Source organism: Streptomyces sp. cf386 (genome assembly GCF_900103585.1).
In the GTDB taxonomy this organism is placed as follows: domain Bacteria; phylum Actinomycetota; class Actinomycetes; order Streptomycetales; family Streptomycetaceae; genus Streptomyces.
Window position 1 is genome coordinate 43,375 of the sequence record NZ_FNHV01000027.1, and the last position, 57,671, is coordinate 101,045.

A 57,671-nucleotide genomic window follows, 5' to 3' on the forward strand; every position below is an offset into this window, starting at 1 on the left:
TCGAGCACTGAGGGACTGGGCCGGGTCTCCTTGCCGCGTTCCAGACGGACGTAGTAGTCGATGCTGATACCCGCCAGCGTGGCCAGCTCCTCGCGACGCAGTCCGGGGGTCCGGCGCAGACCGGGGCCCACGGTGAGGCCTACCAGGTCGGGGCTCGTCTGGGTGCGACGCGCTCGCAGGAACCGGCCCAGTTCCATGTCGGCGCTGCTCTGCTCGGTTGCCATAGCGCCAGTGTCACACCGCGCTGACCTGCGTGGCAGGTGCGTGGGGGGCCCTGTGACACCCCTGAACGTCAGTGCCTGGCAGATCCCGGCCTGCCACCGGGGCCGGAAAAGCGCGAGGCTCGATTTCCGACAGCGCACCCGGCCTTCCCAGTGCAGGAGATCATCCCTTGTCCACGTCCGCCTCGTCCGCATCGCTCCAAGTCGGCGCGGCCGGTCCGCCACCGCAGAGCACCTCCGGCGCGCGCCCGGCGCTGGCCGCCGTACTGCTCGGCTTCTTCACGATCATGGTCGACGCGATGATCGTGAACGTGGCCCTGCCCTCGATCGGACGCGGTTTCGGCAGCGGGATGACCGGGCTGCAGTGGGTGGTCGACGGCTACACCCTCGCCTTCGCCGCGTTCCTGCTGTCCGCCGGCGCGGTCAGTGACCGTATCGGGGCCCGTCAGGCGTTCGCCTGCGGCCTCGGCCTGTTCGTGGCGGCGTCCGCGGTCTGCGCGATGGCGCCGAACCTGGGCGTTCTGGTGGCGGCGCGGCTGGTGCAGGGAGCCGGGGCCGCGCTCGTCGTTCCGTCCTCCCTGGCCCTCCTGCGCGAGACCTTCCCCGACCCGGCGGCCCGGGCGAAGGCGATCGCCCTGTGGGGCGTGGGCGGCTCCGTCGGCGCCGCGGCCGGGCCCGTGGCCGGCGGACTGCTCACCCTCGTCGACTGGCGGATGATCTTCTTCGTCAACCTGCCGGTCGGTGCATTGGCCCTGGCGCTGCTCAAGCGCGCCCCTCGCTCCCCGCGTCAGGAGGTGCCCTTCGACTGGACCGGCCAGGTGGCCGCCGTCGCCGCCATGGGCGCGCTGACCTACGCGGTCATCGAAGCCGGCGCCGACGGGTTCGGCACCGCACGGGTTCTCGTCGCGTTCGCCGTGGCGGTCGTGGCAGCCGTCGTCTACCTGATCGCCCAGGCCCGTGGGACGCACCCGATGACACCGCTGCCGCTGCTGCGTTCCCGCACGATGTCGCTCTCGGTCGCCATCGGGTTCGCCCTGAACGTCGCCTTCTACGGGATGATCTTCCTACTGGGGCTGTACCTCCAGCAGGTGCACGGGCTGAGCGCGCTCGCCACCGGCGTGGCCTTCCTGCCGATGGCCGTGCTCACCTCCTTCATGGGACCCGTCGCCGCGCGCCTGGCCCTCCGGTTCGGTGCGCGGATGCCGGTGATCACCGGCCAGTGCCTGATCGCCGCGGGCCTGCTGGCGATGGTGGCCTTGCCCGCCGGCGCGCCGGTATGGCTGACGGTGGTGCTGATGGTGCCCGTCGGCGCCGGGGGCGCTATGGCCGTGACGGCGCTGGTGTCGCTGCTGCTGGAGAAGGTGCCCGCCGAGCGCGCCGGTGTCGCCAGTGGTGTGCTGAACGCGTCCCGCCAGCTCGGCGGCGCACTGGCGGTCGCGGTCTTCGGCGCGCTGGTCGCCGACCGGAGCGGGTTCGTGTCCGGTCTGCACACCAGTCTCCTGATCGCCGCGGCGACCGTGGCGGCGAGCGTCGTGGCCACCGTCCTGCTGCGTACCCAAGTCCCTCATCAGATTCCGGCCCCTGCTGCCGATACGGACCCGCGTCCGCTCGAACGCTGACCGGTCACCTGCCCACCGCGTCCCGCACAGAAAGAACATCCCCATGCAGAACGTCACCCTCAACAACGGCGTCGAGATGCCGATCCTCGGCTTCGGCGTATTCCAGATCCCGGCGGAGGAGACCGAGCAGGCCGTCACCGACGCCCTGACCGCCGGCTACCGGCTGCTCGACACCGCCGCCGCGTACGGCAACGAGGAAGCCGTCGGCCGCGCGATCAAGAACAGCGGCATCCCGCGCGAAGACCTGTTCGTCACCACCAAGCTGTACGTCCAGGACGCGCCCGCCGAGGAGAACACCAAGCGCGCCTTCGAGACCTCGCTGAACAAGCTCGGCCTGGACTACCTCGACCTATACCTGATGCACCAGCCCTACGGCGACGTGTACGGCCAGTGGCGGGCCATGGAGGCCCTCCACCGCGAGGGCCGCGCCAAGGCGATCGGCGTCGCCAACTTCTACCCCGACCGTCTCCTCGACCTCATCATCAACAACGAGGTCACGCCCGCGGTCAACCAGATCGAGACCCACCCGTTCTTCCAGCGCACCGACTACCAGGAGCTGATGCGCGAGCACGGGGTCCAGATCCAGTCCTGGGGCGGGTTCGCCGAGGGCAAGAACGGCCTCTTCACCAATCCGGTCCTGAGCGAGATCGGTGCGAAGCACGGCAAGTCGGTGGCGCAGGTGGTGCTCCGCTGGCTGACCCAGCGCGGCGTCGTCGCGATCCCCAAGTCGGTGCGCCCCGAGCGCATGGCGGAGAACCTGGACGTCTTCGACTTCGACCTCACCGACGACCAGATGGCGGCCATCGCCACCCTGGAGACCGGCGGCACGCTGTTCTTCGACCACCACGACCCGGCCATGGTCACCTGGCTCAGCGCACGGCGCCTGGAGGCCTGAGCCCCGGAACACGTCCGCACGTCACGAGGAGAAGAACCTTGATCACCCGCACTCTCGGCAACGACGGCCCGAAGGTCTCCGCGATCGGACTGGGCTGCATGGGGCTCAGCCACGGCTACGGCCCGGCGGTCGACGACAAGAACGGCATCGCCCTCATCCGCGCCGCCGTCGACCAGGGCGTCACCTTCTTCGACACCGCCCAGGTCTACGGCCCGTTCACCAACGAGGAACTCGTCGGGCAGGCCCTGGCACCCGTACGCGACGACGTCGTCATCGCCACCAAGTTCGGCTTCTCCTACGACGGCTCCCGGTCCACCGGCCTGGACAGCCGCCCCGAGCACATCCGGGGGACGGTGGAGGACTCCCTGCGCCGGCTGGGCGTGGACAGCGTCGACCTGCTCTACCAGCACCGTGTCGACCCCGACGTGCCGATCGAGGAGGTCGCCGGCGCGGTGAAGGGACTCATCGAGGCGGGCAAGGTCAAGCACTTCGGCCTGTCCGAGGCCGGGGTGGACGTCATCCGCCGCGCCCACGCCGTGCAGCCGGTCACGGCCCTGCAGAGCGAGTACTCCCTGTGGTGGCGCGAGCCCGAGGAGCGGATCCTGCCCACGCTGCTCGAACTCGGCATCGGCTTCGTCCCCTTCAGCCCGCTGGGCAAGGGTTTCCTGACCGGCGCGATCTCCAGCACCACGTCCTTCGGCGACTCCGACCTGCGAGGCAGCCTTCCGCGGTTCACCGAGGAGGCCCGCGCGGCCAACCAGGCCCTCGTCAACCTGTTGTCGGCCGTCGCCGCCCGCAACGGCACCACCAACGCCCAGATCGCGCTGGCCTGGCTGCTGGCCCAGCACCCCTGGATCGTGCCGATCCCCGGCACCACGAAGATCCACCGCCTGCGGGAGAACACAGGCGCGGTGGACATCGAGCTCGCTCCGGAGGACCTGGCGGAGATCACCGAGGCGGCCGCACGGATCGACGTCAGTGGCGACCGCTACCCGGAGCACATGCAGCGATGGATCAACCGCTGAACCCGCCCGCGGGGCAACGCTGTGCCAGGCAAGGCAAACCTGCCACGCCGGGGCGCCGCGCGCTCCTTCGTGGCGTACTTCTGGGAGGAGCGACCGTCATGACCGGTGTCCAGATCACCGGTTGTTCCCCCTCGCGGTCGAGCGACGCTGCGCCTGGGGCCGACGAGCGCCCCGCCGCCACGGCCTCGCCCGGGAGCCGGGTCCTGCTGGCCTACTTCTCCCGGCCGGGCGAGAACTACTCCTACGGCGGGCGTACGAACCTCAAGACCGGGAACACCGAAGTCCTCGCCCGGATGATCGGCGGGCACATCGAGTGCGACGTGCACCGCATCGAAGCCGTCGACCCGTACTCCGACGACTACGACGCGACAGTCACCCGCAACGTCCGCGAACAGGACGCTGATGCCCGGCCTGCCATCGCCAACCCCCTGGCCTCGATCGACGGTTACGACGTGGTGCTGCTGGCCAGCCCCATCTGGAACGTCCGGGCGCCCGTGATCATGTCGACCTTCGCCGACAGGTACGACTTCCGCGGCAAGACGGTCCATCCGGTCACGACGCATGCGATGAGCAGACTGGGCACCACCGAACGTGACTACGCGGCCTCCTGCCCGGGCGCGACCATCGGTGATGGGCTCGCGGTGCGCGGCGAGGAAGTCCGGGATGCCGATGCCGAAGTCCGGTCGTGGCTGCTGCGCATCGGCGTCCTCCAGAACTGACCCGCTTCTCGAACGGGACAGTCTGACGGTCCCGTGCCATGTGCGACAGGTGGGAGAGGGGCCCTGTCACACCCTGGCTGGTCAATACCTGGCAAAACTCGCCCTGCCACACGTCCGGTCGGCCCCACCAGGCTGAGGGCGGAAGCCGAAATGCCGTGCGGGGCAACGGTGAAACTCCGTCGTGGGCTCACGCCGATCAGCAAGTCCCCTACCTTCCCTGAGTCGAGAGAGTGAGCATGTCTACCGAAACCCCCGAGTCAGCCACGTCTCCCCCCACCCGGGCCGCGTCCACACCATCGCGCCGTGCCTTCATCGCAACGACCTCCGCGGCGGGCGGTGTCATAGCGGCGGGCGGTCTGATCGCGGGTCCCTCGCTGATGGGCGCCGAGGAGGCCACCGCCGCCGAGGCGGCACCAGGCAGCCGCGTCTCGTTGACCGTCAACGGCGAGCGGCACACCGTCACGGTCGACAACCGCACCTCGCTGCTGGATCTGCTGCGCGAGCATCTCGGTCTGACCGGTTCCAAGAAGGGCTGCAACGCGGGGGCCTGCGGGGCGTGCACGGTTCTGGTCGATGGTCGGCGGGTCAACTCCTGTCTGACGCTGGCGGTCCGGCTGGAAGGTGCCGAGGTAACCACCATCGAGGGTTTGACCAAGGGTGATCAACTGCATCCCCTGCAACAGGCGTTCATCGACCAGGACGCCTTCCAGTGCGGCTACTGCACCCCCGGCCAGATCGTCTCCGGCGTGGGCTGCATCCAGGAGGGGCACACCGGTTCCCCGGAGGAGATCCGGGAGTGGATGAGCGGCAACATCTGCCGCTGCGGCTGCTACGTCAAGATCGTGCGCGCGGTCGAACAAGCCACGGGCCGGAAGTGAGTGGCCATGCATCCCTTCTCCTTCACCAAGGCACCCAGCACGCGTGCGGCTCTGGAGGCCGGTCGCCGCGGCGGCCGTTACATCGCCGGTGGCACCACCCTGGTCGACCTGATGCGCGAGACCGTCGAACGCCCGGAAACCCTCGTCGACATCAGCGGGCTGCCGTTGGACGAGGTCACCGTCACCGAGCGCGGCGGTCTGCGCATCGGCGCGCTGGTGACCATGAGCGAGGCCGCCGCCCACCGCAAGGTGCGGACCCTGTATCCGGTCGTCTCGCAGGCGCTGGAGCTGAGCGCGTCCGCCCAGCTGCGGAACATGGCCACCATCGGCGGCAACATCATGCAGCGCACCCGGTGCACGTACTTCCGCGATGTGACCGCCGACTGCAACAAGCGCGAGCCCGGCTCAGGTTGCGCCGCGCGGGAGGGCGTCAACCGCAGCCACGCGATCCTGGGCACCTCCGAGGACTGCGTGGCCACCCACCCATCCGACGTGGCCGTCGCCTTTGCGGCACTGGAGGCGCGGGTGCATCTGCTCGGCCCGGGCGGTGAGCGCACCGTCCCCTTCGCCGACTTCCTGCTGCGGCCCGGCGGCACACCTCAGCGCGAACAAGCCCTGACACGAGGCGAGTTGATCACCTCTGTGGAGATCCCCGCGTATCCGCGCCCGCTCAAGTCCGGCTACCTGAAGGTGCGAGACCGGCAGTCCTACGAATTCGCCCTGACCTCGGCGGCCGTCGCCCTGCACATCCGTGGCGGCGTGATCCGTGAGGCCCTGGTGGCGGCCGGCGGCGTGGGCACCGTGCCGTGGAAGCTGCCGGCCGTCGAACGAGCCCTCATCGGTGAGCGCCCTTCGGAACGCCTCTGGGCCCAAGCCGCGTCGCCGGCCGCGGACGGGGCCCAGCCGTTGGAACACAACCGCTTCAAGGTCGAGTTGCTCAAGCGAACCGTCGAACGCCAGCTGCGCATCGTAGGAGACAGCAAATGAGCCCTCAGCCGCAGGCAGCCGTCGGCGCACCGCTCTCCCGGGTGGACGGGCGCCTGAAAGTGACCGGTCAGGCCAAGTACGCCGCCGACCACGAGCCGTCGGGGTCCCAGGGGGTCGTGCACGCGGTCGTGGTCGACAGCAGCATCGGCCGGGGCCGTATCACCGGCATCGACACCCGCGCCGCCGAAGCTCAGCCCGGCGTCCTGAAGGTGATCCACCACTTCAACGCCCCCAAGCTGCCCTACGGGCCCAACCCCGGGTCGCTGAACCTGCCGGGTGAGCGGCTGCGCGTCTTCCAGGACGACCACGTCCGCTTCCACGGCCAGCCGGTCGCCGTCGTCGTGGCCACCACCCTGGAGGCCGCCCAGCACGCGGCGAGCCTGGTGAAGATCGACTACGACGCGGAACAGCCCGCCACCGACCTGGCCGAGGCCCCGGCGGCGGGCGAGCCCCGCACCTACGCGCGCGGCGACGCCGAGGCGGCCCTGCGCGACGCCCCCGTCCGGCTGGAGATGACGTACCACCCCGCCCGAAACCACCACAACGCGATGGAACTCCACGCCACCGTCGCCCAGTGGAACGGCGACAAGCTCACGCTGTGGGACAAGACCCAGTGGGTGCAGAGCCCGCGGGACGAACTCGCCGCCAACTTCGGCATCCCGGCTCAGAACATCCGCGTCATCTCACCCTTCGTCGGCGGCGCGTTCGGCAACGCCGCGCGGGCCTGGCCGCACATCACCATCGCGGCCCTCGTCGCCCGCGAAACGGGCCGCCCGGTCAAGCTCGTCCTGACTCGCAGGCAGCTCTACTTCGGGGTCGGCTACCGGCCGTCGTACGAATACAAGGTGCGCCTGGGCAGCGACCGGCGTGGGCGGCTGACGGCCATGACCCACGACCTGCGCGCGGAGACGTCCAGCTACGAGACGTTCGCCGAGCGCGGCGTCATCGTGCCGGGGCAGATGCTCTACACAACCCCCAACGTCAGCCAGACGCACCGGACGGTGCCCCTGGATGTCAACACCCCGACCCCGATGCGCGGCCCGGGCTACTCCACCGCCGCCTTCCCCATCGAAAGCGCGATGGACGAACTCGCACACGAGCTCGACATCGACCCGATCGAGCTGCGGCTGCGCAACGAACCCGACAACGACCAGTCCAGCGGACGGCCGTTCTCCACCCGGCGACTGCGCGACTGCTACACCGTCGGCGCCCGCGAGTTCGGCTGGAGCCGCCGCAACCCCAAGCCCCGCTCGACCCGGGACGGCGACTGGCTGATCGGTACCGGCATGGCCACCGCCCTCTACGACACCCTGCGCGCCCCGGGCCAGGCCTCGGTGCGGCTGGACGCCGACGGCACCGCCCTGATCGAGTCCTCGACCAGCGACATGGGGCCCGGCACCTACACCTCCATGACCCAGGTCGCCGCCGACGCCCTCGGCCTCGCGGTCCGCAACGTCACCTTCCGACTCGGCGACACGAACATGCCCACCGCCCCGCTCCACGGCGGCTCGCTGACCATGGCCAGCGTCGGCTCCACCGTCCAGGACGGCTGTGACAAGCTGCGCCATCAGGCGATCGAACTCGCCGTCGGGGACTCGCGTTCACCGCTCTACGGCGTCGACGCCGGTGACGTGGTGGTGCGCGGCGGCCGGCTGCACGTGAAGGACAACCCCGCGCGTGGGGAGACGTACCGGCAACTCCTCACCCGCAACAAGCGCGAGTATCTGGAGGCGATGGGCTCCTGGAGCCCAGGCCAGTCACGGTCGTCCATGTACGCCTACGGCGCCGTGTTCGCCGAGGTCGCCGTGGATGCCCGTCTGGGGCTGGTCCGGGTGCGGCGGATGCTCGGTGTCTTCGACGCGGGGCGGATCGTCAGCCCGAAGCTGGCCGACAGTCAGGCCATCGGCGCCATGGTCGGCGGTATCGGCGCGGCCCTGCTGGAACACACGATCACCGACCACCGCGACGGCCGGATCGTCAACGCCAACCTGGCCGACTATCTGGTCCCGGTCAACGCCGACGTACCCGACCTCAAAGCGATCTACGTCGACGGCCGGGACGACGAGGCCGACCCCCTCGGCGTCAAGGGCCTCGGCGAGGTCGTCCTGGTGGGGGTGGCCCCCGCGATCGCCAACGCCGTCTTCCACGCGACGGGCCGACGGGTGCGCGAGCTGCCCATCACCGCCGAGTCCCTGCTCTGAACCGTCCTTGGAGAGCCCGCCCATGCTGAACATCGCGGACACGCTGCACGAGTGGTGCCGCGCGGCCCGTCCCTTCGCCCTCGCCACCGTCGTCCAGGTCAGCGGCAGCGCGCCGCTGCCCGTCGGCACCGCGCTGGCGGTGGACGGCGACGGCAACGTGGTCGGCAGCGTGTCCGGAGGATGTGTGGAGGGGGCTGTCTACGAGCTGTGCCAAGAGGTACTCAAGGGCGACGAGCCCTCGGCCCGGGCCCGGTTCGGCTACTCCGACGACGACGCCTTCGCCGTAGGCCTGACCTGTGGTGGCGAACTGGACGTCCTGGTGCAACGGATCAACCCTGCCGACCAGCCCCACCTCTTCGCGGCCCTCGACGAAGTGACGTCCGGCCAGCCCGTCGCCGTGGCCCAGATCATCGACGGACCCGAAGAACTCCTGGGCCGCACCCTGAGTGTCACCGGCGACGGCAGCACGCAGGACGGAGCAGTGAGTGGAGAGGACTGGGGAGCTGCGGTTGCGGCCCAGGCCGGCGCCCTGTTGCGCGCGGGGCGTACTGGTCTGGTCGAGGTCGGCGGAGACGCGGCCACGTGCCCGGAGAGGCTGTCCGTCCTCGTCCACACCAACGCGTCCCGGCCCCGGATGCTGATCTTCGGCGCCGTCGACTTCGCCGGTGCGCTCAGCAAGATCGGTCGGTTTCTCGGCTATCGGATCACGGTGTGCGACGCCCGCCCGGTCTTCACGACCTCCGCCCGCTTCCCGCACGCCGACGACGTCGTGGCCGACTGGCCGCACCGCTACCTCGCCGCCACCGAAGTGGACTCCCGCACCGCGGTCTGCGTCCTCACCCACGACGCCAAGTTCGACATCCCTCTGTTGCGCCTGGCGCTGAGTCTGCCCGTGGGATACGTGGGCGCGATGGGCTCGCGCCGCACTCACGCTCACCGCCTTGAATTACTGCGCGAGGCCGGCGTACCAGAGGAGCAACTCGCCAGCCTGCATTCCCCGATCGGTCTCGACCTCGGCGCCCATACTCCCGAGGAGACGGCCCTTTCCATCGCGGCGGAGATCATCGCCCATACGCATCACGGCTCGGGTGCGCCCTTGAGCGGGGGCGCAGGCCCGATCCACCGGGCATAGGCAGCAATTCGGCCGCACCGGTAGACCCGTCGAACGTCGCGCGGAGCGGTCAGCGGGGGAATGACAGGGCCCCCTCACGGACACCATTTCCTTCGCGACGAGGCGACGATGAGATGGATTCCTCCCTGATTCCGTGCCCGCAACGTGCCCTTCGATGGCAATGCCGCGCCCGGGAGAACGGTTATCGACCTCGCACGACGACGTGTAACGAGGCAATCCACACAACGCATTCCGAGAAGGGCTTGTGCGTGAGGCCGAAATACAAGGCGTTCCTCTTGATCGCTGCTGCCGTCCTGAGTATGGCGGCACTCGTCTACGTAAATCTGCAGAATGTGCGAGACGCGGGCCGCCCGGTAACCGAGGTGGAGTCCTGGTGATGCTACGCAAGCTGCTGTTCTGGTGCTTCGCGGTCATGTTTCCGCTCCCCTTGATTTCCACCTACAACGTCCAGGGCACCGCGCCCGGACCGCTGAAGTACTACATCTTCCTCGGTCTCGCCGCCTATTCCTGGTGGCTGCTGTCCGTCCTGGTGAGCGTGCGACCGCCCTGGCTGGACCGCCTTGTGGGGCTGCCGGCCGTCTACGGCCTCCATGGGATGCTCGGCATCTTGGCGATCGTCGCGGCATGCATACACCGCGACCTCTCCTACTCGCCCAGCCAACTGGCCGGCGACCTGGGCAATTTCGCCTTCTACGGGGCGCTGTCGATCCTGTGCTACTCCGCGTTCTTCATGAGCGGGTGGCTGGTCGACAGGTCGAAACTGCTGCAGAAGACCAAGCGGCTCCTCGAAATCTTCTTCCGACGTCAGCTCTCCGTATGGATTCACCGGCTCAATCTGGTGATCGTCGCAATGATCTGGCTGCACGCCCATCTGCTCGTGCGGGTGAACCAGTACTTCGCGTTCATGATGCTCTTCGATCTCTACACAGTGGTCACGCTCAGCATCTATGTCTGGAAGAAATGGATCGCTCCCGACACGTATCTGACGGGGACCGTCACCGCCAATGACGCGCGCGGCAGTTCAACCCGCAGGATTTCGATGGACCTTGACCGCAAGGCGACGAGGCTACAGCCGGGCGACTTCTTCTTCCTCAGCTTCCAGGGATTGATGGGTGTGGTTCAGGCGCTCGCTGCCGTGAGAGGCGGACGCGCAGGGCTGGGCCGGGTCGGCGCGCTTGATCTCAGCGTGAGACGGGTGCGCTGGAGCGCACCTTCGTCACCGCTGTCGGCGCGGATCGGAGGGGAACTCCGCCGACGACGTCATGGGTCGTGCTGTGTCAGTTCTCGGGTGATGATGCTGACGCTTCGGAGGGGGTGGAGGCGAGGCTGCCGAGGAGTTTCACTCGTTCCTCGGTCGCGGATCCCGCGGCACTCGGGTAGGCGAAACATCGTCCATCCGGGGTGATCGGGCAGCTCCACACCTCGTAGACGAATTCGAGGTCGCCGACATCGGGATGGTGGATGTGCTTGGTCCCGCTGCGGTGCAGCCGGACGTTGTGGGTCGACCAGCGGCGGTTGAACGCGTCACCGCGGGTCACGAGCTCGCCGATGAGATCGGTCAGGCCCTTGTCACGCGGGTTCCGCCCGGCCGCAATACGCACAGAAGCGGCAGCGGCGTCCGCCACGTGCTCCCAGTCCAGGTAGAAAGTGCGCCGCCGGACTGAGGAAGATGAGCCGGGCGCTGTTCTTCTGGCTGTCCGGGTCGTCGAGCATCGGGGCGAGCAGGGCCCAGCCGAGCTGGTCTCAAGCCCGAGCAGGTCGCTGCCGAAGAGTCGGTAGCGGACCAGGCCAGCGGCAGGTTCCTCGCTCAATGTTCGGTGAGAACGCTCAACCTCCCATGCGAGAGGTCAGCGCACCGATAGTTGGCCGTGCACATCTCCACTTGGCCACTCAATGGCTTTGGATCTTCGCGGCTTCCATGGCCAATCGCCCACGCCGACCGTGATGCCTGGAGGCCGGCCCACCCAGCGGAGCCCGGCAAGTGCAGGGGGTGGTGGTGGACTGCCCAGCCCCGGTACCGCTCAGCCCGCCGTGGGCGACGGCGAGCCGCTGGGTTCTGGCCATGCGGTGCGCGGAGAATGAGCGCATGCCGTCGCAGGTTTCTGCCGCCCAGTTCGCCCGCGCACAGGTGGGCCCGGCGCTCGACTCGCCCAATGCGCGTCGCGAGGTGCTGCGCCGCCTCTACGAAGGACCGCACGGGCGGGAGCGGCTGCGGCTGCCCTACCGTCGCGCGGCCAGCGCCTTCATGGATTGGCAGGTCCATCGCGGACTGCTCAGGCCGCTCGATGCCGCAACACCGGGCAGCGCGTGGTGGCGTGCCGTCAACCAGCGTGCGCTCAGCGACGGCTGGGAGGCGCTGGGGCTTTGCGTCGGCATGCCCGGGGAGCCGACCACGCAGAGCGTCGCCGCCGCGGTCGAATTCATCCGCGCGCCGAGCCCGCGCACGTGGTACCGCGCGCACAACCTCAGCGTGGTCTCCGCCTACCTGGAGCACCGCGAGCTGGCGGAGGCGGAGAGTCGCACGGAGCGGTTCTTCATGAACGTCGTGTTGCTGCGCGTGCTGTACGCCCATGCCCTGGTCTCCGCTCCACGCCTGGCCCTGGGCTGGCTGAGGCCGGCCGCCCCGTTCCTGGGCGACCCCAGGCTGGGCATGACAGGCGTCTTCCTCTCGATCTCCCGGATCCTGCCGGACCGGTATCCGCTGGGCGACGACGTGGAAACCTACGTCGCGCGCGAGCACGGCTTCGGCCGTCTGCTCGACCACGGCGTCATCGCCCCGCGCCTCGACCTGCTGTACGGCTGGTCGGCGAGGACGCTCGCCGAACCACGACTGGCAGGACTGCTGCAGGGCGGGATCCCGGTGTACAACTGGCCCGCGCAAGACACAGAGCCCTGGCGGCCGCAGCCATCGCTGCTGGTCCGCGCCGTGCGCAGGGGCCTGCCCGCGCCGCGTAGGAATCCAGTCGCAGGTCCCTGACATTGAGCCAGAGACCATAGTTACGGGCGGTTCCGGCGTCCCAGTGTCGCCGCATGATCAGCGTCGCGCACGGTCATGTTTGATCACGCCCGGCGTCGACTTCAAGACCCCGCCCGGCTCGCTATGGCTCCAACTCGCACTCCCGAACACTGGTCGTGCGGTGTTCGTGGGTCGATAGCGGAGTGATTGCGCATCCGAGCGCAGCAGCGGGAGCAGACCAGGCCGGCGCCGGTGAGGAGGGCCGGGTAGTCGAGCCCCCGAGCCACCGGGACCCCCGAAGGACTTCCGGAGCCGACCGCTTAGCGCCCGTGTCCGATTCCTCTGCATCGGCGAGCACGGCAACAATGCTCTGCCCCGACGCGATGGCGAGACATACGAACTGCATCTGATCCCCGACAACTACGTCACCCCACAAGACGCCCGCGATCAAGAAGTAGCTGCCGGCCGCAACTACTCCCCGTTTGACATGGTTCGGACGGGTGGCAAGGTGGTGACGGGGCGACGGTTGGGAGGCCTGGTATGGCATCCGGTTCGGTATGGCGTTGCACAGCGCGGCAACTTCCACTCAGGCTCACTGTCGGTGCGTTCTTCCTCAACTCCGGACTGTCGAAACGCGACGCGGACGACGCCACCGCTGAGCGACTCCATCAGTTCGCTGCCGCCACTTACCCCTTCCTGGGCAAGTTCGGTGCCCAGAAGTTCGTCCGGCTGCTGTCCACCGGGGAGATCGCCGTTGCCGCCGCGCTGCTCCTGCCGGTCATCCCTGCCGCTGTCGCCGGGGCTGCGCTCACCGCGTTCTCCTGCGGCACTCTCGGGCTCTACCTGCGTACGCCGGGCATGCGTCAGGAAGGCAGTCTGCGCCCCACCGAGCAGGGAATCGTGCTGGCCAAGGATGTCTGGATGCTGGGCGTCGGTATCTCCCTCATCGCCGAGGGCATGACCGGACACCGGGGGCCCGCGAGCGCCGCCCTCGGCCCTTGGTGCCGCATGCTGCGACGCTGATCAACTCACCACCCCAGGGGCGACGGCGTCAGGGGAGCCGACATGGCCACGACTAGATGGTTCTTCGAGCCCGGCCATACCGGCGCGGAGTTCCGCGCCAGGCACATGATGGTCACCTACGTGCGCGGACAGTTCAAGAACGTGCACGGCTGGCTGGAGGTCGATCCCGACGAGCCGGAGAAGGCCCGAGTCGAGGCGACCGTCGACGCGACCGGGGTGTACACCGGTCAGCCCCAGCGTGACGCCCACCTGCGCAGTGCCGACTTCTTCGACGTCGAACACCACCCGACGTGGACCTTCGTCGGGTCACGCGTTCATCAGCTCAGCGCAACCGAATTCGAGGTCACCGGAGATCTCACCGTACGGGGCATCACGCATCCCGTACCCTTCGACGTCACCTGCTTGGGACAGTGGGATACCCCCTGGTGGGAGGGCAACCGAGACCGGGGCCCCCGGAGACGTGCCGGCTTCACGGCCACCACACGCATCAATCGCCATGACTTCGGCGTGAGCTGGAACGACGTGGTCGACCGGGGCGGAGTCGTCGTCAGCGCCATGGTCGATGTCGTGGTCGACATCGAGGCCGTCCTTGAGGCCGGCGAAACGGCCGCCTGAGCACGGCTTACCGTCTTTGGCCTCTCTAGGTTGCGTGATGGCTGCGCCAAATACCGACGACCGGCGCGTGGACACCAAGGTGTGGTCGGCCGCCCTACTCACCCCGAGCGGGCAGTACGTCTCCGTCACCGAGTGGAACTCCGCCGCCCGGGATGGCGCTCCGATCAGCCGGGCCCCGCTGTCCAGTGCCCAGCTGACGAAGGTGGTCACGGCCGAGGTGTGGCAGCAGGTGGTCGCCCCCAATGTCGAGGACCAGGAGAAATGGTGGACGGAGACGCCCACGCCGAGCCAGGCCGAGGGGCCGACCGTGGCCGCCCTCCTGGGCACCCTCGTCCCGCTCCTCCCCAACAACCTCCAGGTGTTGGACCAGGGCCAGGACCATCCGTACCTCCACGCCCACGACGGCAAGACAACGTGGCCCAGATCGACAGCACAGTTCGGGTCGACATCCGGCACGACATGTCCGACGCCGCCGACGAGCTGTACGGCGCCGACGCCGAGACCCTGCGCGACGGCACCAAGGTCGCCACTCGCCAGGGTCCCGGCGACAAGGACGTGATGGCCAGCGTATGTGGACCGTCGACACCATGCGGGATGACAGTTTCCGTGTCGTGATCAGTGCCTGCGCGCGCACCTACGGAATCCGACCCTCCCCTGCTGGGCCCGGAGGGCCACGCCGACCAAGGTCATGAGCAGATCGATGTCCGTGTCGCATTCCAGGCGTAGGGTCACCAGTGCGAACCCGGCACGAGCTGGATCGAGGGCGAGTGTCTCAGGCCGCCGTCGAAGTGGTGGATCATCCTCGCGGTGAGGTGCATGTCGACCTGTCGGCCGGAGTGGAAGTGCGCGTTCTCGGCTCCGGCCGAGCGCAAGGCACGGCCGGTGCCGCAGCTGGGCCGGGTCTCCGCGAGGTCCCGCCGGCTCGCGAATTGAGTCAGGGCACACCGAGCCGTGACCATGACGTCATCATGGTGCGCTCACCAGCAGTCCACCAAGGCTCGAGAGAGCCGTAACCCGACTGCAGTCCCGGGCTGTCTGGCTACTACCCCGGACGCGGGAGATGGCCTGTCCCTGCCAACGCAGTAAGCCGTACGACGAGCCACTTCCGCTCGCGCGGCCACGGACCCTGGAGCGGCGCACATCCCCGGATGCAGGGATAGGTGGAAGGCTTGGAGCATGGCCCTTCGACCGTGGCCGGAGCTCCGGCGTTCCTGGCAGCAGCCGGGTCATGCACCCGCGCTGGCCGTGATCCCCCTGGGGCTGATCGTCACGGTCTGCGTGGTGGATGTGCTGGCTCCACCGCACATCCACCTCGGTCCGCTGCTGGTGGCGGCACCCGCGATCACAGTAGCGTTCGCCGGCGCCCGCGTGACGGCGCTGATGGGAGCCCTCGCGGTGGCTGCCCAGGCGCTGGTCGGTGTGCTCAGAGGGGTCCTGTCCACCGCGAACATCCAGGCCCGATCGCCGCCCTGATCATCGTCTCCATCATCTGTGTCACCGTCTGCGTCGTGCGGGACCGGCGGGAGCGGCAGCTGCTCCGGGTGCGGTCGGTGGCCGAGGCAGCGCAGAGTGTGCTGTTGCAGCCGTTGCCCACACACACCGGGCCGCTGCGGATCGCGGGCCTGCACCTCCCCGCCGAGTCAGCAGCTGCGTGGAGTCCGGCAACGGCAGGGGCCCAAGGACGAGCCTGCGGACACCCCCCAGACCCGACAACAACCGGCGGGTGGTGATCAGCGCCCTGCCCGCGCCCCCTCCCGGCAGCAGAGGGCGCACCTGTTCCTCCGACGCGGCGTTGTCGAGGACGACCAGGACGCGCCTGTCCCCCAGCAGCGACCGATACAAGGAAGCCCGCTCCTGGGTTTCGCCCGGGATCTGCTGCTCCGCGACACCGAGCGCACGCAGCAGCAACTGCACAGCGTCATCGGCGGCCAGAGGCCGCTGGGACATGCCCAGCAGATCGAGGAAGAACACCCCGCCGGGGCAACTCGCCCGTACTGAATGAGGGGCACGCACAGCGAACGTGGTCTTCCCCAGGCCCGCGGACCCGGTGACGAGCCCCACCACACCGACATCCGGCGACCTCTCGGCGTACACCAGCTCGCTCACCCAGACCAGTTCCGCGGCACGGCCGGTGAAGTCGTCCACCGACCGCGGCAGTTCACACAGACCGGTCGGACGACGCGTCCAGTGGTCCCGAAGCCGGCCCTCGCGCGCCAACTCGACCAGCTGCCTGCGAGGATCGCCCTCCAGCGCGAGCGCGTCCGCCAAAGCGGTCACGGTCCGATGCTGAGGTCCCCTGCTGTGACCACGCTCCATGTCCGACAGAGCCCGGGCACTGACCCCGACGCCTCGGCCAACTGCTCCAACGTCAGACGCGCCGCACGCCGATGACCGCGTAAGGCTTCCCCGAAACCGAGACGTCCAGTGATGGCGCCACACCCCCCTCAGCGGCGAAAGCCCCCCGGCCCGCCCCGCCCTGCCGCGATCCTGCTCATACCGCGCACGTTCCTACCACCTACGCCCCAACCCAAGGAACCGTCCCGGCAACTGTTCGACTGCACCGCGTGCCGCCGGACGCACCGTTTGGTGCCGTGCAGCGACCGGCCATGAATCCGCCCGTCGCCGCCGCACGATGGCCACGCCCGCCCAGGCCCACCGTTACGGACTGCCGGAGACCACCAGTGGTCAAGCGATGAGCCCCGAGTACGCCTATCCAGCACCGCCCGCGCGGATGCCCAACACGCCACCACGTCGACTTCCCCGTCCCGGGGCCTGAACTCAGAATCGGATGTTCTGTGCCATGAACCTTGATCGCGCACCAACGGATCTTGATCGATGCACTTTCGTTGGCACCCCGCTGCCAAGGGTCATGCGCCACAAGGCGCTGCGGTACACAGATCGCCCCGACCGCGTCGGGTGCCTGAAGCGCAGCTCGGAGGGCTCGGTACCCGCGGTGGGTGTCGGCGCTCTGCAAGCAGCCGAACAGAGGTGGAGTAGCGCCTCTGTGGTGAACGGCCTCCTCCTGCCAGGTGAGTTGGCCGGGCTCACACGGCGGTAGGCGTCGCCCCATCCTGTGCGGCTACCTTGCGCGACCACGCTGTCTGACACGCGTAGGGACATCCCGCTGGCCGCTGTCACACGACAAGCCACCGCAATGGCGAGCGGGCGCTCCTGGCTACGCCATCGACCTGGCTACTGGTCGGCGGCCGGCACGGGCGCGATCTGCTGCATGAGGCTGATCATGTCCGGCGCGACCCACTCCTCGGCGATCTTGTCGCCCTCGATGCGGTAGATCTCGATGCTTCGGTAGCTGACCTCACGGTTCGTGGCTGGCATGCCCTGGAATTCCCCGCGGTGCGTGCCGCGGAAGTGGACCCGCACCACGACCTTGTCGTCGACGCCGAAGATCTCCTCGATGGTGATCTTGATGTCGGGGAAGGCGTCCAGGATGGTCTGGGTCCCGAATCGCCAGATCTCACGGCCGTGCAGCGGTTCAGGTGCCCCGGGGACGTTGGCGATGAAGTTCTCCGTCAGCAACTCGACGCTCGCGTCGAGATCACCGCGCTCGACCGATGCGTAGGCCGCACGCAGCAGAGCCACGTTCTCCTCCGTGGCATTGACCGTCTCGGTGCCCATTTCGGTGCCCATCTCTCGGCGTCCTCTCCCACAAGCCCGGATCCCCACGACGAGCACGATGCTGGCCGCGATCCGTCATGGCTCCCAGTAGAAACCCTGTCGCCGCGTCAAGGTCAACACGGGCTGATCAAGCTGGACCGCCCGTCTGGTCCGCTATTCGTGGCCGATCGGCCACCAAGTGGCCATTGGTCCTGTGATTCGGCCACCACGCGGACACCCCGTCGGGTCGGTACGTCGTGGACGAGTCCCAGCAGTCGTCCAAGGCAGAGCAGTTGCCATTGCCGGGCAGCGCGGACTCAGCCCGGTGAACGGGCTGTCCAGGACGGCTCCGACGCCGTGATCACACCAGCCACGCCAAGATCATCTCAGCCGTGACCAGGCATCATAGGACAACGCTTAGGGTATGCAGCATGACGCTGCAGCTTGTTCAGGTGAACTTCAAGGCTCGGGACGACTCGGCGCTCGGCCAGTTCTGGGCGGAGGTGCTCGGCTGGGGCGTTTCGAGCGAAGGCCCTGGAGTCACCAACCTGGAACCCGTGGGCTTCGACTGGCCGGACCCGTCCGCCGTCTGCGTCGATCTCGTCCGCGTCCCGGACCCGGAGACGGTGAAGTACCGCGTGCACATCGAGCTCGCCACCACCTCCGACACCCATCGGACGGAGTTGGTCGCACGTGTGAAAGACCTCGGGGCGACGCCCGTCGACGTGGGCCAGGGCGACGTGCCGTGGACGTTGTTGGCCGATCCGGAAGGCAACGTGTTCAGCGTCCTGGAGCCCCGAGAGCTCTACCGGGACACCGGGCCCATAGCCGCCGTGGTCGTCGACTGCGCCGACCCACGGGCCATGGTCCGGTTCTGGGGCGAGGCGATCGACTGGACCGTCCATGAGCTGACCGACGACCGCGCCCTGCTGCGCTCCGTCAAGGGCGTCGGGCCGTACCTGGAGTTTCGCCGCACGCTGGATGACAAGGTCGTATGGAGCCGCGTCCATTTCGACGTGATGTCCGACCCTGTCGAGGATCAGGCGAAGGAGGTCGCCCGGCTCGAAGGTCTCGGCGCGATACGGTCCGATGTGGGTCAGGGCGACGTCTCCTGGGTCGTCCTGGCCGACCCGGAGGGCAACGAGTTCTGCGTCCTCGGCCGGGGCTGACGCGGAGCTCCGTCCGCTCCCTCGCGGCGGTGCGGCAGTGCGGCAGTGCGGCAGTGCGCACCGTCGCGCGAAAGGTGAGGCTGAACTCCCGGACTGGAAGCGGGAACACAGCGGCTCCCACAAGCGAGTTCGCGCACGCGTTGAACATGCCATCGCGCGTATGAAGGGCTGAAAGATCCTGCGCGACTGCCGCCTATAGGGCGACGGTGTGCACCACGCGATACTCGGCATCGCGCGCTTGCACGACCTCGCCCTGACGGGCCAGCCCGAATCGCTTGTCGTCACTGGCTATGGCCGTGCTCACCCTGGACGGTCGACGCCGACGTTGCTGATCGGTATGCCTCAGCCATGGCGTGGAATGAGCGTTTCGGTGCGAGGCTGCCGTCGGGCATCAGCTTGCATACCCCGTAGGAGGCCATGTCGAGGTCGAAACGCGGGTCGGCGTGGTGCGGGTACTCGTAGCCGACGAAGGTGAACCAGAAGGCGGTGTCCACGCCTTCCTCGTCGAAGACGGCGAGCATCTCGCGCAGGTAGTGGGCCTGCTCTTCCTCGTCGCGGACGTAATCGCCGTTGATGCGGGGCGGATCGGCGTCGTGATCGACGACATCTACCCAGCCCATGCCGCCGCGCTCGGCTGCGCCCCGATAGGTGCAGCAGCCGAATTCGGTCGCCGCGAGCGGCTTGCCGTGCCGGAAATACTCGCGCAGGCCCTGACGGAAGGCGTCACTGGCATCGCCGTAGGCGTCCGCACTGACGATGTCGAAAGGCGCCCAATCGACCTGCTCCCACGTTCCGGAAGCGTAGGTGATCTTTCCGCGGAACCGTGGGCGCACCGTCTCCACGATGTTGGCCAGCAAGGAGTTCAGCCGGGCAGGAATCTCGGCGAGTCCGGCCAATGCCTCGGGGGCACCGCCGGCCAGGGCTTCGATTCTGGCGAGGCTGTCGTCTCCGGGGAGTATGTCGGCGGCGAACAGGCTCAGTTCGCAGCCGGCGACGAAGACGTCCGCTCCCACCTCCTGGGCGCGGTCGGCGCAGGTGGTGAAGTAGGGCAGCAACTCTTCGGCGGACAGTTCGCAAGGGAATGGGGAGAACCAGACCTCAAGCCCGGCATCGGCGGCGTGGCGGGCCGCGAGGGCCAGTCGCCCGGGGTCGCCGCCGGTGATCCGCACGGCATCGCAGTGCAGGTCGTCTGCGATGACGCGGATCTCGCGTCGCACCGCGTCGGCGTCGAAGACGGGCCGCGAACTCTTTCCGCCCGGAGTGAAGCCGGTGTCGTAGGTGATGCCTTTGGCACGCATGGGATGCTCCTGACCATCGATCGACATCTGTTGCTGCGTCTCGCCGGGCGTCGATGAGAATCGGTCCGGGAGACCACCTGACACCCGTGTTCGGCGATCGGAGCCGAACGTTAGGTACGAGTCGAATTGCCAGTCAACGACGGTCACCTCGGGACCGTGCTCTTTGCACTGGTCAGCGACACAACTGGCGATTGCAATGACGGTGATGGTCAATGCACGGCGAAGGAGCGGGTGTTGCAATGATCGGCGACCAGTGCACACACTGTGTGCCGAGACGACCGAATCAGAGGAACCGATCCCGATGCCAGGACGTAGGCTGACCCGAGCCGACCGGCAACAGATCGCCGCGGGGTTGGCGCAGCGCCTGAGCTACACCGACATCGCCAGACTCCTGAACCGTCCCGCCTCGACGGTGAGCCGCGAGGTCGCGCGCAACGGCGGACCAGGCCGGTACCGGGCGGAACTGGCACAGCTCGCGACCACCCACCGAGCCCAGCGCCGGCCGCGGCCACCCGCTCCGGTGCAGCAGGCCAACGAGCATCTCGGCCCCGACCCCGAGGCGACGGCCGCGTTCGTCACCGACCTCACCACAGCACTTGTCGAAACCGGCCTCCCGCGCACCGCCGCCCGCGTGATGGCCTGCCTGTTCGCCTCCGAGACCGGCAGTCGCACCGCCATCGAGATGGCGCAGCTCCTGCAAGTCAGTGCGGCGACCATCTCGCACGCGGTCCGCCTGCTGGAAGGGCAGGATCTGATCCGCCGCGGCCACGATGACCGTAGCCGCCGCCACCGGTACTTCCTCGACGACAAGGCGGGCCTGCGGACCGTCGCGGCCAGCGTCGCCGCCAACCAGCGGTTCGCCGCCACCGCGCTGCGCGGCGCCGAGCTCTTCGGAGCCGAGACCGCTGCCGGATCCCGGCTCGCCCTGGCAGGCCGATTCCTCGAACGCCTCGGCGACGACCTCATCCGCTCCGCCGAAAAGCACTGGCGTGACATGGTGGGTGACAGGAGCGACGAATACACGCTGACGAGCCACACGGAGTAGTACGCGGCCCCACTCGCCCTGACGATCGACCAGGCACCGAGAGGGCCCGGAGCCTGAAGATCACCCGCCGCGGCACCCCCACAGGTCCTGCGGCTGCCGTCCCGGCTGCGGCTGCTGCAACTGACCATCCGCGGACACCAAGAGACCCCGCCTGCGGCTCCGTGCCCGGAGTGTCCCCTCGGGTGTAGGGCAGCCGGCCTGGAGGCGGGGACATGAGCTGGTCGCACACCCAGCGGTGGGCCGGTGGCCCGGGCCAGCAGCTCGCAGCCGCCGTCTGGATGGAGCAGCGCCAGCGGTGGGTGGCCGGCGGTGCTGTAGATGATCAGTCGGCTGCGCAGCGGCCCGTGACGGCCGCCGGGGCCACGCTCAAGTCGACATGCAGGGCCGGTGCCCCGCCTCTACGGTGGGAGGGTGAGGGTGAGGCTTCGCACCACCCCACGTGTTGGCGTGTCCAAGACCGACTGCGCGGGCGCCGTCTACGGTTCCTTGCTTGCCGCGTCCGTACTGGCCACCGCCGGGGCCGTGGGGCACTACTCGCGATTCCAGCTCGTGATGTTGCTGATCGTCACGGGCCTGGTGTTCTGGGCCGCGCACGTCTACGCGCACATCGCGGGCGAACGGCTGGTCGGCCAGCCGTGGAGCAGACGCGAGATCCGTCTGGTTGCCGGGCACGAGTGGTCGATCGTCGAGGCCGCCGCCCTGCCTGCTGCGACCGTGGCGGTCAGCCCGCTCCTGGGGCTGGACTCGGGCGGCGGCGTATGGCTCGCTCTCGGCGTGGCCGTGGCACAGCAGGTCACGTGGGCTTGCCTCAGCGCAGCCCGGGGCGGCGCGACCCGCCGCCAACTGGTCGCCGAGGCCGCCGTCAACCTCGTGCTCGGGTTGATCATCGTGGCCGCCAAGGCGCTGCTGGGACACTGACGGCGGGTCGCGTGGCGCATCCTGTCGGAGCGCAGCCTGCGTCTACCTGCCGGTCGCCCTGGGGTTGGGTCGTCGGGATACGCGGGGTGAAGAACAGCGCGAGGATCGCAGCCGCGGCGAGGACGGCGAGTGCCGCACGCAGTCCGTCGAGGCGGGCTTCGGCGTTCGCGTCCAGCGCGGCCTGGGTCACTTCCGGACTGGTGCCCGCTTTGCCGAGGGCGTCCGTGAGCTGAGCGTCGGACAAGAAGGACACATCGCGCTGGAGTTCGGTGGTCGCCTGGTTCTTGACCTCGGCCGGGATCGCCGGGTTCTGCTCGACGGAGGTCAGGAACGACGAGCGATTCTTCACGTGTTCCACCCTCGGTTGCCATGCGCGCATCGTCCCAACGCCGCCGAACGCCAACACGTCGCCGCGCTACGAGGCCGACCGGATGGTGGACGCTGCGGAGGACGCGTGGTCCAGCGGGTGACGCAGCTGTTCCGGCTGCAGACCTGTGGGATGAGGAGTTGCTCAACGAGCCCTGCGCCAACCCGCTCCGTTGAGGACCTGCCGGACAGTCCGAGTGCCGATCGGCGGGTATCTGCCGTAGTTTGCCGAATCGCTGAGAGGACGTGGCATGGGAACCTGGGGCTCAGGGCCTTTTGACAACGACACCGCCGAGGACACCCTCGAAGAGCTCGACGAAATGTCCCAGCGGGATCGTGAGGAGACGGTTGGTTCCGTCTTCCGTTCGGCGGTGCGCGGGGCGCGCTCTCCCTCCGCATCGGTGCTGCCGGAAGAGGTGATCGTCGCCGCGGCGGTGGTCGCGGCCAACACTCCAGCCGGCGCTCGCGTCGACTGGAACGAGGACTATCCATCGATCACCGGCTGGTTGGCCAAGCCCATCAGCCCCGCGCTCGCCGCGAGCGCCGTCGAAGGGCTCCAAGCGGCACTGCCGGCGGACGGCTGGTACTGGGGCGGCTGGAAGGAGCCTCAGGACAAGGCAGAGGCGGAGTGGATCGACAGGATCACCTCCATTCTGCGAGAGGTACAGCACCCTGTGAACCATCTCGAGACCGGCTATAGCCCGTAGGGATATGTCGTGTCGGTGCTGGAGGGCGGCCGGGTCCCGAACCCGGAAGGAGTAGGGGACGGCATCGGTGCAGTCCGCGTACGCAGATGGCGGGGATGGAATCGGACCAGGTCATAGGCGTGGCGTCTGCCTTGTCCGTCCAGGTCGGCGGGTGTTCGGGCGGCGGTGACCGTCTTCGAGCACACGGCGCCCGCCTCTTTGAAGAAGGTGGAGGCAGTCTCGGGCTCGTGGCCGGAGGCGGTGACTTCGACCAGCAGCCGTTCAGGTCCCTGTACGGCGTCCTTGGCCGGCGTGCGTTCGGTGTTCTCCGGCGTGGCCCGGTTGGGCAGCCGATGCCCCGCCGCGCTCCGCGAGCCAGTCGCCGGGCGCTCGGGTGCGGGAGCGGCCGGGGCTTGAGAGCGGGTGGGTACCGACGAGGCCACGGCAGAATGATTTCCAGACGTACCGACGACCGGTCGGCGGCCCATCGGTCACGAGCAGCAGGCGCCGTACCGTCCGGGGCCGCGACCCGTCACAGGCTCGACCCTCACCGGCCAGGACCGATCCCATCCTCCGTCCACACACGACACGCCCCTCGCCCTCCGAACGCTGGCTGCCTCCCAAGCCGGCGCACGAGGACTCCGACCGGATCGACACGCTCCCCGCGCGCCGCCCTCAAAGAGGCCTTCGTTGGACGCCGAAGCCGTATCCGGATCCGGACTCGCCCGAACCGCTGATGGTCTGAGCACTGGCCACGCCCCCTAGCGCCGCTGTTCCCTCTCGGGGATTTCGCGCTGACCCAAACGCTGACCCAGCAGAAACACTTCGTCGATGACCCGGCCTGATCGGGGGTGCAGGCCCAACTCACATGGCCCGTCTCCGTCGATATGGCCTGCACCCCAGGCGATCTGGTCCGATTCGCCTCTGGTCTCAGGTGATCTGTACGACGCCCGGGAAGCGATCATGCGCACAACATGGATCAGCGCACGAGGGCACACGCGAAACGGAATCCCATGCCGTCACCGTGTCACCGTGGGCCGAGTCGGCCCAGAGGGCACCCCTGGGCCGGGGTGCGCCCCCTCTTCGCGCCGGAGGGAACTCCCTTGCGCCAGAAGCCATCTCCCTGCGCATCGCCTTGTATCGAGTGTTTGACACAAGATCCCGACCAGGGCATCTTGTACCCACCACTTGATACAAGATGATCTGGGGGGATCTCCATATGCTCGACACCGTCCCGCTCCAGTCCCGGCTCCTCGACCACGCCGACCACTACGCCCGCTGGTCCGGCCTGGCCATCGGCATCGTGGCCGCACAGCAGTTGGTCACGATGAAGAGCGGCGACATCGCCATGCCCCTCGTGTTCGCCATCACCGCTTTCGGCCTGTGCGCGGTGGGCGGCGTCCTGCTCGGCGACGCACTGACCCTGCGTCCCCAGGAAGCGGTACGCACCGCGAGTCTCGCCCCGCGCCTGATCCGAGACCAAGTACCGCCCCGCATGGCGCCCCTGCTCCTTCTGCAGGCGGCGTCCCTCGTCACCCTGCTGGCGATAGGCGCGGTCACCGCCTCATCCGACCCCGACCAAACAGGCAGAACGGGGCATGCCATCACCGTCACCTGCGAAGGCATGCGCACACCCCTCGGCCCCTGGCCCGGCCTGTACTACAGCGGCCCGATGTTCGCCGCCCTCGCAATCGGAAGCCCCGTCTGCGTCTGGGCCCTGCGCCGCATCGCCCACGGCCCGGGCAGCGACCAGCAGCGCCGCGACCGCGCGTGGGCGATCACCGGAGCCTGGGGGCTGCTGGTGTCGAGCCAGGTGCTGCTAGTCGTTCTGATGATCTTCATCGCGCTCACCGAGAAGTCCTGCGCCGGCCCGCTGGGCGCCGCCACCATCGTGGTGATCTGCCCCCTGGGCCTGCTGAGCCTGTTCACCTTCGGGTGGTCCCTGGTGACCGTGGTGGCACCCCGGGCGGTCGACGACGAGGCAGCCGACGATGGGACTTTCGACGATGAGTGACCCCGCCGTCCGCGTCGACACCACCAGCCAGGTACCGCCGTACGAGCAGATCCGCGCCCAGTTGGCCGCGCTGATCCGCACCCGCCGGCTGGCCGAGGGTGAGCGCCTGCCGACCGTGCGCCAGCTCGCCGCCGACCTCGGCCTGGCGCCGGGCACCGTGGCCCGCGCCTACCGCGAACTGGAGGCCGCCGAGCTGATCCGCACACGACGTGGCGCGGGCACCCAGGTTGCGGCGCTCCCGTCCGAGCCGTACGCACACGATGCCGACCAACTCGCCACCCTGGCCCGGGACTTCACCTCCGCCGCCCGGGCACTCGGCGCTGACACCGAGGACATCCTTACCGCCGTACGCGACGCCCTGGACCCAGGGCCCGCCTGCTCTTCGGCCACCGCCGACAACGGAACGGGTGGCCCCAAGACGGCCGAGGCGTCGGCGCACATCACAGGCGTGAGGAACGTGCTTGAGCAGTAGGCGTAGGCAACACGGCCGTGATTGCGGTCCTCGCCGAACGCGTCGGCGCCCTGGCCGAGTGCGAGCGTCTTCAGACCCCGTACCTGTTGGCCACCGCCCAAGACGAATGCGGTGGCGGTTCTCACTCGCCCGAGCTGCCTGTACGGGCACTCGACAAACCTTCCCGTTGCTCGCGCCGAGGAGTACCGGGTTCCCCAAGGCGACCGTCCGGACATCCTTTAAGTCTGCTTTCCGTCACACACGACGGTCCCGTCAACCGTCTGCGGGACCGTTCAACTCCCGCCCTGGACAAGGCCATCAGGGCCAATCTTCCTCTCCGTGTCAGCCGCTAGACGGCTCTGATGGCCAACCAGCTGTGGCTCATCAATCAACACGGTCAACAAACGGGCCGCCGGAATCTCCGACGCCCTCGCTCTGGGCACCCTCCAACGGACCCATGGATCGGGGCGGCTTGGTCCTGCCCTGGGCATGGGCGTCTGCCACCGGGATGATGAGCAAGCTGGATGCGGCGGTCGTCCATGGGGGAGACACAGCTTATGAAAGCTTGCGTGGTCGGGGCCGGCCCCGGAGGAATCGTCACCGCCAAGGTGCTGCTGGAGAACGGCTTCGACGTCACGGTCTTCGACAAGTACCAGCAGGTCGGCGGGATCTGGTCAGCAGAAGGCTGCTACGACGGGCTGGCCAACCAGTCCGCGCTCCGCCTCTTCGAGTTCGCGGACCTGCCCAACAACCTGCACTTCGCCCGCGCGGTGGACACGCAACGCTACCTGGAGAACTACGCCGAGACCTTCGGTGTACTGGACCGTGTCCGGCCCGGCACCGAGGTGATCTCCATCCGGCCGGTGGACGGGCCCGGGCGGGTGGGCGCCTCGGGCTGGTCGGTCGACTCCCGGCCCGTCGGCGACGAAGCGGCGGACGTTCATCGCGAGACATTCGACTACGTCGCGGTCGCCAGTGGGGCTCATCATCATGCCCAAATGCCCGAGTTGCCCGGGCGTGAGTTGTTCCGCGGGACCGTGCTGCACTCCAACGAAGTGCGGGTCGGGACCTTCGCCGGGCGGCGCGTGGTCGTCGTGGGCGGCGGCAAGTCCGCATTGGACCTGATCACCCGCGCCGCACACGAGGCGACCTCGGCCACACTCGTCCAGCGCAAGGTGAACTGGATGATCCCCGAACGGCTCCTGCTCGGTCTGGTCAACTACAAGTGGATCCTGTTCACCCGGCTCGGCGAGGCGCTCCTGCCCCGCTACCACGATCCGGACTGCGTCCGTCCGATCGACCGCATCGACGAGCGGGTCAAGCGGGCCCTGTGGTGGCTCATCACCCGCGACATGCTGCTTTCCACCGGGATGTACCGGCTGCCGAAGCACTTACGGCCCGCTCACGCGCTCCCCTTCCACCTGGCCCACGCGGGAGTGATACCACGCGGCTACGCGCGGGCCGTCCGCCGCGGCCTGATCGCCGCCAAGGTCACTGCCGTCGAGGCGTATACCGACAAAGGCCTGCGACTGGCGACCGGAGAGGAAGTGGCGGCGGACGTCATCGTGTTCGCCACGGGGCACCACAAAGTCTTCCCGTTCCTGGATTCGAGCGTGCGCGTGCACGATGCCGACGGGCGGCTGCGGCTCTACCGAGGCATCGTGCCACCCGGCGCCGACCGCCTGGGCTTCGTCGGTTTCCGGCAGGTCTTCAACAACATCATGGGCGTGGAACTCACCGCGCACTGGCTGACCTGCAAGTTCCGGGAAGCACTCCGCAGCACCCCGGGCGAGCAGGGGATGCAGGAGGCCATCGACGCCCGCCTGGCCTGGCAGGAGAGGGTGCTGCCCGGATCCGGAGGCTACGACTTCGGCCCGTACGACATTCATTGCGCGGACGAACTCCTGCACGACATGGGGTTGCCGTCCCGCCGCGCCGGCAACCTGCTGGCCGAGTACCTGCTTCCCGGCGGAGTCGCATACCGCTACGCAGGCCTGACCCGATCGAGTTCGCAGAAATGAACGCGGAGCATGGGCGGCCCGATGCGCCCGATGCGGAGCTGGGAGTTCTGATGAGCAATCGACCTGGTGGGCAAACACGTCAGCGACCGCCACCGCCGCGGGCGTCGTCGTGACACTCTGCGGAGTCGTCCTGGCCGGTGTGGGCGTCCTCGGCATGCTGTGGATGGTGTCGTGGATGGCCGACGCCAAGCCCTGCGAGAACCGGTGGGCCTTCGGCATCGTGGCGACGGTCGCCTCGTCATCCCCATCGTGATCGGCGGGACCCTGCTCTTCTGCGGCCCCGCGCTGCTGCGCGGCGAGGCGGACTGGGCGGGTGTCGCGGGCGGTCTGCTCTCCCTCGTGGGCGCCCTGGCCGGCATCGGCTTGGCCGACACCGGTCTCCCCCGCGACGAGTGGTGGTCGAGGCCGCCCGCCCCGTCACCCTGCCTTCCTGAACAGCTCCGACATCCGGTCCCCCACCCCATGGCCCAGCACCGCCGAGTCAGCGCCGATCAGGCCGACCCGCTCGGCCAGTTCTCGGGCGTGGACGTCGACGGCGGCCTCGATGAGCTCGGCGAACGCGTCCAGGGCGTCGTGAGCGCGGGAGCGGGCGACGGCCGCGCAGCAGATGGCGGCCAAGGCGGCCGGCCACCACCAGCAGGCGAGCAGGGCGTAGCCCACGGCCCAGGCGGCGAGGCGGGCGGCGGCGGTGAAGGAGTCGTGGGCGGACTGGATCTGGCGTACGGCGGGTTCGGGGAGAATCAGCCACAGCCGTGGCCAGAGGGCGGCGAGGTCCACTCCGTAGGTGGCGTGGACGCGCTCCGCCGTCGCCTGGACGCGGTCGCCGTACCAGGTGGGGCGGGTCGGTTTGCGTAGTGCGACGCGGTCGCGGGCCTCGGCGAGGTTCTCGATGCGCGCCTGGATGTCCGGCGGGGCCGACGGCCGGCCGTTGGGCGCAGAGATGCCGTCGTGGGCCTCCTCGTATCGCGTGTCCAGGTCCCGCCATCTGCGCCTGCGGCGCGCGGTCAGGGCACGGGACAGCGGGTCACGGCCGAACCGGAGCCAGTACCGCTCGATCGCGCCGCCGAGGAACTGCGCGGCGAGTGAGGCGGCGGTCGCGGCGAGCAGGACGAGGGCGACCAGGAGCGCGGCGGTGCCGGCGCGGTCGAGGGCGGGTCGGGTCGCGAGGTCGTCCAGCGTGGTGCGCAGCCGGTCGATGTCGTGCCAGTGGCGGTGTCCCAGGGTGGTGCCGACGGCCGTGGCGGCGAGGAAGAGGGCACCGGGAAGGACCAGCAGATTCAGCCAGCGTTCGGCGAGTTTGCCGCCCAGAGTGGCGAGGAGAGAGTTCATGCCGGCGGGGTCACTGGCGGGGGCCCAGACGGCGTTTGCGCATACGGGTGCCGTTGACGGCGCAGGGCGGGGCGGGGAGCAGGTCGCGGGCCCGTTCGACCCGGGTGCACTGGGCCGGTCCTGGGCATACGGCCACCTTGATGTCGTGCGAGATGCCGGGGACCCTCGCGCTCCGGGACTCGTTGACCAGGCCCCGTGCGTCTCCGGCTCGGCGCAGCGCCACATCCAGGTCGCGGTAGCTGGTGGAGAGTTCGTCGGCGCTCGCGCCGGACCGCAGCAAGTCCCTTGCCCGCTCGGCCGGGTCCCGGACGTCGGGGTCCTCCAGGTCGTCGGGCGAGCCGAGCAGGGCGCACACCGCGGCGGCCCGATCATCGGCGTGAGGGAAGGGGGCAGCTGCGGTCATGGTCCAAGTGTGCCGGAGATCAAGCGGAGTTGAGCATGAGTTGACATGCTGTCGGGACGACGGCTGGGGGGTGACGGCGTGAGGTTCGACCGGGACTGGCTTCTTCAGGCGGTTCGCGTGCGTCTCGACCGGGCCGGGACGGCGGACGGGCGTGTGGACGCGGACGTGGTGTTCGGCCCCGCTGCGGATGCCGAACTGCGGGGACTGCTGCGGACCTGCGACACGAGGACCGACATGGAGGCCCGGCACGCGGCCGGCTGGCTCTGCATCGCCCGTGCGATGGCCGACCCCGGGCACCGTGGCACCGTACACGGGTGCATGGCAGGGACCCTGCTCTACCCGGTGTGGGTCGCCAGTCCGGCGTTGGTGCCGCCGCAGTTGGCGGCGGGCTACGCGGCCAACGATCCAGCCATCCACCCCGACCCGACGAACGCGGACGGTCCCCACGAGTGGGCGGCCCAGGTCGCCGCGTTCGAGATCGTGGCGGAGGGGCGGCAGCACAACCCGCCGCCGGGCGCTTCCGAGTCCGTCCGCAGGCTCCACGAGATGGCCGTACTGCTGGCCACCATGTCGCCCTCGCGTGAAGCCCGGCTCGCCACCACGATCGGGCTCGCCGGTCTCGCCGTACTCGCGACGCCGGAGTACGACCCCTGGTTCCCGGGCCGGCTCAGAGGTGCCGCCGACATCGTGACCCTCGCGGGGGCGACATGGCCGTTCGAGGACATGCCGGACGCGGATCCGGTCCGGTTCGTCCGCGGTGCCCTCAGGCGGATCCCGGCCGCCTCCCCCGAACGGGTCCTCGTCCTCGCCGGTCTGGGCCGCCTGCTCCTGGACCGCTACCTGGAGTCGCACGACGCCGAGGACCTGCACGAGGCAGTGGGCATCGCGCGGGACGTACTGGCCCAACTGCCGCCCTGCCACCCGCATCTCCCCCACGGCTTCGGCGCCCTGGGGCAGGCACTGGTGCTGCTGCGGCAGCTGGAGGGCGCGACGCCCGAGCAGTGCGACGAGGCGGTGGACGTGTGCCGCCGGGCCGTCGACGGCCACCTGAAGGGACCCGCGGCGGCGGGGCACGACCTGGGCATGGCGCTCGTTCTCAGGGCACACCACACCGGCCGGGTGGCGGATCTGGACGAGGCGATCGCCGTGTTCACCGAGGCGCTGCGGGCTGCAGGGAATCCGGGAGAGACCGCCGCCCTGCGCAACGCTCTGGGCAACGCCCTGCGCGCCCGCTCCGTCGCGACCGGCTCCCAGGCCGATCTGGACGCGGCGCTCGGCTTCACCGACCTCTCCATGGCATCCGCGGAGGCGGCGGACGGCCCGCAACTGCCGCTCATCGCCCCCGCGATGGCCCTGTACAACCGCTACCTGCGCGACCCGAGAGCGAACGGGGCGGATCTGGACGAGGCGCTGCGCCAACTGCGCCGCGCCGAGAAGCTGATGGCACCGGACCACCCGGACCGTCCCGCGGCGCTCGACGACCTCGGCCTGGTGCTGATCGCCTTCTTCCAACGCTCGGGAAAGCCGGAGGAGTTGAACGAGGCCGTACTGGTCCATCGGGAGTCGGTGGCTCTCACCCGGGAGGGGCACGGGTCGCTCGGGCTGCGGCTGCTCAACCTCGGTGCCGCGTTGAGTCTGCGGCACCAGCTGACCGAGGACGGCGACGACCTGCGGGAGGCGGAGGCGTGCCGGCGCCGGGCCGCCGAACTGCCCGGCATGGGCCCCGCGCACGAGGCGGCGCTGGCGAGCTCGACCGGGCTCAGTCTCATGGGGGGCTTCGAGCGTGCCCCCGACCCCGTCGCCCGGCTCGACGAGGCGGTACGGCTCCTGAGGCAGGCGCTCGCCCTCACCCCGGAGGGCGACCCGACGCTGCCCCGGCGCCGCCACAACCTCTCCGTCGCCCTGCTGCTGCGCATCGCGAAGACGATGCGGATCGGCGAGGCACGCGAGGCACGCGAGCTGGCCGACTTGGTGATCGCAGCGCTGCCCCAGGACTCCCCCGACCTGCCCAGTGCCCTCACGGTGGCCGCGAACGCACGGCTCCTGAGCCCCCGCACCCTGCTGTCGTCGGCCGCCCAGGACGAGGTGGTCGCGCTGTACCGCCGGGCGGTCGAGGCCACCCCGTCCGGCCACCCCACACGCACCCAGCGCCTGGCGAACCTGGGCAGGGCCCTGCGCGGTGTGGGGCTCCGCCGCCGTCGCCGGCAGGCCGATCTGATCGAAGCGGCCGAGCGGCTCCGGGAAGCGGCCCTGGAGCAGCAGTGCGCGCCCGCCCTGCGCCTGGACGCCGCACGGGATTGGGGTGACGTCCGGGCGGAGCTGGGCGACTGGGCCGGCGCCCTGGACGGCTATGTCGTGGCGGTCGACCTGCTGCACTCCGTCGCGCCCCGCCATCTCGTCCGTGACGACCAGGAGTTCCTGCTGAGCCGTACCGTCGGGCTGGGCGCCGCCGCCGCTGCGTGCGCGGTGCGCTGCGGCCGGCCCGGACTCGCGGTCGGCCTGCTCGAACAGGCGAGGGGCGTGATCCTCTCCCACGCCTTCGACGCCGACAGCGATCTGACCCGGCTCCGGGAGACCGCTCCCGGCCTCGCCGACCGCTTCGAGGAACTCCGGGAGGTCCTCGACACGGCGACCCACAACCTGGGGCCCCTGCCGGAGGAAGCGCCCGGCCCCGCCGACGCCCGCGCCGATGTGCGGCAGCGGCTGGCCGCCGAGTGGCGCGGCCTCACCGCCCGGATCCGCGCCGAGCATCCCGAACTGGGCCTGCTGCGACCGGTGCGGGACTGGGACGAGGGCGAACTGCGTGCCACGGCGGCCGCGGGCCCGGTGGTCCTGGTCAACGTCTCCCCGTACGGCAGCCACGCCCTGGTCGTCACCGAGCACGCCATCGACGCCGTACCGCTCCCGGACCTCGACCCCGAAACGACGGCTACGCGCCGACGGACCTTCCAGGACGCGCTGGTGCGCATCGGCGCACCGGAAACCTCGCGCAAGCAGTCCCAGCGCGCGCAGCAGGACGTACGGGAGACCCTCGCCTGGCTGTGGCGGGCGGTCACCGGCCCGGTCCTGGACCGGCTGCCCGGGGCGGCCCGTGTGTGGTGGTCGCCCGGCGGCCTCCTGGGCACGCTGCCCCTGCACGCGGCGGCCCCTGCGGACACCGACGCCGCTCCCGGCGCCCTGGACCGGGTGGTCTCCTCGTACACGCCGACCCTGCGGGCCCTGCACCACGCCCGTCGGCGGGCCGCCCGCGCGGCGGTCGGCGGAACCCTCGTCGTCAGTGTTGCCGAGGCCGCCGGACAGGCCGCGCTTCCGGGTGCCCGCGGCGAGGCCGACCATCTGGCCCGTCTGCTCCCCGGGGCGGAGTTGCTGGCGGACGCCGCCGCCACCCATTCCGCGGTCGTGTCGGCCCTGCACCGGCACGCCTATGTCCACTTCGCCTGCCACGCCCTGGGCGACCTGGAACGCGCCTCGGGCAGCCGGCTCGTCCTGCACGACCATACCGAACGCCCGCTGACCGTCCGCGAGTTGGCCCGGCTGCGGCTGCCGTCCGTCCGGCTCGCCTACCTGTCCTCCTGTGACACCCTGCTCACCAGTCCCGAGCTCGCCGACGAGGCCGTCCACATCGTCAGCGCCTTCCAGATGGCGGGCTTCCCCCATGTCGTCGGCTCCCTGTGGCACGTCGACGACATGATCGGGAGGGAGGTGGCGCTCGGCGTGTACGACGCCCTGGACCGGGGCGACGGCACGCTCGACGTCGCCCGCACGGCCGAGGCCCTGGCCGGCGCCGTACGGACCGTGCGCGACACCTATCCCCGGACGCCCAGCCTGTGGGCGTGCCAGGTACACGCGGGGCCCTAGGGCGTTTCCGACGGGTCGCGTGACACACCACCAACCATCGACGTTTCGGACGGGGCCCTCGCCCTCGGCCCGACCCAGCCGCTGCCGCTGCCGCTGCCGCTGCCGAGCAGAACGGTCCACTCCCCACACCGTTGGGCATCCGACCTGTCCCGCTGGGACGGGGTATCCGGCATCCCCTAAGGGCCCCAAGGGGGTTTTCCCCCTTTGCATCCCGGGGGGTCACTCCATGTCCCAGCGGAGCGGCCGACGGGCATGATCCATCCATGACTTCACGGCGAACGAGAATCCGGATTCTGGCTGGTGCGGCGGTCCTCGGCAGTGTGTCCGCCCTGGTGGCTCCGGTCTCGGCGGCGGCCGGCTCCCACAGCGAGCGGGCACGAGCTGGGGCCGTCGTCTCCGTCGAGCAAGCGGCCGACCTCACAGCGGAGGAAGTGGCCGGGGAACTCCGGGGAAACATCGACTCGTCCCAGGTCCGCTACGGCGTGACCGCCTATCGGGTCACCTACCGCACCACTGACAGCGCAGGCGCCCCCACGATCGCGAGCCAGCTCGTCGTCCTGCCCAAGAATGGGGCACGTCACCTGTCCACTGTCTCCTGGCTGCACGGCACCACCGTCTACCGCAAGGACGTCGCCTCGGAGAATCCGAAGTCGAACGACCGGCTCGTCGCCCTGCTGTTCGCCTCGACCGGGCGGGCCGTTTCGGCGCCCGACTACGTGGGCCTCGGCTCGGGCGAAGGCTTCCACCCCTACGGTGACCCTCGGGCCACCGTCGCGGCCTCGATGGACGGCCTGCGCGCGGCCCGGACCTTCGCCCACCGCAACGGCCGGGAGCTGAAGCGGAAAGTTCAGGTCAGCGGGTTCTCGCAGGGCGGCCCCGCGACCATGCTGGTAGGCCGGGCGCTTCAGCAGGAGGGCGCCGACCGCTACTTCCGGCTGGGGGCACTCGCCCCGGTCAGCGGCCCCTACCACCTCTCGGCCTTCGAGGCCGCCGCAGCCGACGACAAGATCGCCAAATCCGGCATCTACCTCGCCTACTTCGTCACCGCCTGGAACAAGATGTACGGCCTCTACACGTCACCCGGCGACGTCTTCCGCTCCCCCTACGACAGCAAAGTGGAGGGTCTCTTCGACGGCCACCACACCGCCGGGCAGATCGTCAGCGATCTCCCGGCGGCCTCCAAGGACCTGTTCACCGAGGACTTCCTGAACAAGATCCGCCAGCCCGACGGTGTCCTGAAGGACAGGCTGCGCCCGATGGACAAAACGTGCGACTGGCGGCCGAACGTACCGGTGGAGATCTTCCACGGCCGGGGCGACAAGGACGTCGACCTCAGTCACGCGACGTACTGCGCCGACCAGTTGAGGAGGAACGGCGCCGCATCGCGACTGACCGACGTCGGCGACTACGACCACAACGGATCGGTGCGACAAGCCCTGCCCCGGATCGTCAGGTTCTTCGACGAGTCGGCGAAGACCGACTGAAGCGCGCCACCGGCAATGGCTCCACAGCTTCCTTGGCAACGGTGACGAGCAGGAGCGGTCGGTCGTATGACACTTCCGTCAGCCTGCGGGTCGTCGGTTCAACACGATGGTTCGGCGGTGGCGGCGAGCAGGGCGGTGTCGTCGTCGACCCGGCCGGGGGTGTTCAGCAGCTCCAGGGCCCGTTCGGTGATCTGCTGGGGGTCGGTGCGCGCGGCGGCGGGTAGCGCACCGCAGGTCTCGCACAGGGCCGCCAGGCAGGTGTCCAGGGAGAGTGACCGGTTTTCCACCAGGCCGTCGGTGTACAGCAGCAGGCTGGTGCCGGGCGGGAACGCCACCTCGCGGTCGACCGGGGTGCTGCCGAGTCCCAGCGGAGGCGCCGGGGGCAGCTCCAGATAGGCGGTGTCGGCGGCTACCAGCAGGGGCGGAAGGTGCCCGCTGGCGGCGTAGCGCAGGCGGTGGAGTTGCGGGTTGTAGACCGCGTACAGGCAGGTGGCGAAGCGTTCGGTGGCGAGTGACTGCAGGTAGGCGTCCAGCCTGGCCAGCACCTGGGCAGGGCCGGCGCCCTCCATCGCGAGGCTGTGCAGGGCGGAGCGCAGTTGGCCCATCACGATGGCGGCTTCCACGTCGTGGCCCATGACGTCGCCGATGGCGAGCCCCACGGCGCCGTCGGGCAGTGCGAGCACGTCGTACCAGTCGCCGCCGACCTCGGCGCCGCGGTTGCTGGCCCGGTAGTGGGTGGCCAGGCGGACCCCGGGCACCTGGGGCAGGCGGTGGGGCAGCAGGGCGCTCTGCAGGGTCAGGGCGAGGCGACGCTCGTTGTGGTACCGGGTGGCGTTGTCGTAGGCCAGTGCCAGACGGTGGGCGAGGTTCTCCAGATACTTGTGTTCGACCGCGGAGTAGTCGGTGTGCCGGACCAGTACCAGGGCCCCCAGTGTCTGGTCGTGGGCGTGCAGCGGCAGGGCCAGCACGGCGGCGGGCGGCGGGTGCGGGCCGGCCGGGTCCGGGGCGGTGCCGTTGATCGCGTGAGTGGCGGCGGTGGCCAGGGCCTCGCGGGCGAGAAGGGTGGTGCCTGCGATGTACGGCGGGGGTGACTGGTCCGGGGCGCGTATTGCGGCGGCGAAGTGGATGCTGATCTGGTCGGCGAAGTCGGGCAGCAAGATCTGGCCGGCAGTCTGCAGTATCTGGTCCGGGTCGAGGGTGGCGGACAGCTGCAGGCCCGCGTCAGCCAGGGAGGCCAGCACGGCCAGCTGGTTGCGGGTCTCGGTCAGGGCCTGTTCGCGCAGCCGGGACAGCTCCAACCCGGTGCGGACGCGCGCCTGCAGCTGGCGCGCGGAGAAGGGTTTGGCCAGGTAGTCGTCGGCGCCGGCCTGCCGGCCCTGCACGGATTCCTCCTCACCGGCGCGGGCGGTGAGCAGGACTATGGGCAGGCGGGCGGTGCTCGGGTCGGCGCGCAGCGCCCGGACCAGCTCGAAGCCGTCCATGCGGGGCATCATCACGTCGCTGAGCACCAGGTCCACCGGCTGCGCCAGGGCCATCTCCAGGGCGGCCCGGCCGTCGGCGGCGAGCAGCACGTCGTAGTCGGGCTGCAGGAGCTGTGTGAGGTAGGCGCGCATGTCGGCGTTGTCGTCGACGACCAGCAGGCGGGCCCGGTGGGGGCGGTCGGTTTCGTGCGGATCTGGTCCGTGGGGGGCATCGTGGGTCGCGGGGGCGTGCGGGGCGGGTGCTGTGGGGGTGGCCGCGGCGGGGACGGGGTCAGGCGCCAGCCAGCCCAGCGCCTCGTCCACATAGGCCGCGGCGCGGCCGAGCCGTGCGCCTCCGCCTTCCCCGGGGGTTTCCCTGGCGGATTCTCCGGAGGAGCCGGCGTCGGCCGCGGGCGGGGCCGGGCGGGGCCGGTGGGCGGCGGCGAAGGGGAGGTCCACGGTGACGTTGGTGCCCTCGCCGAGCCGGCTGTCCACGCGGGCGGTGCCGCCGTGCGCTTCCACCAGGTCCTTCACCAGCACCAGGCCGAGGCCGCTGCCCTCGTGGGAGCGGGAGCGGGCGCCGCGGACCCGGTGGAAGCGCTCGAACAGGCGCGGCAACTCGTCCGCAGGGATGCCGGTACCGGTGTCGGTCACGGTCAGCCGGGCTCGGTCGCCGACCGCGGCAACCTGCACCCGGGCGCCGCCGGTGAAGGTGAACTTCAGGGCGTTGCTGAGCAGGTTGAGGACGATCTTCTCCCACATCTCCCGGTCCAGGGACACCGGCTTGGGCAGCGGCGGGCAGTCCACCTCCAGCGTCAGCCCGGCCGCCTCGAAGGCGGAGCGGAACACCCCGGCCAGCTCGGCCGTGGCACCGGCGAGGTCGACCGGCTCGAGGGCCGGACGTATCTGTCCAGCATCGGCCCTGGCGACCTCCAGGAGGGTGTTGACCTGCTTCAGCAGGCGCAGGGCGCCCCGCTCGGCCAGCTCCAGCTGCTCGCGCCGCTCGGGCTGGTCCTCGTCGGCCAGGGCCTGCTGGAGCGGGCCCAGAAGCAGGGTGAGGGGGGTGCGCAACTCGTGGCTGACGTTGGCGAAGAAGGTGGTCTTGGCCCGGTCCAGCTCGGCCAGCGCCTCCGCCCGCCGGCGCTGCTCGTCGTGGGCGAGCGCGGCCGTCAGCGCCCCGGCCACGGCGGCGGCGAGCACCTCCAGGAAGTCCCGGTAGGTCCCGGCCGGCGGGAAGCAGGGGTTGACGCCCACCACCAGGACGCCCGCCACCTGGCCCGCACAGTCCAGCGGCAGAGCCAGCGCCTCCTCGACTGGGAGCCAGGAGGCCGCAGTGTGCTGCCCGGCCGTGTTGCCGCCGGTGAACGCGGCGGCCGGCAGCGTGGCAGGGGCACCGTCGGCAGCCACCTGCACCAGCCGGGCCGCGACCTCCGACCCGTCGGCCGCACCCGGCGAGACGGCCTCGGGCGCCGGCTGGAGCCCGGCGGAGGCCGCAGGCCGCAGCATCCCCGGCTCGGATGCCAGGTACAAGCCCAGGAACGGGATCTCCTCGGGATAGGAACCCAACACCTCCGCGACGACACGGGCGACCTCGCCCGGGGTGGGCAGCCCGGCGGTGAGGGCGCCGGTCTCGCTCAGCAGACGCAGCCGGCGCTCGCCCAGTACCCGGCCGGTGGTCTCGGTGATGATCTGCAGCACGCCACCGGCGGTGCCGTCGTCCAGCAGCACAGGCTGGAAAGAGGAGTCGAAGTAGCACTGCTCCGGAAAGCCGTGGCGCTCCATGATCAGAGGCTCATCGGGGATCAGCAGGGACTTACGGGTGTCGATCACATAGTGGAAGTGGGAGCTCACGGGATGGGCCCAGACCTCGGGGAACACATCCTTATATGGCCTGCCAAGGGCCCAGGGGTGTTTGGCGCCGACAATGGGTGAGGAACCCAGGTTGTACAGCGTGGCGAATTCGGTGCCCCAGTACAGAGCCATCCCGTGCTCAGAGGTGAGCATGAGGCGCATGCTGTCCACAAGGGGCCCCGGCCAGGACTCGGGGGGCCCGAGCGGCGTCTCCGCCCACTCGATCCCAGCCAGAAGCTCGCCGAATGCGCCCGCCTCGGCGAACATCCGGGCCGCCGCGGTACGCGGGTCATCGGGCCGGGTCATCGAGAAATCTTCCTCCTGGCGCCTATGCGATCCGCCCGCGCCCTCCCAAGGCTGCCGACGGCCACTCACTGCGAACCTTCTGGGCAGATAGGACGCCGGATCCGACGGTTCTGGCTACGCTCCTGACGGAATTGCGCGGCTAAAACAGTCAAAATTGTGATTTATTCAGCAGTGTACGCTTTCAGTCGGCTGCCGACGGCGGCGATCGCCGACTCGCAGTCCCCGCCGAAGAAGGTGGCGGGCCGCAAGGGCAGGTCGCGGCTTGCCCGGGTTTGCTGTGGGTGGTGGTGCTGGTCTTCACCGCGAGCGCCCAGGATCGGGATGCCGCTGCTGCAGCGAGTGTGTGAACTCGACCGCGGAATAACCCTGGTGTGGGCCGACGGCGGATACGCCGACTCGTCGACTGGGCTCGCACGCGGTTCCACCACGCGCTCACCCTCGCCAAACGCACCGACCACGCCACGGGGTTCGCCGTCCTGCCTGACCGGCGAAGCGATCCCAACATGACGCGACCCGATCCCGTGGTTGCGCTCAACTCGCGGGCGGGCCGGACCACTGATCCGCACCACCTCTGGCTGCAACGCACCGTAACCACAGCACACGCCACTTGGAGAAGATTGCGCGGATCCCACTGTCCGTCGTCTCATCGACGGGCTCGCCTCGGCCGGGCCGAAGGCCCTTGCCGCGATCCGCGCCGCACGGCTCCCAGGTCCGCGAGCATGTCTGGAAGGTGGCCGGCCCAGGCGTTCCAGACGCCGCCGCCCACAACACCACGGCCCAACTGGCCTTGGCCCAGCTGCCAAAGAAGCACCGGCGCGGGCACCAGACACTGATCCGGACCGACTCCGGCGGCGGGACCCACGAGTTCGTGATCTGCCTCGCGAAGCGCGGAGGCGGTTGTCCTACTCGACCGGAATGACCGTCATCGACGTCCTTCACCCGACCGTTGTGGAAGTCCCCGCCTTTGCCTGGACAGCGGCCGTCGAGCCCGGCGGAGATCCGTGACGGTGCATGGGTGACCGAGCTCGGCCTGCGCAACCTGCCCCCTCCACGACACCGCGCAGAACCAGATCTGGCCGGAGATCGTCCAGCTCGCCCTGGACATGCTCGCCTGGATGCCGATGCTCGCGCTGGCCGGCCGAGCCCGGCTCTGTGAGCGCCGCAACCGATGGCCTCGTAGCTGCATGGCTCGACTGCTCCCTTGGGAAGCCACCACCGCTGGACGGGTTGGCTCCGCTGATACGTAGCCCGCCGCGGTTGCGCCCGCGGAAGTGCTGCACGGGGCGACCGGACCAGCGGACATCCGGGCGCCCGCTGATAAAATGAGGGCACGCTTCGACATCACCGGGGCCCGTACCACTCGGTACGGGCCCCGGACCGTTCCGGGGCGCCAGATCAGGAAGGTTCCCCCATGAACGCGAAGCCGTCGGCCCCTGGACTCCCCCATGCCGGTACACCGCAACGGGCGACGGGATCGCAGGGCGAACCTTCGACGCCGCAGACGGTGTCCCCGGGCCTGCCTCCGGCCGCGTCCTTCGACGCACTCGGGCTGCCGTCGGAGCTGATGAAGACGATGATCGGCTTCGGGGTGACGGAGCCTTTCCCGATCCAGGCGGCTACCCTGCCGAACGCGCTGGCCGGCCGCGATGTCCTCGGCCGCGCGCGGACCGGCTCCGGCAAGACGCTGGCTTTCGGGCTGGCGCTCCTGATCCGGACCGCAGGCCTGCGAGCGGGGTCGAAGCGGCCGCTCGCGCTGGTCCTGGTGCCGACCCGGGAACTCGCGCAGCAGGTGAGCGACGCGCTGGCCCCGTACGCGCAGACACTGAATGTACGACTGGCGACGGTGGTCGGCGGACTGTCGATCAACCGGCAGCAGGCGCTGCTGCGAACGGGAGCCGACGTGGTCATCGCGACGCCGGGGCGGCTGGCCGACCTGGTGTCGCGCCGGGACTGCCACCTGGATCAGGTGCGGATCACGGTGCTGGACGAGGCGGACCAGATGTGCGACCTGGGTTTCCTGCCGCAGGTCACGGAAATCCTGGACCAGGTGCGCGCCGACGGGCAGCGGCTACTGTTCTCGGCCACTCTCGACCGCAACGTCGACCAGCTGGTGCGGAGCTACCTCCACGACCCGGTTCTCGCATCGATCGACCCGGCAGCGGGCTCGGTCACCACGATGGAACACCATGTGCTGAACATCCACGCCGCCGACAAGTACGCGACCGCGACCGAAATCGCCGCGCGGGACGGCCGGGTACTGATGTTCCTGGACACCAAGGCCGGCGTGGACCAGTTCACGCGTCACCTACGGGCCAGCGGCGTACGGGCCGGTGCGCTGCACAGCGGGAAGTCGCAACCTCAACGCACGCACACGCTCGGCCAGTTCAAGGACGGTGAGATCAGCGTGCTGGTGGCCACCAATGTCGCCGCGCGAGGCATTCACATCGACACGCTCGACCTTGTCGTCAACGTCGACCCGCCGGCCGACGCCAAGGACTACCTGCACCGAGGCGGGCGCACGGCACGCGCCGGGGAATCCGGGACCGTGGTCACCCTGGTCACCCCCAACCAACGACGCGATGTGAACCGGATGATGTCCGACGCCGGGATCCGGCCGACGGTCACACAAGTGCGCTCCGGCGAGGCGAAGCTGACCACCATCACCGGCGCGAAACGCCCCCCGACCGGGACGAAGACCAACAGCGGCAACATCCCCTTCCGCGGCCTCGGCTCCCGTACGGGCCGCCCCGCGAAGGAGTCCCGCAAAGCCGCCGAGGCCCGCAGGACCGCGGAAGCCCGCGCGGCGGCCCGGGTACGCAAAGGCCGCTGACGCCGGTGCGGCCGCTCGTGCGCTGCGTCCCGTAGTGAGGGTGGCCCGGGGTTGGCCGCCAACTTGCCTTCGGACGAGGCGAGTTGATCCGGTCATGCGGAGTCCGTGTCTCGGCGCCTTTCCACACGGCCTTCGTCGCCCGAGGGGCCCTCTTCAGAGGCCCCTCACGCATGCTCGGGAATGGTTTGGGAGCTCTCTTTCACTCCCGTGCTCCTATCACTCCCAGCGGCCGCCGTCGGCGTGAGCCCATGCCGACCAGATGTCGCCCCATCCGGCCGAGACTGGCCCGCTGCCGGTCAGGCGGGCCTGCCGCTCCGGTGGGCATACCTCACCGCCCACCGAGTGCGCCGGTCAGCGGACCGTCCGTGCCGCCTTCTCGTGCTCGAGCAGGGCAGAGAACGAAGTTGCCTGGTGGATGGCGGACGACCAGTCCGGAGCGGAGACGTCGAGCAGGACCAGAGGCGGGGGTTCCTGTCGAAAGTCATAGGTGAGCATTTCGCGGCTTCCGTCCCCGCCGATGACGACGCTCCCGGGGAAGCGTTCCTGGAAGTCGCCGGCCTCATTGACTTCGATGAGCTCCGTCACGGAATTGATCATCAGCAAGTCGTCGGCAGGAGGAACGAACCGGGCCATGCTCCCCTCCGTGACCAGGAAGCGTCGGTAGTCCTCGGGAAATCGGACCCCGAAGCGGCGCTCGGCCTGCGTGATCTGGTCGTCGTTCGAACTCATGAGGCCGTTCTATCAACAGGCGGTCAGGCCCTGCACGACGGCGTCCGAGCCGTTCTCCGATCCGGTGGCGAATGCGCGTAGTCCGGGCAGATCCTCGGCGCGGGCTGCGGCGACCCAGCCTTTGAGGCCGAGGCACGCGGGCATTCAACCTGCCGCGGCGGCGGTGAGCGCTCCGAGGGCGCTGGCCTGGGTACGCCAGTCGGTCTGGTTGGGGCTGGTACCCGCCCAGCGTTGGCCGAGGGCGTTGAGGGAGTTGCGGTCCCGCGCCCACAGCGTGTCCGCCTGCCTTCGGAGGTAACTCTGGTAGGTGGTGGAGCCGGTGGCCTTCGCGAGGTCGGCGAAGTGCCGCATGAAGATGCCCTTGAACTGCTTCTGGTTGTCGTCGCAGGACGCCGAGCCGATGTCACAGGACTCGGTGAGCACTCCGTCCCGGGTCAGCGCCGGGCTGCTGATGGCGGCGTCGGCCAGGGTGCGTGCGGTGGTCAGCAGTGAACTGTCCCCGGTCGACCTCCACAGTTCGGTGAAGCCGCCGATGGCGAGTCCCTGGTTGTAACTCCACACGGTGCTGCCGTTGTTGGCGCAGGCCGAGGTCAGCCCGTCGTTCACCAGCCCCGAGGAGTTGATCATCCCGCTGGCCTTGTACCAGGCGGCGGCCGTCTTCGCTCGCTGGAGCCATACGGTGTCGCCCGGGATGCGCTGGTGCAGCGCCGTGGTCAGCCAAAGGTACTGCCCGTTCGTCACGGCGTTCTTGTAGGTGCGCTCTCGGTCCCACCACACGCCACCGCCGCAGGTGCCGGGGTCCCAGTACTGCTGGACGTAGTCGGCGATGGTGACGGCCTCGTTGAGATAGCGGGCGTCGCCGGTGTAGTCGTACGCGTCGAGCCAGGCGATGGCCCACCAGCCCGAGTCGTCGATGGAACGGCTGATGAAGTGGCCCTCGATCGCGTCCGAGCTGCGCACACCGGCGGGGAAGACGCCCTTGTTCTGCTCGAAGGTGCGCGCGACGATCCAGTCGTAGTCGTGCGTGCCGGTGGTCCTGGCGAAATCGATGAGCGAGGTGAGGGTGGCGGCAGAGTTCCACCAACTGCTGGGCCACCAGCCGTTGTAGGGGTCGTACGAGGTCATCAGCGCGTCCGCCGCCGCGCGCGCCCTGCTCGGTGCGGGCCTGACCCACGCCGTGCAACTGCCCTCCTGGTGGCCGGCCTCCCGGCCGCAGGCGCGGACCGCGCCGCCGTAGAGGAGGCCGCGCGGGTCCCGGGTGGCGTACATCGTAGTACGGGTGCCGGTGGCTCCGGACGGAGTGCTGGTGCGGCCGAGGGAGGAGCCGTCCGGCCAGGTCGAGCCGCCGTCCCAGGAGCGGTCGAGCCAGATCTCGTCGCCGGCGCCACCGGTGTCGATGCTCGCCCAGGCCATGGAGTTCTTCTGGTCGACGTGCAGCTTGATCGTGCGGCCGTAGAGGGTGGTCGACGGCACCGGCTGGTCGTCACCGGCCGCCTGGCCGGCGTCGGTGCCGTCGCAGAGTGTGTCGCAGACGGTGGGGTAGACCCAGTTCGTACAGCCGACGCCTGCGGCGTCGCCGCAGGCCCGCACGAGTCCCCGTCTGTGGTTGCGGGGGTCGGTGATGTTGTACATCAGCGTCCTGGTGCCGGTCCAGGTGCTCGGGATGCTCGCCTTGCCGAGCAGTCCCTCCCAGGTGGCGCCGCCGTCCCAGGAGCGGTCCAGCCACACCGAGTCGCCGGGCACGCCGTTGTCGATGCTGGCCCAGGCCATGTCGTCCGCGTCGGAGACGTGCAGTTGGAGGCGACGGCCGCCCAGGTCCTTGTCCGGCACGGGGAAGCTCTCCTGCCGGGCCTGTGAGGGGTCCAGCGTGTCACAGGCCAGTACGCACACCGGGGTGGCGGCGGCCGCGGGCGTGGCGACCGGGACCAGTGCTCCGAACGCGAGAGCGGTCGTCAGCAGGAAGCCGAGGAGCCGCGTTCTGACAACGATGTCGACACTGAGTAAGGACACCGGAACTCGCCTCGATTCCACGATGGGGATGCCGGCCGGCGGGCATGACCGGGGCCGACGGCTCGCGCCGAGCCGGGCGGACATCGAGCACTGGTCCATACCTGTCTCCGAGGCAGTGAACCGGCATGGCGAGGCCCTGTCAATGCTGCCAACGGAGCTTCGTTTGGGGGCAGTTCACGGCCACCGCGACGGGTTGACACCCCGACTACGTGCGCCCATCATCGGTGGAACTTCGACGAGGCTCCTCGCGCATCCAGCTGTCCGATCGGCCACCGGGCCTCGTAGGCCATAAATTTGAATCGTTTCAGAGATCGTGCTTTCCGCGTTCCCGAACCCGCCCCGGGAGGTCTCCGTGCGCCGTCGTTCCCCGCTGAGCAGATCGCCAGGCCGGCACCACTTGCTCGGCCTCGCCATGATCGCCACCACTGCGCTGTCCGCAGGTCACGCGCCGTCCGCCGACGCCGTACCATCCGCGTCCGCGGCGACCTCTACGACCTCGACGACCACAACAGGCGTCCACAAGGCGGCCCTTGACGCCCTGAACTACTCGCCGGCCTCCCGCACCCTCAAGCCGACAGCCGTCCACCGAACGTCGGGCAGCGTCGCGAACCCGCAGAACGTCCTCAGCGGGCAGCCGACGCGACTCTCCGGCGCCCAGTCGGCCATCACCCTCGACTTCGGCAAGGAAGTCGGCGGATTGACAACGTTGTCCTTCGGGGCTGTGAGCGGCAGCGGCCAGCGGGTCGGTCTGGCATTCAGTGAGTCGTCCCTGTACGTGGGCACCAACAGCGACCGGAGCAGCGGCCGCGACGGCGAGGACGGGGCGCTCTACGCCACTGCCTCCGCCGACGGCACCTACACGATGCCCACCGCAAGACAGCGTGGCGGCTTCCGCTATCTCACCGTCTTCCTCGACAGCTCGGGCTGGGTGGACCTCAAGGGTGTCAGCCTCGAGTTCACCGCCGCTCCGGGGAAGGCCAACCCGGCCGATTACGCCAACTACTTCCACTCCAGCGACGACCTGCTGAACCGCATCTGGTACGCGGGGGCGTACACCGTGCAGCTCAACACGATCGCCTCCGACCAGGGCCGCGCCTGGCCCCCGCCGGCCACGGAGTGGGACAACAGCGCCACCGTGGGCGTGGGCGAGTCCGTCCTGGTCGACGGGGCCAAGCGCGACCGCACGGTGTGGCCCGGCGACCTGGGCATCGCCGTACCCACGCAGTACGCGTATTCCAACGACCTCACCTCGACCCGCAACGCGCTGACCACGATGTACAACGTGCAGTCGGCGGAGGGTGAAATCCCCTGGTCGGGCCCGCCGTTCAACCTCACCGGCTCGGACACCTACCACACCTGGACTCTGCTGGGGACGTCGACGTACTACACCTACTCGGCCGACCGGGCGTGGCTGGACTCCGAATGGGCCGACTACAAGCGCGGGATGGCCTTCATCATCAACAAGATCGGCGGCAACAACCTGCTCAATGTGACCCGCACCCAGGACTGGGCCCGGGTCGGCCAGGGCGGCGAGAACATCTCCGCCAACGCGCTGCTGTACGCCGCGCTCAAGGGCGGCGCCACCCTGGCCACGGTGAAGGGCGACAGCGCGCTCGCCGCGAGCTGGGCCGACAAGGCGGCCGCCCTCAAGTCCGCGGCCAACTCCCGTCTGTGGGACGCCTCGAAGGGCATGTACAAGGACAACCCGACCAGCGGCCTGTACCCGCAGGACGGCAACTCGCTCGCGGTCTGGTACGGACTCACGGACTCCACGGCCAAGGCGCGCAGTATCGTCAGCCGGCTCGCGGACCGGTGGGGCATCTACGGCCCCATCACACCCGAGTGGGGCGGCAACGTCTCGCCGTTCGCCGGCGGAATGGAGCTCAACGCCCACTTCGCCGCCAACAACGACCACACCGCCCTGGCGCAGATCCGCCGCACCTGGGGCCACATGCTGAACAGCGACATCGGTACCAAGAGCACCTTCTGGGAGGGCATCAAGGCCGACGGCGGCCACGCCTACGGGGGCTCGTTCATGAGCCTGGCCCATGGCTGGTCCACCGCGCCCACCTCCACCCTCACCTTCGACGTGCTCGGTACGGCACCGGAGTCGGCGACCGGCGCGTACCGCTTCGTCCCGCACCCCGGCGACCTGACCAGTGCCGAGGGCCGCATCACCATGCCCCAGGGCGCGGTCAACGCCTCCTGGTCGCGCGATCGGGCCGCCGGCACCTACTCGGCGCACCTCACCAGCCCGTCCGGCACCACCGGCCGGATCGGCGTCCCGAAGTTCGGCGGCGGCGACATCTCGGTGTCCGTGAACGGCAAGGTCGTCTGGAGCAACGGAACCTTCACGCCCACCTCGGGAATCACCGGCGCGAGCCAGGACGACACCTACGTCTACCTCACCGGCGTCGCCCCGGGCAGCTACACCGTGAACGCCACCGGACTGGGAAATCCGCCGCCACCCGCCGAGCCCGGTACCGGCGCGCTGCGGGCGGGCTTCACCCGGTGCGCCGGCGAAGGCGGTACCTGCTCCTTCAGCGGCACCCGCGCGGTGGCCTACGGGGCGGGCTCGTACCGGTACAAGACGGCGACCGGGAGCACCGCCTGCACCAACGCCTCCTTCGGCGGCGACCCTGCGGACAACCTCGTCAAGTCCTGCTACGTCGCCGACGCGGGCGGCCCGCCCGGGTACACCGTCTGCGCGGCCGAGGGCGGTACCTGCGCCGTGCCCGGCTACAACCGTGACGTCGCCTACGGTGCCAACGGCAACTTCGCGCACCAGGTCACAGGCGGCTCGGTCGCCTGCACCAACGCCCACTTCGGCGATCCCATCGACGGAGTGGCCAAGTCCTGCTATCTGCCGCCCGACGGAGGTCCGCCCGGCGGCTGGACCAAGTGCGCGCCGCAGAACGGTACTTGCCCGGCCGTCGCGGGACAGCCGGTGATGTACGGCGCCTTCGGAGCGTTCACCACGCTCAAGGCCACCGGCGACACCCCGTGCACCGACGCCGCGTTCGGCGATCCGATCCCCGGCGAGTCGAAGAGCTGCTACACCGCCGCCGGCGGCCCGCCCGGCTATGCCTCGGCATGCTCGGACGAGGACGGGACGTGCGCCTTCAGCGGGCAGCAGACCGTTGCCTACGGCGCACGGGGCAGCTTCGTGTACAGGTCGTTCACCGGCGGCACCGGTTGCACGACGGCGGCGTTCGGCACCGATCCGCTGCCCGGGGTGCGGAAGGGCTGCTACCGCACCTCCTGAGGAACGTGGGAACTACTGGCCTTTGCCTTGTGCGGTCAGGGCGAAGGCCAGCAGTGCCGTCGTCGTGAAGTCCAGTGCGGGCTCCACGGTCTGCCAGGCGCCCACGTCGTCGACGTACCGCGAACCCTTGCCGTCGAAGTCGGTCCAGGCTCCTGACGGCGGGGCGGCCGTGCACTTCTTCATGGTCGGGAAGCCGTTCAACTCCTCCAGCTTCGAGGCGTCGTTCGGGCCGTTGACGACGGCGCCCCGCAGGATGGCGCCCTTCCCGTCGTTGCTGCCTCGGAGGTTGGCCAACTGGTGTTCCGGGCAGTGCGGGTAGACCTCACCCGCACCGATCACGAAGCTGGTTCCCCAGGGGTTGGCGCCGAGGGCCCAGCCCCGCTGCCGGCCGGCGAAGGCTGCATAGTGAGTGTCTCCGGTGGCCTCGGCATAGAGGCGGGCGGTGGCCACCAACCCGAAGGTGTGTGGTACAGCGTCGAAGTCGTCGTAGACGGCGCCGGCTCCGAACGGGTCCTTCTTGGCACGGGCGACCCCGTCCTCCAGCTGGCGGCGCAGGTCGTCGTGCAGCTCTTCGGCCCCGATGCCGTTGGTCCGGGTGCCGTTCAGGACGGTGGCCAGGTCTGCGTGGGCCAGGGCGCTGACGTCCGCGACGCCAAGGGTGCCCTGGACGTCGGAGTCCAGATAGGCACTGGCCCATCCGGCCGCGGCGTCGGCCCAGTCACCCTCCCGGTCGTCCCCGAGTTCCCGTGCGGCCAGGGCCAGTTCGGCGCCGCCGAACTCCATGTCGTCCTGCCAGGAGTCCTCGGGATAGAAGGCGTACGGGAACGCGGTGCGGAGCGGTTCGTCGGGGTCGGGCCCGGTGTCGGCCAGGTCGTAGACGGCGGCGGCCTTGTCCAGCCAGTCCTGGGCCTCCTCCGGGTCCGTGTCGGCCGCGCGCTGTGCGGCGAGGGCGAAGACCGCGGCCACCCGGCCCGCCAGGTTGGGGCTGATCGCCTCGCCCGGGTCGGCCGCGCGGAACACCGGCCGGTGCTTGATCATGTAGTCCGGGTCACCGGGGGACACATCGAGGCGGTCGTCGGCCTCGGGAAGCCGCCACACGTCGTGATCCGTCCGTACGGCGTCGTTTCCCACGCCGATGCCGACCTGGGCGTAGAGGGTCTCGCGGTCCTCGTCCCACATCTTGTCCAGCCAGTCCAGCCCGTGCGTGGCCTCGGCGGACAGTTCCTCCATGCCCGGCAGGTCGCGCTGGGCGAGCAGGAGTTCGGCGACCGAGTAGGAGGTGGTGCCGGTGAACTTGAGGAAGTCCCCCGCGTCGAACCAGCCTCCCGAGACGTCGACCTGGTCACCGGTCGGCGTCAGCTGCTCGTCGAGCAACTCGTTGCCCTCCTCGTCGTATTCCGGGTCGGCGTAGACCGTTGCGTCCTCGTCGGCCAGATGGGAAGGCCCGTGCTGCAAGGCGCCGGGAAGCACGTCGGCTCCGTCGCGCTGTGCCTGCAGGAAGCGGATGTTGTCCCGGACGAGCGGGGTCATCAGCTCGCCGGCGTCGGCGATCCGGAAGGCAGGAGAGCGGCCGGCCGCGGTCCCGGTGAGGACGATGCGGTACGTGCCGGGGGTGTTCAGCGCCGTGAGGTCGGCGGTGCGCACCGAGGGGTACTTGGCGTTCCAGCGGCCGGTGGTGGCCCCGAGTCTCCCCGCCGAGACCACCTTGTTCTTGGCGTCGACGACCTGGAAGCGCGCTCCCGCGAGTGCCGCCGGGGACCCCATGACGTAGGCCTGCTTCGCCTCGCCGCGTACATAGCCGACCTGGTCGACCCGGATGGCCACCTTGGTGGAGGCAGAAGCAGTGTCACCGCTGTAAGGCAGGCCGTGCAGGCACACGGCGAGGAGCAGGGCGCCAAGGCCCGCGGCGACGCCGACCATCAGTCGGGGTTTGCGCAGAGAGTTCATGCGCCCACGGTGCCGGAGCCTTCATGAGATGAGGATGAGGACGCAGCGTAGGCCGGGTCCGTCGGCAGCCTGAGCTCGGCGATCAAGCCACCTCCGGGAGCGTCCGTCAGATGCACGGTTCCGTGATGCAGCTCGGCGACCCAGCGGACGATGGCGAGCCCCGTGCCCGTCCCCAAGGCGGTTGCGGGTCCCCCGGTTACACCCCGGGCGAAGACTCGCTCCCGGTCCGCGGGCGACACACCCGCTCCATGGTCACGGACCATGACGAGTCCGGGTGTGACGGTGACCTCCACCGGCGACCCGGCCGGGCTCCCATGGCGCTGAGCGTTCTCCACCAGGTTCCGTACCGCCTGGGCCAGCAGGTCCGGGTCCCCGGGCACCACCACCGGCTCGGAGCGCACCGTGACGCGTCCGTGGTCCGGCAGTTCCTCGACCGTTGTCTCCACCAGCTGGTCGAGGCGCAGCGGCACCAGCTCGGCCCGCTGTGCACCGGCCTCCATGCGGGCCCTGGCCAGCAGCCCGGTGACCAGTCGGCTCAGCCGGTCCACCAGCCGTAGGGCCTCGTCGGAGGAACCACCCCGCTCCACCACGAGCCGCAACGTCGCCAGCGGCGTACGCAGCTCGTGCGCCGCTTCGGCCAGGAACTGCTCCTGCTGCCCCAGCCCGCGCAGGGCGGGACGCATGGCCCGGCCGGACAGCAGGTGACCGACGGCCGTCGCGCAGCAGACCAGAGCCGTGCAGCCGAGCGCCAGCCAGCGCACGAGGACTTCCTGATCGCGTTCGCTGCGCGCCAGCTCCGTGCCGGCCAGCACGGCCGCACCGATCCGATCGTCGTCCCAGACCGGAGCCGCCGCCCACCTCAGCCGCCCGCCGTTCGAGGAAGGGGCGCTGAGCAGTACGGTGTCCTGTTCGTCCAGGACTTTTCGCCAGACCTGGTCGAGCCGGTCCTGACCGGGCAGCGCCGAGCGCGCGGGAACGACGTTCCGAACCGACGGCGACTCCCCCGGCGCCGCCTGCAGGACGGCCAACACCTGTGCGCCCTGCGCGAGTTCGTCCTCACGCAGCGGCTCCAGGTGCAGCACCCCCGCGTCGAACCAGACCGCCCGCGAAAGGCCGACGGCGCGGCTGCCGGCCTCGTGGTCGAGGCTGGAGCGGCGGGATTCGGCGTCGATGCGGATGGCGACTGTGGCGAGTACGACGAGGCAGGCGGCGGTCGTCGAGGCGAACAGGAGTGTCATCAACCGGCGGGTACGTCGCAGCCGGGCCACGGCGGGCGAAAGGGAGGACGCCGCGTCCCGGCGGATCACGCCTGAGCCTCGGCGGCCGGCCCTTGACCGGCTTCGCCCAGCCGGTAGCCCACGCCGCGCACTGTGCCGATCGGATCGGGTGGCCCGAGCCGCCGGCGCAGCTGGCCGATCAGGACGTCCACGACGTTGGACATCGGCTCGCTCGCTTCGTCCCAGCAGCTCTCGATCAGCTCGGTGCGCGTCACCACCTCGTCCGCGCGCAGCATCAGCACCTCCAGCACCGCGAACTCCTTGGCCGACAGGCTGAGGAGCACTCCGGCCCTGGACACGCGGCGCCGTGGCAGATCGACCTCCAGGTCACCCGCCCGCAGCACCGGCAGTCGCGTGGGCTGCTCCCTGCGGCACAACGCACGTACTCGTACGACCAGTTCGGCGAAGGCGAAGGGCTTGACCAGGTAGTCGTCCGCCCCGTGCTCGAATCCGGCCACCCGGTCGCTCACCGCGTCCAGCGCCGTCAGCAGCAGAAAGGGCAGCGTCGATCCCCTCCGCCGGTGTCCGGCGAGCAGCGTCAGTGAGTCGCCGTCCGGAACCGAGCGGTCGGCCACGACACAGGCGTAGTCGTTGACGGAGAGCTTGAGATCCGCTTCGGTCAGAGTCCGAGCGAGGTCCACCGCGAACCCCGCACCACGCAGCTGAGCAGCGACGACGGGCCCCAGTTCGGGGTCGTCCTCCAAGACCAATACGCGCATGGCCCGGAGCTTAGACGGTGTGGGCGGGGGGCCGGGTGATCCACAGGGCCACGGTGCCGTGCACCGCACGTGGCCGGTGCCAGAGCTATGTGGTCTGGCACCGGTCAAGAGCGCCTCGTCCGATGGCGCGTGCCGGGTCTTCTTGGAGCAGCGACCCCACGTCGCAGCACCCCGCTGTTTTGGTGCCGCATCAGGCGACGTTCGCGCGCTTGTGATGTGACGCGCCGGGCGGGACTCAAGAAGGCAGTGCCTGTTCGGCCCAGATCGTCTTGCCCGCTTGGCCATAGCGGCTGCCCCAGCGCGTCGTGACCTGGGCGACCAGGAATAGGCCGCGACCCCCCTTCATCGCTCCAGCGCGCCCGCCGCAGACGGGGTTGTGTGTTGCTGATGTCAGTGACCTCGCAGATGAGCGCCCCGTCGCGGATCAACCGCACTCCGACGGGGTCGCCGGCGTAGCGGATGGCATTGGTGACCAGCTCGCTGATCACGAGCTCGGTGGTGAAGCCAGGTCGTCGAGTACCGTTCGGATCCTGCAGGGAGGGACGATGACCATCTCACTCACGCGACCATCGGCAGGCTCTACCAGGTTCCTTCGGTAAGGCGCCAGTCGCCCATGACGCTGCGCCGTAGCCGGCGGACCTCGATCCAACGTTCGTCGACGGCAGCGAACGCGCGACTCGCCTGCTCCCCCGCGCTGTGGGCCCGTCGGGCTGCCAAGTGCGTGGCATGCGCACCATCTGGAGCCCAGGGAACTATGTAGTAGTGCCGCATCAGCCTGCCGGTGGCAGTCCGGAAACGGAAGCCCACCAGCCACTGCTCGTCACCCGCAGACGGAGGGCAGTCCGAGCCAGGACAGTGCGGGGAGTTCATGGGTTCCCTGCAATAGGCGGGATCCGAACGTGTGGTCTGGGTTTCCATGGAGGTGCCCACTCTCGGAGCTGGCTGATCTGTACGGATGGTTCGTCGGGCTGGCTGAGCGCTTGTCGAAAGACCGCGCCCACCGCCGATAACCCCGAGTCTCCCCAGATGCCTGACGGGCAGGAAGGCCTGGGATTTCCTGGGAGAAGCAGTCCCAGGCAGCAGATGCCGCCGCTCCACCCGGCAGGCGCCATCAGGAGGCGTCCAGATGGTGGACCGCGGCCGCCGACCAGAACGGTAAGTGCTTGCCGCATGAGGGCTGTTGCCGAGTGATCTCACTGGTGTCTGCCTGCCCCTGCCCGGGCCAGGCTTCCTGCACCTTCGGGGGACAGAGCCGGGAGCCCCGACCGGACGGGGGGACCGGCCGGGGCGGATTGGGAGCCCCGACCGGACGGGGGGACCGGCCGGGGCAGTCTGCGGTCACGAGGCTTCGTCCTCAGTGATCACCCGAACTATAGATCGCGGCAATTCACTTCAGCGTGGGTGCTCTACACCCAGGAAGAACTGTTCCCCTCTCACGGCTGTCGCGCTCGTTCTGTGACGGCCAAGGTCTCACCAGCGAGCAGGTCACACGGATCGGCGGAGGCTCGACGCCGTAACCGGGCGCCGTGCTGAGTTTTGGGCGCCTCCACGGCTGGCTCGGCGAGCGCGGCGGCATTCTTCACCTTGCGGTTCTTCAGCAGGTGCCGATTCGCCTGGCACCGCTGCGGCGGATCGCGGCCGGCGTCTCGTGGCCGGTCAGCAGGACGACCGGGCCCTTCTTGTGAGGTTCAGCACGCGCTCCAACGCGGGGAAGAACTCCAGCAGTTGAGACCGCAGCCGATTGGCCTGCCGAGTGCGGTCGTTGACCAAGTCAAGGCGGCGGGCGGTCAGGGTCCGCAGGTCGACGGCTATCTCGTCGCCGGGCTGTAGCGAACCGAGGTCCTGGCGCATGCGTGCCTGATCGGCGATGACGAACACGTCCTTGTCGTCTGTCTTGCCCTGGCCACTGCCGGCGGGCCACGCCTGATGCATGGCAAGGCCGGTGATGTAGACCATCGGCTGCCCGTGGCTGAGCAGGAGGCCGATGAGCAGGGCGGCGCCACCGTGGTCGATGTCCACCGCCCACAAGGTGTCCCAGGAGAGCGAGTCCAGCTGCGATCAGTTCCAGCAGGGCCGGTTCGTCGTTGAAGGCGCGGCGTGGCAGGAGATGTTCCGCTCGTCGACCACCAGGGGACGGATTCTCGAACACTTCGCCCGCCTCGACGCCGCACGCGCCCTCTCACAGCAGTGGTGTCGGCCTCCGGCCTCGCCATCACCTCGCCTTCCCTGCCGCGGCCCGAGATGACGCGTCCGGATCAGGAACAGGGCTCTTACTCGCTGGGGGTGGTAGGCAGCACGCCTCGCTCAGTGAAGACCTTCTTTGCCACGAAGGTGGCGTTGAGGGCCTTGGGCATGCCGCAGTAAACGGCGGCGTGTAGGAGCGCCTCGACAATCTCCGCAGGCTGCAGGCCGACATTGAGGGCTGCGTTGATGTGGACATAGAGCTGCGGCTCGCAGCCGCCCAGGGCCGTCAGCATGCCCAGGGTGACCAGCTGGCGGTCCCTCGGGGCCAGTTGGGGGCGGCTGTACATCTCGCCGAAGGCCCAGGCAACCACCTGGTGTCCCAGCTCGGGGGAGATATCGGCCAGCGAGTCGATGACCTTCTGTCCGCTCTCGCCGTCGATGCTCGACAGTACGGCCATGCCGTGGTCGAAACGCTCCTGCCGGTCCTTCGCGCTGTCCTGGGTGCTCATGGTTCCTCTTCCTCCGCCCGTCCGGCTCCGTGCGTTGATGTGCGGGTTGTGTCTGTCCTGCCGACTCATCGGCAGGACAGACAGGGGAAGGCGGGGATCAGCCGAGGGGGATGCTGATCGTCTTGGTTTCCAAGTAGCCTTCCAGGCCGTCTCGGCCGCCTTCACGCCCCAGACCGGAGGTCTTGTAGCCGCCGAATGGTGCGGTGGGGGTGGCGACGAACAGGCTGTTGATGCCGACCGTCCCCGTACGCAGCCTGCGCGCGACGCGCACGGCCCGGGAGGTGTCGCGGGTGTAGATGCCGGCTGAGAGGCCGTATTCGGAGTCGTTCGCGATGCGGATCGCCTCCTCCTCGGTGTCGAACGGAATGGCGGCGAGCACCGGACCGAACACCTCCTCCCGGGCGATCTCCATGTCGGTGGTGACGTCGGTGAACAGGGTCGGCTCGACCCAGTTGCCGCCCCCGGGGACCGTGATCCGGCGCCCGCCCGCAACCGGCTTGGCGCCTTCAGCGACAGCACCGTCGATCAGCCCCATGACCCGGTCGGACGCGGCCGGGTTCACCAGCGGGATGGACGTGACGGTCGGGTCGAAGGAGTCGCCGAGGTGGACGTTCTCGATCTGCGCGGCGGCGGCTGCGACAAAGTCGTCGTACACCGACCGCTGTACAAGGGCGCGAGTCTGGGTCGAGCACAGCTGTCCGGACAGGCCCATGGAGACCAGGCTCATCGCGTACTGCGCGGTGGCGGCGATGTCCTCGACGTCGTCGAACACGATGCTCGGGCTCTTGCCGCCCAGTTCCAGCTGCACACGCTTGAGGCCGGGTGCGGCGGCGGTGAGGATCTGCTCGCCGACCGAGCGGCGCCCGGTGAAGGCCACCTTGTCGACCAGTGGGTGCGCCACCAGCGCCTGGGAGGTGCTTGCCGTTCCGGGAACCAGGTTGAACACGCCTGCCGGCAGGTCGAGTTGTTCGATGAGCTTGGTGTAGAGGGCAGCGACGTTGGAGGCGTACTCCGAGGGCTTGAACACCACGGTGCAGCCGGCGGCGAGGGCGGGCGCGACCTTCTGGGCGAACTGCATCACCGGGGCGTTGAACGGGGTGATCGCCGCGACGACACCCACCGGTTCCTTGACGGTGATCAGCTGGTTGTTGATCTGCTCCGTGTAGACGGGCGGGGCCGCGCCATCGAGCTTGTCGATCCAGCCGGTGAAGTAGTCGAAAACGTCGGCGGCGAAGTTCGCCGAGAACCGGAAGCCGCTGCCGACAGTGATCGGCACGCCGTTGTCGAGTGACTGCAGCTGTGCGAACTCGGGACCGTGGGCGCGGATCAGGTCGCCGAGGGGCTGCAGCGCCAGCTTGCGCTCGCGGGCGGTCATCCGCGGCCAGGGTCCCTCGTCGAAGGCGCGACGGGCGGCGCTAACGATCGCCGACGGCGGCTACCGCGGAACGGGACTGGTCATCCCTCACCGCCGTCGCAGCGCGGACGAAGAACTCCCCGACGGGAAGCAGGCGCACAACAAGAGCCACAGGCAGGTCCGGGCCCGCGTCGAGCACGTCTTTGCCCGCATGAAGACCTGGAAGATCTTGCGCGACTGCCGCCTCCGCGGCGACGGCGTACACCACGCGATGCGCGGCATAGCCCGCCTGCACAACCTCAACCTCGCCGGATAGGCGCCGGCCACCTGGCGGCCGCTCACATGAGCTGCCGGTGAACGAGCCGACCCACGCCAGTCCCGAGGTCATTTCGTCTGCGGGCGGGCCTGCTTCACCTCGCGGTCGACAGCCCAGGCGTCAGCGACCGGCCCGAGGTGGCCGAGCTTGTCGGGGTTGATCACCGAGCGGATGGTCTGGATCTGCCCGTCGAGCACCTCGAGGGCCAAGGTGTGGAGCACCTTGCCGTCCCGGTCGCGGAAGATCGCTCCGGGCTGGCCGTTGACCTCGTGCGGCTCGAAGGTCACGTCGATCCGGGCCATCCGGGGGAAGACGGAGGCGAGCAGCCGGGCCACGTTCTCGGCGCCGATGACGGCCCTGGCCAGCTGCGGGGCCTTGCCGCCGCCGTCCCCGACCATCGACACGTCGGCGGCGAGCAGATCCCGCAGGCCGACGACATCGCCTTCGCGGAGGGCGTCGAAGAATCGCGTCGCCAGTTCCTGCCGCTCCTGACGGTCCGCTTCGAACCGTGGCCGTCCGGCCTGCATGTGCCGCCGCGCCCGTACCAGCAGCTGCCGGCACGCCGCCTCCGACCGCTCCACCGCCGCGGCGACCTCGTCGAAGCCGAAGCCGAACACCTCCCGCAGCACGAACACCGACCGCTCCAGCGGGCTGAGCCGCTCCAGGAGCAGCAGCGCCGCCATCGACACAGAGTCGGCCAGTTCCGCTGAGCGTGCCGGATCCTGATAGGGATCGGTGAGCAGCGGCTCGGGGAACCACGGCCCGACGTACTCCTCCCGCCTCACCCGTGCAGAGCGCAGCACGTCGATCGAGATCCGCGTCACCGTGGCGGACAAGAAGGCCTTGGTCGACGTGGGCCGGGTCGCCGAGCCGTCGAAGCGCAGCCAGGTCTCCTGTACCGCGTCCTCGGCCTCTCCCACGCTGCCCAGAATCCGGTAGGCGATCGAGAACAGCAGCGGCCGCAGCTCCTCGAACTCCTCGACCTTGCTCACGCCGACTCCCCCTTGCAGTCCTCCCGCCCGGCCGTACTCGTCGGCGCGGGCATCTTCTGGTGATCATCCGGTCCACCGGCGGCGCAGAGCAAGGCCCCATGGGCCCGGAGCCCGGAGCCCGGAGCCCGGAGCCCGGAGCCCGCGGCCAGGGGCCGGTTGCCGACGACCGTTCAGTGGAACTGCCCGACCTCGTAGTCGCCGGCCGGCTGCTGGGTGATGATGTTCAGCCGGTTCACCGTGTTCATGAAGGACACCAGGATCACCAGGGCGGTGAGCTGCTCCTCGTCGTAGTGCTCGGCGGCACGCGCCCAGACCTCGTCGCTGACCCCGCCGGGCGCGTCCGCGACCCGGGTCCCCTGCTCCGCCAGCTCCAGCGCGACGCGTTCGGCCTCGGTGAAGACCGTGGCCTCCCGCCACGCCGCCACCAGGTTCAGCCGCACCGGGGCCTCCCCGGCAGCGGCGGCCTCCTTTGTGTGCATGTCGATGCAGACGGCGCAGCCGTTGATCTGGCTCACGCGCAGCGCCACCAACTCCTGCGTCGCGGCCGGCAGCGGGGATTCCTTGAGCGCCCTGCCCGCCGACATGAGGTGCTTGAGGGCCTTGCCGGGGTTCGGGCCGGCGAAGTAGTTCAGTCGCGCGTCCATCGTGTGCTCCTCCGTGGTCGTCAGTGGCTACACCCCCTGAGACGAGGTAGCCCCACGCCCTGTGACACGGACGCGTGTGACCCACGTCTCCCTGCTGCCGGGGTGTTCGGAGATGCACAGGCGGGGTTGCTGTCTCCTCACAGGGGTGCGGGCAATCCTCGATCAAGGAGCCGACGATGAACCTCACGCTGTGGATCACTGCTGGCCGCTGTCTGACTGGCCGGCAGTGCCAGACCACTCAGCTCAGGGCGAGCCGGTTGCCGAAGGCGCCCGGGCTCAGCCCGGTGTATGGACTCCGGAACGGCTCCGGCGCCGTAATCATGCCAGCCACGACCCCTGTTCACCGCACC

General features: G+C 69.6%; 44 protein-coding genes and 8 pseudogenes. 29 read left to right on the top strand and 23 right to left on the bottom strand.

Features of this window, described 5'->3' with window-relative positions:
• Positions 1-224 (bottom strand): helix-turn-helix domain-containing protein (locus tag BLU79_RS41925; RefSeq protein ID WP_143052567.1); only part of this gene is annotated, 224 nt, incomplete at its 3' end.
• 167 nt (positions 225-391) lie between these two features.
• On the opposite strand from BLU79_RS41925, the gene BLU79_RS41930 reads away from it, so the two are divergent.
• The 9 genes from BLU79_RS41930 (at position 392) to BLU79_RS49505 (ending at position 11,082) form a co-directional block, all read left to right on the top strand.
• Positions 392-1,840, top strand: a complete 1,449-nt coding sequence (locus tag BLU79_RS41930) for an MFS transporter (RefSeq protein ID WP_256333665.1) — start codon at positions 392-394, stop codon at positions 1,838-1,840.
• A 43-nt stretch (positions 1,841-1,883) separates the two neighbouring features.
• A complete protein-coding gene (locus BLU79_RS41935) occupies positions 1,884-2,735 on the top strand; it encodes an aldo/keto reductase (RefSeq protein ID WP_093911303.1) in 852 nt (283 codons plus the stop codon).
• Between the two features lie 38 nt (positions 2,736-2,773).
• Positions 2,774-3,760 (top strand): aldo/keto reductase, encoded by a 987-nt coding sequence (locus BLU79_RS41940; protein ID WP_093911304.1) that lies wholly within the window; start codon positions 2,774-2,776, stop codon positions 3,758-3,760.
• A gap of 98 nt (positions 3,761-3,858) precedes the next feature.
• On the top strand, positions 3,859-4,479 hold the full coding sequence (locus tag BLU79_RS41945) for a flavodoxin (RefSeq protein WP_093911305.1): 621 nt from the start codon (positions 3,859-3,861) through the stop codon (positions 4,477-4,479).
• Between the two features lie 236 nt (positions 4,480-4,715).
• The gene (locus tag BLU79_RS41950) at positions 4,716-5,357 is read left to right on the top strand and encodes a (2Fe-2S)-binding protein (RefSeq protein WP_093911306.1); all 642 of its coding nucleotides are present in this window, start codon (positions 4,716-4,718) and stop codon (positions 5,355-5,357) included.
• Between the two features lie 6 nt (positions 5,358-5,363).
• Entirely contained in the window at positions 5,364-6,344 is a 981-nt protein-coding gene (locus BLU79_RS41955; RefSeq protein ID WP_093911342.1) for an FAD binding domain-containing protein, read from the top strand.
• The gene (locus BLU79_RS41960) at positions 6,341-8,545 is read left to right on the top strand and encodes a xanthine dehydrogenase family protein molybdopterin-binding subunit (RefSeq protein WP_093911307.1); all 2,205 of its coding nucleotides are present in this window, start codon (positions 6,341-6,343) and stop codon (positions 8,543-8,545) included. The genes BLU79_RS41955 and BLU79_RS41960 overlap by 4 nt, the downstream gene beginning before the upstream one ends.
• Positions 8,546-8,567: 22 nt before the next feature.
• On the top strand, positions 8,568-9,677 hold the full coding sequence (locus BLU79_RS41965) for an XdhC family protein (protein WP_093911308.1): 1,110 nt from the start codon (positions 8,568-8,570) through the stop codon (positions 9,675-9,677).
• 376 nt (positions 9,678-10,053) lie between these two features.
• Positions 10,054-11,082, top strand: a complete 1,029-nt coding sequence (locus tag BLU79_RS49505; RefSeq protein WP_093911309.1) for a ferric reductase-like transmembrane domain-containing protein — start codon at positions 10,054-10,056, stop codon at positions 11,080-11,082.
• Here BLU79_RS49505 and BLU79_RS50155 read toward each other — a convergent pair.
• Positions 11,069-11,302: pseudogene (locus BLU79_RS50155) on the bottom strand (transcriptional regulator); the annotation flags it as partial. The gene BLU79_RS49505 and the pseudogene BLU79_RS50155 sit on opposite strands and share 14 nt — an antisense overlap.
• A 461-nt stretch (positions 11,303-11,763) precedes the next feature.
• On the opposite strand from BLU79_RS50155, the gene BLU79_RS41975 reads away from it, so the two are divergent.
• The 4 genes from BLU79_RS41975 to BLU79_RS41990 all read left to right on the top strand — a co-directional run bounded on the left by BLU79_RS41975 (position 11,764) and on the right by BLU79_RS41990 (position 14,830).
• The gene (locus BLU79_RS41975) at positions 11,764-12,654 is read left to right on the top strand and encodes a hypothetical protein (protein ID WP_093911310.1); all 891 of its coding nucleotides are present in this window, start codon (positions 11,764-11,766) and stop codon (positions 12,652-12,654) included.
• 519 nt (positions 12,655-13,173) lie between these two features.
• Positions 13,174-13,656 (top strand): MauE/DoxX family redox-associated membrane protein, encoded by a 483-nt coding sequence (locus BLU79_RS41980; protein ID WP_093911311.1) that lies wholly within the window; start codon positions 13,174-13,176, stop codon positions 13,654-13,656.
• A gap of 42 nt (positions 13,657-13,698) precedes the next feature.
• Positions 13,699-14,271, top strand: coding sequence for a YceI family protein (locus tag BLU79_RS41985; RefSeq protein ID WP_093911312.1), 573 nt, complete (start codon positions 13,699-13,701; stop codon positions 14,269-14,271).
• A gap of 37 nt (positions 14,272-14,308) precedes the next feature.
• Complete coding sequence (locus BLU79_RS41990; RefSeq protein ID WP_143052566.1) at positions 14,309-14,830, top strand: hypothetical protein; 522 nt, start codon at positions 14,309-14,311, stop codon at positions 14,828-14,830.
• A 169-nt stretch (positions 14,831-14,999) separates the two neighbouring features.
• Here BLU79_RS41990 and BLU79_RS41995 read toward each other — a convergent pair whose 3' ends face one another.
• Positions 15,000-15,230, bottom strand: coding sequence for a luciferase family protein (locus BLU79_RS41995; protein ID WP_093911314.1), 231 nt, complete (start codon positions 15,228-15,230; stop codon positions 15,000-15,002).
• Between the two features lie 217 nt (positions 15,231-15,447).
• Here BLU79_RS41995 and BLU79_RS48490 point away from each other — a divergent pair, with 217 nt between their 5' ends.
• Positions 15,448-15,744, top strand: a complete 297-nt coding sequence (locus BLU79_RS48490; RefSeq protein WP_177001386.1) for a hypothetical protein — start codon at positions 15,448-15,450, stop codon at positions 15,742-15,744.
• A gap of 21 nt (positions 15,745-15,765) precedes the next feature.
• Here the strand turns inward: BLU79_RS48490 and BLU79_RS48495 are convergent, their stop codons facing one another.
• The gene (locus BLU79_RS48495) at positions 15,766-16,548 is read right to left on the bottom strand and encodes an NB-ARC domain-containing protein (RefSeq protein WP_177001387.1); all 783 of its coding nucleotides are present in this window, start codon (positions 16,546-16,548) and stop codon (positions 15,766-15,768) included.
• Positions 16,549-17,463: 915 nt separating this feature from the next.
• Positions 17,464-17,919, bottom strand: a complete 456-nt coding sequence (locus tag BLU79_RS42005; RefSeq protein ID WP_256333667.1) for an ester cyclase — start codon at positions 17,917-17,919, stop codon at positions 17,464-17,466.
• A gap of 398 nt (positions 17,920-18,317) precedes the next feature.
• On the opposite strand from BLU79_RS42005, the gene BLU79_RS42010 reads away from it, so the two are divergent.
• Both BLU79_RS42010 and BLU79_RS42015 read left to right on the top strand, forming a co-directional pair.
• Positions 18,318-19,055, top strand: coding sequence for a VOC family protein (locus BLU79_RS42010; protein WP_093911315.1), 738 nt, complete (start codon positions 18,318-18,320; stop codon positions 19,053-19,055).
• 58 nt (positions 19,056-19,113) lie between these two features.
• Positions 19,114-19,317, top strand: a pseudogene (locus BLU79_RS42015) (IS5/IS1182 family transposase); the annotation flags it as partial.
• Positions 19,318-19,336: 19 nt separating this feature from the next.
• Here the strand turns inward: BLU79_RS42015 and BLU79_RS42020 are convergent.
• Positions 19,337-20,500 carry a hypothetical protein gene (locus BLU79_RS42020; RefSeq protein ID WP_256333668.1) on the bottom strand — a complete coding sequence of 388 codons (1,164 nt, stop codon included), beginning with the start codon at positions 20,498-20,500 and terminating at the stop codon, positions 19,337-19,339.
• 154 nt (positions 20,501-20,654) lie between these two features.
• On the opposite strand from BLU79_RS42020, the gene BLU79_RS42025 reads away from it, so the two are divergent.
• Complete coding sequence (locus BLU79_RS42025) at positions 20,655-21,398, top strand: helix-turn-helix domain-containing protein (RefSeq protein ID WP_177001388.1); 744 nt, start codon at positions 20,655-20,657, stop codon at positions 21,396-21,398.
• A gap of 254 nt (positions 21,399-21,652) precedes the next feature.
• Here BLU79_RS42025 and BLU79_RS50160 read toward each other — a convergent pair.
• Positions 21,653-21,736 (bottom strand): annotated as a pseudogene (locus tag BLU79_RS50160) (hypothetical protein); the annotation flags it as partial.
• A gap of 109 nt (positions 21,737-21,845) precedes the next feature.
• On the opposite strand from BLU79_RS50160, the gene BLU79_RS42030 reads away from it, so the two are divergent.
• Complete coding sequence (locus tag BLU79_RS42030) at positions 21,846-22,316, top strand: hypothetical protein (RefSeq protein ID WP_093911318.1); 471 nt, start codon at positions 21,846-21,848, stop codon at positions 22,314-22,316.
• 58 nt (positions 22,317-22,374) lie between these two features.
• Here BLU79_RS42030 and BLU79_RS42035 read toward each other — a convergent pair.
• A pseudogene (locus BLU79_RS42035) lies at positions 22,375-22,653 on the bottom strand (MFS transporter); the annotation flags it as partial.
• 280 nt (positions 22,654-22,933) lie between these two features.
• Between BLU79_RS42035 and BLU79_RS42040 the strand changes: the two are divergent.
• From BLU79_RS42040 to BLU79_RS48500, 5 genes and pseudogenes are all read left to right on the top strand, one after another.
• Complete coding sequence (locus BLU79_RS42040; RefSeq protein WP_093911319.1) at positions 22,934-23,389, top strand: DUF4259 domain-containing protein; 456 nt, start codon at positions 22,934-22,936, stop codon at positions 23,387-23,389.
• A gap of 1,198 nt (positions 23,390-24,587) precedes the next feature.
• A complete protein-coding gene (locus BLU79_RS42045; protein ID WP_177001390.1) occupies positions 24,588-25,382 on the top strand; it encodes a hypothetical protein in 795 nt (264 codons plus the stop codon).
• Positions 25,375-25,749: pseudogene (locus BLU79_RS42050) on the top strand (GntR family transcriptional regulator); the annotation flags it as partial. The gene BLU79_RS42045 and the pseudogene BLU79_RS42050, both read left to right, overlap by 8 nt.
• A gap of 653 nt (positions 25,750-26,402) precedes the next feature.
• The gene (locus BLU79_RS42055) at positions 26,403-27,854 is read left to right on the top strand and encodes a flavin-containing monooxygenase (protein WP_177001391.1); all 1,452 of its coding nucleotides are present in this window, start codon (positions 26,403-26,405) and stop codon (positions 27,852-27,854) included.
• Positions 27,855-27,963: 109 nt separating this feature from the next.
• Complete coding sequence (locus BLU79_RS48500) at positions 27,964-28,107, top strand: hypothetical protein (protein ID WP_177001392.1); 144 nt, start codon at positions 27,964-27,966, stop codon at positions 28,105-28,107.
• Between the two features lie 164 nt (positions 28,108-28,271).
• On the opposite strand, the gene BLU79_RS42060 is transcribed toward BLU79_RS48500, so the two are convergent.
• Both BLU79_RS42060 and BLU79_RS42065 read right to left on the bottom strand, forming a co-directional pair.
• Positions 28,272-29,183: a hypothetical protein gene (locus BLU79_RS42060; RefSeq protein WP_093911323.1), complete on the bottom strand. Its 912-nt coding sequence runs from the start codon at positions 29,181-29,183 to the stop codon at positions 28,272-28,274.
• 10 nt (positions 29,184-29,193) lie between these two features.
• Positions 29,194-29,586, bottom strand: coding sequence for a hypothetical protein (locus tag BLU79_RS42065; RefSeq protein WP_177001393.1), 393 nt, complete (start codon positions 29,584-29,586; stop codon positions 29,194-29,196).
• A 117-nt stretch (positions 29,587-29,703) separates the two neighbouring features.
• Between BLU79_RS42065 and BLU79_RS42070 the strand changes: the two genes are divergently transcribed.
• Together BLU79_RS42070 and BLU79_RS42075 are read left to right on the top strand one after the other, a co-directional pair.
• Complete coding sequence (locus tag BLU79_RS42070; RefSeq protein ID WP_093911344.1) at positions 29,704-33,444, top strand: CHAT domain-containing tetratricopeptide repeat protein; 3,741 nt, start codon at positions 29,704-29,706, stop codon at positions 33,442-33,444.
• Between the two features lie 263 nt (positions 33,445-33,707).
• On the top strand, positions 33,708-34,928 hold the full coding sequence (locus BLU79_RS42075; protein ID WP_093911325.1) for a lipase family protein: 1,221 nt from the start codon (positions 33,708-33,710) through the stop codon (positions 34,926-34,928).
• 98 nt (positions 34,929-35,026) lie between these two features.
• On the opposite strand, the gene BLU79_RS42080 is transcribed toward BLU79_RS42075, so the two are convergent.
• Positions 35,027-38,545: a SpoIIE family protein phosphatase gene (locus BLU79_RS42080; RefSeq protein ID WP_093911326.1), complete on the bottom strand. Its 3,519-nt coding sequence runs from the start codon at positions 38,543-38,545 to the stop codon at positions 35,027-35,029.
• A 609-nt stretch (positions 38,546-39,154) separates the two neighbouring features.
• Here BLU79_RS42080 and BLU79_RS49510 point away from each other — a divergent pair.
• Positions 39,155-39,792: pseudogene (locus tag BLU79_RS49510) on the top strand (hypothetical protein); the annotation flags it as partial.
• Between the two features lie 164 nt (positions 39,793-39,956).
• On the top strand, positions 39,957-41,375 hold the full coding sequence (locus BLU79_RS42090) for a DEAD/DEAH box helicase (RefSeq protein WP_093911327.1): 1,419 nt from the start codon (positions 39,957-39,959) through the stop codon (positions 41,373-41,375).
• 351 nt (positions 41,376-41,726) lie between these two features.
• Here BLU79_RS42090 and BLU79_RS42095 read toward each other — a convergent pair whose 3' ends face one another.
• Genes BLU79_RS42095 through BLU79_RS42100 form a run of 3 tightly spaced genes read right to left on the bottom strand, consistent with a single transcriptional unit; the run spans position 41,727 to position 44,114 of the window.
• Positions 41,727-42,104: an SMI1/KNR4 family protein gene (locus BLU79_RS42095; RefSeq protein WP_093911328.1), complete on the bottom strand. Its 378-nt coding sequence runs from the start codon at positions 42,102-42,104 to the stop codon at positions 41,727-41,729.
• A 12-nt stretch (positions 42,105-42,116) separates the two neighbouring features.
• Positions 42,117-42,248: a hypothetical protein gene (locus tag BLU79_RS49515; protein WP_256333669.1), complete on the bottom strand. Its 132-nt coding sequence runs from the start codon at positions 42,246-42,248 to the stop codon at positions 42,117-42,119.
• Positions 42,249-44,114, bottom strand: coding sequence for a glycoside hydrolase family 76 protein (locus BLU79_RS42100; protein WP_256333670.1), 1,866 nt, complete (start codon positions 44,112-44,114; stop codon positions 42,249-42,251).
• Between the two features lie 352 nt (positions 44,115-44,466).
• On the opposite strand from BLU79_RS42100, the gene BLU79_RS42105 reads away from it, so the two are divergent.
• A complete protein-coding gene (locus tag BLU79_RS42105) occupies positions 44,467-47,379 on the top strand; it encodes an alpha-L-rhamnosidase-related protein (protein WP_256333671.1) in 2,913 nt (970 codons plus the stop codon).
• Between the two features lie 12 nt (positions 47,380-47,391).
• Here the strand turns inward: BLU79_RS42105 and BLU79_RS42110 are convergent, their stop codons facing one another.
• From BLU79_RS42110 to BLU79_RS42140, 7 genes and pseudogenes are all read right to left on the bottom strand, one after another.
• Positions 47,392-49,326: a glycoside hydrolase family 9 protein gene (locus tag BLU79_RS42110; RefSeq protein ID WP_093911329.1), complete on the bottom strand. Its 1,935-nt coding sequence runs from the start codon at positions 49,324-49,326 to the stop codon at positions 47,392-47,394.
• A complete protein-coding gene (locus BLU79_RS42115; RefSeq protein WP_256333672.1) occupies positions 49,323-50,564 on the bottom strand; it encodes a sensor histidine kinase in 1,242 nt (413 codons plus the stop codon). The genes BLU79_RS42110 and BLU79_RS42115 overlap by 4 nt, the downstream gene beginning before the upstream one ends.
• A gap of 65 nt (positions 50,565-50,629) precedes the next feature.
• Positions 50,630-51,322 (bottom strand): winged helix-turn-helix domain-containing protein, encoded by a 693-nt coding sequence (locus tag BLU79_RS42120; RefSeq protein WP_093911330.1) that lies wholly within the window; start codon positions 51,320-51,322, stop codon positions 50,630-50,632.
• A 235-nt stretch (positions 51,323-51,557) separates the two neighbouring features.
• A pseudogene (locus BLU79_RS49520) lies at positions 51,558-51,825 on the bottom strand (ATP-binding protein); the annotation flags it as partial.
• Between the two features lie 1,153 nt (positions 51,826-52,978).
• Positions 52,979-53,341 (bottom strand): IS110 family transposase, encoded by a 363-nt coding sequence (locus BLU79_RS50165; RefSeq protein WP_371132047.1) that lies wholly within the window; start codon positions 53,339-53,341, stop codon positions 52,979-52,981.
• A 251-nt stretch (positions 53,342-53,592) separates the two neighbouring features.
• On the bottom strand, positions 53,593-54,015 hold the full coding sequence (locus BLU79_RS42135) for a carboxymuconolactone decarboxylase family protein (RefSeq protein WP_093911331.1): 423 nt from the start codon (positions 54,013-54,015) through the stop codon (positions 53,593-53,595).
• Between the two features lie 97 nt (positions 54,016-54,112).
• A complete protein-coding gene (locus tag BLU79_RS42140; protein WP_256333673.1) occupies positions 54,113-55,390 on the bottom strand; it encodes an aldehyde dehydrogenase family protein in 1,278 nt (425 codons plus the stop codon).
• A 40-nt stretch (positions 55,391-55,430) separates the two neighbouring features.
• Between BLU79_RS42140 and BLU79_RS42145 the strand changes: the two are divergent.
• Positions 55,431-55,685, top strand: a pseudogene (locus BLU79_RS42145) (transposase family protein); the annotation flags it as partial.
• A gap of 68 nt (positions 55,686-55,753) precedes the next feature.
• Here BLU79_RS42145 and BLU79_RS42150 read toward each other — a convergent pair.
• Both BLU79_RS42150 and BLU79_RS42155 read right to left on the bottom strand, forming a co-directional pair.
• Entirely contained in the window at positions 55,754-56,677 is a 924-nt protein-coding gene (locus BLU79_RS42150; RefSeq protein WP_093911333.1) for an RNA polymerase sigma-70 factor, read from the bottom strand.
• A 170-nt stretch (positions 56,678-56,847) separates the two neighbouring features.
• A complete protein-coding gene (locus tag BLU79_RS42155) occupies positions 56,848-57,321 on the bottom strand; it encodes a carboxymuconolactone decarboxylase family protein (protein WP_093911334.1) in 474 nt (157 codons plus the stop codon).
• Positions 57,322-57,671: the final 350 nt, after the last annotated feature.

Excerpts from the sequence above, each read along its gene's own strand:
- BLU79_RS41935 (WP_093911303.1), top strand. The coding sequence starts at position 1,884 with ATGCAGAACGTCACCCTCAACAACGGCGTCGAGATGCCGATCCTCGGC.
- BLU79_RS41945 (WP_093911305.1), top strand. The coding sequence starts at position 3,859 with ATGACCGGTGTCCAGATCACCGGTTGTTCCCCCTCGCGGTCGAGCGAC.
- BLU79_RS41950 (WP_093911306.1), top strand. The coding sequence starts at position 4,716 with ATGTCTACCGAAACCCCCGAGTCAGCCACGTCTCCCCCCACCCGGGCC.
- BLU79_RS41955 (WP_093911342.1), top strand. The coding sequence starts at position 5,364 with ATGCATCCCTTCTCCTTCACCAAGGCACCCAGCACGCGTGCGGCTCTG.
- BLU79_RS41960 (WP_093911307.1), top strand. The coding sequence starts at position 6,341 with ATGAGCCCTCAGCCGCAGGCAGCCGTCGGCGCACCGCTCTCCCGGGTG.
- BLU79_RS41965 (WP_093911308.1), top strand. The coding sequence starts at position 8,568 with ATGCTGAACATCGCGGACACGCTGCACGAGTGGTGCCGCGCGGCCCGT.
- BLU79_RS49505 (WP_093911309.1), top strand. The coding sequence starts at position 10,054 with ATGCTACGCAAGCTGCTGTTCTGGTGCTTCGCGGTCATGTTTCCGCTC.
- BLU79_RS41975 (WP_093911310.1), top strand. The coding sequence starts at position 11,764 with ATGCCGTCGCAGGTTTCTGCCGCCCAGTTCGCCCGCGCACAGGTGGGC.
- BLU79_RS41980 (WP_093911311.1), top strand. The coding sequence starts at position 13,174 with ATGGCATCCGGTTCGGTATGGCGTTGCACAGCGCGGCAACTTCCACTC.
- BLU79_RS41985 (WP_093911312.1), top strand. The coding sequence starts at position 13,699 with ATGGCCACGACTAGATGGTTCTTCGAGCCCGGCCATACCGGCGCGGAG.
- BLU79_RS41990 (WP_143052566.1), top strand. The coding sequence starts at position 14,309 with ATGGCTGCGCCAAATACCGACGACCGGCGCGTGGACACCAAGGTGTGG.
- BLU79_RS41995 (WP_093911314.1), bottom strand. The coding sequence starts at position 15,230 with ATGGTCACGGCTCGGTGTGCCCTGACTCAATTCGCGAGCCGGCGGGAC.
- BLU79_RS48490 (WP_177001386.1), top strand. The coding sequence starts at position 15,448 with ATGGCCCTTCGACCGTGGCCGGAGCTCCGGCGTTCCTGGCAGCAGCCG.
- BLU79_RS42005 (WP_256333667.1), bottom strand. The coding sequence starts at position 17,919 with ATGGGCACCGAAATGGGCACCGAGACGGTCAATGCCACGGAGGAGAAC.
- BLU79_RS42010 (WP_093911315.1), top strand. The coding sequence starts at position 18,318 with ATGACGCTGCAGCTTGTTCAGGTGAACTTCAAGGCTCGGGACGACTCG.
- BLU79_RS42025 (WP_177001388.1), top strand. The coding sequence starts at position 20,655 with ATGCCAGGACGTAGGCTGACCCGAGCCGACCGGCAACAGATCGCCGCG.
- BLU79_RS42040 (WP_093911319.1), top strand. The coding sequence starts at position 22,934 with ATGGGAACCTGGGGCTCAGGGCCTTTTGACAACGACACCGCCGAGGAC.
- BLU79_RS42045 (WP_177001390.1), top strand. The coding sequence starts at position 24,588 with ATGCTCGACACCGTCCCGCTCCAGTCCCGGCTCCTCGACCACGCCGAC.
- BLU79_RS42060 (WP_093911323.1), bottom strand. The coding sequence starts at position 29,183 with ATGAACTCTCTCCTCGCCACTCTGGGCGGCAAACTCGCCGAACGCTGG.
- BLU79_RS42065 (WP_177001393.1), bottom strand. The coding sequence starts at position 29,586 with ATGACCGCAGCTGCCCCCTTCCCTCACGCCGATGATCGGGCCGCCGCG.
- BLU79_RS42075 (WP_093911325.1), top strand. The coding sequence starts at position 33,708 with ATGACTTCACGGCGAACGAGAATCCGGATTCTGGCTGGTGCGGCGGTC.
- BLU79_RS42080 (WP_093911326.1), bottom strand. The coding sequence starts at position 38,545 with ATGACCCGGCCCGATGACCCGCGTACCGCGGCGGCCCGGATGTTCGCC.
- BLU79_RS42090 (WP_093911327.1), top strand. The coding sequence starts at position 39,957 with ATGAACGCGAAGCCGTCGGCCCCTGGACTCCCCCATGCCGGTACACCG.
- BLU79_RS42095 (WP_093911328.1), bottom strand. The coding sequence starts at position 42,104 with ATGAGTTCGAACGACGACCAGATCACGCAGGCCGAGCGCCGCTTCGGG.
- BLU79_RS49515 (WP_256333669.1), bottom strand. The coding sequence starts at position 42,248 with ATGCCCGCGTGCCTCGGCCTCAAAGGCTGGGTCGCCGCAGCCCGCGCC.
- BLU79_RS42110 (WP_093911329.1), bottom strand. The coding sequence starts at position 49,326 with ATGAACTCTCTGCGCAAACCCCGACTGATGGTCGGCGTCGCCGCGGGC.
- BLU79_RS42115 (WP_256333672.1), bottom strand. The coding sequence starts at position 50,564 with ATGACACTCCTGTTCGCCTCGACGACCGCCGCCTGCCTCGTCGTACTC.
- BLU79_RS42120 (WP_093911330.1), bottom strand. The coding sequence starts at position 51,322 with ATGCGCGTATTGGTCTTGGAGGACGACCCCGAACTGGGGCCCGTCGTC.
- BLU79_RS42135 (WP_093911331.1), bottom strand. The coding sequence starts at position 54,015 with ATGAGCACCCAGGACAGCGCGAAGGACCGGCAGGAGCGTTTCGACCAC.
- BLU79_RS42140 (WP_256333673.1), bottom strand. The coding sequence starts at position 55,390 with ATGACCGCCCGCGAGCGCAAGCTGGCGCTGCAGCCCCTCGGCGACCTG.
- BLU79_RS42155 (WP_093911334.1), bottom strand. The coding sequence starts at position 57,321 with ATGGACGCGCGACTGAACTACTTCGCCGGCCCGAACCCCGGCAAGGCC.